This window comes from Streptomyces sp. NPDC054796, from assembly GCF_053611545.1.
Genome location: NZ_JBSHAO010000007.1, coordinates 67948 through 125618 on the forward strand (window position 1 = coordinate 67948; position 57671 = coordinate 125618).

Below are 57671 nucleotides of genomic sequence, written 5' to 3' on the forward strand. Positions count from 1 at the left end.
TCACGGCGCCCCCCCCCCCACCCCCCGTCCCCCCCCCAACACCCCCCCCGCGGCCGACGCCCAGCGGGCCCGCCCCGCCGGGGGGTCGGCCCCTCTCTTGGTGCTGGTGCGGGTGCGCTGCCCGGCGCGAGCGCCGCGGGTGGGCTCAGCGCAGGAAGGGGTCGATGGCCACCGCGACGAACAGCAGCGACACATAGGTGATCGACCAGTGGAAGAGCCGCATCTCCTTGAGCTTGGCCCCCGTGGTCCCGGCCTTGGCGCGGGCCTGGAGCGCGTGCGCCTCCCAGAGCCAGAAGCCACCGGCCAGCACGGCGACGGCGGGGTAGAACCAGCCGACGTAGCCCAGCGGCCACAGCAGCAGGGAGACGCCGACCATGACCCAGCTGTAGACCACGATCTGGCGGGCCACCACGCGGTTGCCCGCGACGACGGGGAGCATCGGGACGCCCACCCGCTCGTAGTCGTCCTTGACCTTCATGGACAGCGGCCAGTAGTGCGGGGGCGTCCAGAAGAACATGACCAGGAAGAGGACGACCGCGGCCAGGCTGACCTCGTTGGTGACCGAGGACCAGCCGATGAGCACCGGCATGCAGCCCGCGATGCCGCCCCAGACGATGTTCTGCGCCGTGCGGCGTTTGAGAATCATCGTGTAGCCGAGGACGTAGATGAGCAGGGCGCCCAGCGACAGGGCCGCGGAGAGCCAGTTGACCAGGAGGCCGAACCAGAGCGTCGAGACGACCGCCAGGGTGAGGCCGAAGACGAGGCCCTCACGGGGGCTCACGATGCCGGTGACCAGCGGGCGCTGCTCGGTGCGGTGCATCAGCGCGTCGATGTCGCGGTCGATGTACATGTTCAGCGCGTTGGCGCCGCCCGCCGACAGATAGCCGCCCACGCAGGTGACGAGCACCAGCCACAGGTCGGGCACGCCCTGGGCGGCGAGGAACATGACCGGAATGGTCGTGATGAGCAGCAGCTCGATGATCCGTGGCTTGGTGAGCGCGATGAACGCCATCACCCTGGCCCTGAACGGCCAACGGCCGGTGCTGCTGCCGAGCACCCCTGCGGGACGGGATTCGACGGCCGTCACGAACACCCCTGATCGACTCAAGAACTAGCGAGCCCGGACAACGTGAAGGCCGGGTGAAGCTCGCGCGTACCACGCCACTTTAGACGCCCGCCATACGCCGCTCGGCGCGGGGGTCACCCCGTGTTGAGGAGGCGGCCCGGCGCCCGCGCGGGGGTCGGCCGCCCGCCGCGCGCTCCCTCCGGAGGGGGAGGCGCCAGAGCTTCACGGAGTGTGGCGCGCCCTTGCGCCGGGTACACCGCGTGCCACCTCACGGTGCGCCTCACTGAGCGTCGCGCGGTCCGACGCGCGGCCCGACGCAGTCCGTCGCGCGGTCCGTCCCGCGCTCTCGACAGGCGAAGGCGGCGGCCTCCCGGCAGCCTGGAGGTGGACACGCGGTGACGCACCGGCCAGGAATACCTCTTGTCCGGTTTTGGTTGCCCGGAGCGTCGGGTGACCACACTGCGAGCACTCGAAAGAGTGCGCACCCCGGCAGGGGTACGCTCGACACCGTCCGGTGAGCACAACACACCGGCCATCGACATGTGGAGAGGAGCCCTGACGCAGGGTGAGCAGCAAGCCGACCACCACAGACCTTGAGTGGACCGAACTTGACCAGCGGGCCGTCGATACCGTCCGAGTCCTGGCCATGGATTCCGTGCAGAAGGTCGGCAACGGCCACCCCGGCACGGCCATGAGCCTCGCACCGGCCGCGTACCTGGTCTTCCAGAAGCTGATGCGGCACGACCCCTCGAACCCCGACTGGGCGGGGCGCGACCGCTTCGTCCTCTCCGTGGGGCACTCCAGCCTGACGCTTTACATCCAGCTCTACATGACGGGCTACGGCCTGGAGCTGGACGACCTGAAGGCGTTCCGTACGTGGGACAGCCGCACCCCCGGTCACCCCGAGTACGGCCACACCGCGGGCGTCGAGACGACGACGGGCCCGCTGGGCCAGGGTGTCGCCAACGCCGTGGGGATGGCGATGGCCGCGCGCTACGAGCGCGGTCTCTTCGACCCGGACGCCGCTCCCGGCGAGTCCCCCTTCGACCACACCATCTATGTGTTCGCGGGCGACGGCTGTCTCCAGGAGGGCATCTCGGCCGAGGCGTCCTCGCTGGCGGGTCATCAGAAGCTCGGCAACATCGTGATGCTGTGGGACGACAACCACATCTCGATCGAGGGCGACACCGAGACCGCGATCTCGGAGGACACCCTCAAGCGGTACGAGGCGTACGGCTGGCACGTCCAGCGCGTCGACCAGCTGCCGAACGGCGACCTCGACCCCAAGGGCCTCTACGAGGCGATCCAGGCCGCCAAGGCCGAGACCGAGCGCCCGTCCTTCATCGCGGCCCGCTCGATCATCGCGTGGCCCGCGCCGAACGCCCAGAACACCGAGGCCGCGCACGGCTCGGCGCTGGGCGAGGAAGAGGTCGCGGAGACCAAGAAGCTCCTCGGCTTCAACCCCGAGAAGCACTTCCAGGTGGAGGACGAGGTCCTCTCCCACGTCCGCAAGGCCGTGGACCGCGGCCGTGAGGCGCACGCCACCTGGGAGAAGCGGTTCGAGGCGTGGCGTTCCGCCAACAAGGAGCGCGCGGCCGAGTTCGACCGCGTCAGCGCGGGCAAGCTGCCCGACGGCTGGGAGGACCACCTGCCCTCCTTCGAGGCGGGCGGCTCCGAGGCCACCCGTAAGGCGTCCGGCGCGGTACTCAAGGCGCTGGGCCCGGTGATCCCCGAGCTGTGGGGCGGTTCCGCCGACCTCGCGGGCTCGAACAACACCTCGTTCGACAAGAGCTCGTTCCTGCCGGAGGGCAACCCGCTGCCGGGCGCCGACCCGTACGGGCGTACCGTCCACTTCGGCATCCGCGAGCACGCCATGGGCGCGACGATGAACGGCATCGCGCTGCACGGCAACACCCGCGTCTACGGCGGCACGTTCCTCACCTTCTCGGACTACATGCGTCCGGCGGTGCGGCTGGCCGCGCTGATGAAGGCGCCGGTCACCTACGTGTGGACGCACGACTCCATCGGCCTGGGCGAGGACGGCCCCACGCACCAGCCCGTCGAGCACATGTCGGCGCTGCGTGCCATCCCGGGTCTCAACATGGTCCGTCCCGCTGACGCCAACGAGACGTCGATCGTGTGGGGCGAGATCCTCAAGCGGCACGCCGCCAAGCCGGCGCCGCACGGCCTCGCGCTGACCCGTCAGGGCGTGCCGACGTACGAGGCGAACGCCGACGCGGCCAAGGGCGGCTACGTGCTCTTCGAGGCCGAGGGCGGCGCCCCGCAGGTCGTACTGATCGGCACGGGCTCCGAGGTCCAGCTCGCGGTCGAGGCGCGCGACGTCCTCCAGGCCGAGGGCGTGCCGACGCGGGTCGTCTCGATGCCGTGCGTCGAGTGGTTCGACGAGCAGGACCAGAGCTACCGGGACAGCGTCATCCCGCCAGCCGTGCGGGCGCGTGTCGCGGTCGAGGCCGCGATCGGTCTGACCTGGCACCGCTTCGTCGGTGACGCGGGCCGCATCGTGTCGCTGGAGCACTACGGCGCCTCCGCCGACTACAAGACGCTCTACCGCGAGTTCGGCATCACCACCGAGGCCGTCGCCCAGGCGGCCCGGGTGTCCCTGGAAGCGGCTGCCCGCTGAGGCGGCGATCCCGCCCCGTAACCGACAAGCCTCAAGCTCCAACACAGCAGGAGATGCAATTCCCATGACAGACGCACTCAAGCGCCTCTCCGACGAAGGCGTCGCGATCTGGCTGGATGACCTGTCGCGCAAGCGCATCACGTCCGGCAATCTCGGCGAGCTGATCGACGAACAGCACGTCGTGGGCGTCACCACCAACCCGACCATCTTCCAGAAGGCCATCTCGTCCGGCGACGGCTACGAGCAGCAGCTTCAGGACCTGGCCAGCCGCGGCGTCACCGTCGAAGAGGCCGTCCGCATGATCACCACCGCGGACGTGCGGGACGCGGCGGACATCCTCCGCCCCGTCTTCGACGCCACCGGCGGCAAGGACGGCCGCGTGTCCATCGAGGTGGACCCGCGTCTGGCGCACAACACGCGGGCGACCGTCGCCGAGGCCCGTCAGCTCGCGTGGCTGGTGGACAGGCCGAACACCTTCATCAAGATCCCGGCCACCAAGGCGGGCCTCCCGGGCATCACCGAGGTCATCGGCAAGGGCATCAGCGTCAACGTCACGCTGATCTTCTCGCTGGAGCGCTACCGCGCCGTCATGGACGCCTACATGGCCGGTCTGGAGAAGGCCGCAGCGCTGGGCATCGACCTCTCGCAGATCCACTCCGTGGCGTCCTTCTTCGTCTCCCGCGTGGACACCGAGGTCGACAAGCGCCTCGACTCCGTGGGCACCGACGAGGCCAAGGAACTGAAGAGCAAGGCGGCCATCGCCAACGCCCGCCTCGCCTACCAGGCGTACGAGGAGGCGTTCTCCTCCGACCGCTGGAAGGAGCTGGAGCGCAAGGGCGCCAACGCGCAGCGTCCGCTGTGGGCGTCCACCGGCGTGAAGGACCCCGCGCTGCCGGACACGCTCTACGTCACCGAGCTGGTCACCGCCAACACCGTGAACACCATGCCCGAGGCCACCCTCCAGGCGACCGGTGACCACGGCGAGATCACCGGCGACACCGTGCGGTCCCACTACAAGGACGCGCAGGCCGTGCTGGACGCCATCGCCAAGCTCGGGATCTCCTACGACGACGTCGTCCAGGTACTGGAGGACGAGGGCGTGGAGAAGTTCGAGGCTTCCTGGAACGACCTGCTCTCCTCCACCGAGGCCGAGCTGAAGCGCCTCGCCCCGAAGGAGGCGTAAGCCAGTTGAGCAACGCAGCCAACCCGCTGCGTGACGCACAGGACCGGCGGCTCCCGCGCATCGCGGGGCCGTCGGGCCTGGTGATCTTTGGCGTCACGGGCGATTTGTCACGTAAAAAGCTGATGCCCGCTGTTTACGATCTCGCGAACCGCGGCCTCCTGCCCCCGGGCTTCTCCCTCATCGGGTTCGCCCGGCGCGATTGGGAGGACGAGGACTTCGCGCAGGTCGTCCACGACTCGGTGAAGGAACACTCCCGCACGCCCTTCCGCGAGGAGGTCTGGCAGCAGCTCGCCGAGGGCATGCGCTTCGTCCCGGGCGTCTTCGACGACGACGAGGCGTTCGAGACCCTCAAGTCCACCATCGAGGAGCTGGACAAGTCCCGGGGCACGGGCGGCAACTTCGCCTTCTACCTCTCCGTACCCCCGAAGTTCTTCCCCACCGTCGTCTCGCAGCTCAAGAAGCACGGGCTGTCCGAGAGCAGCCCGGAGTCCCCCGACTCCTGGCGGCGCGCGGTCATCGAGAAGCCCTTCGGCCACGACCTCAAGAGCGCGCAAGAGCTGAACGCGGTCGTGCACGAGGTCTTCAAGCCGGACCAGGTCTTCCGCATCGACCACTACCTGGGCAAGGAGACCGTCCAGAACATCCTGGCGCTGCGCTTCGCCAACACGATGTTCGAGCCGCTCTGGAACCGCTCGTACGTCGACCACGTGCAGATCACCATGGCCGAGGACATCGGCATCGGCGGTCGCGCGGGCTACTACGACGGCATCGGCTCCGCGCGTGACGTGATCCAGAACCACCTGCTCCAGTTGCTCGCCCTCACCGCCATGGAGGAGCCCACCTCCTTCGGCGCGAAGGCGCTGCTCACCGAGAAGCTGAAGGTCCTCAACTCCGTCCGGCTGCCCAAGGACCTGGGCAAGCACACCGTCCGCGGCCAGTACGCGGCGGGCTGGCAGGGCGGCGAGAAGGTCCGCGGCTACCTCGAAGAGGAGGGCATCGACCCCAGGTCGAAGACGGACACGTACGCCGCCATGCGGCTGGAGATCGACAACCGGCGCTGGGCCGGAGTGCCGTTCTACCTGCGTACGGGCAAGCGCCTGGGCCGTCGCGTCACCGAGATCGCGGTCGTCTTCCAACGCGCGCCGCACTCCCCCTTCGACGCCACGGACACCCAGGAACTGGGCCAGAACGCCCTGGTCATCCGCGTCCAGCCGGACGAGGGCGTCACCATCAGGTTCGGCTCCAAGGTGCCGGGCACCCAGATGGAGATCCGGGATGTGACGATGGACTTCGCCTACGGCGAGTCCTTCACCGAGTCCAGCCCGGAGGCGTACGAACGCCTCATCCTCGACGTCCTGCTGGGCGACGCGAACCTCTTCCCGCGCCACCAGGAGGTCGAGCGTTCCTGGGAGATCCTCGACCCGGTCGAGGAGTTCTGGGACAAGCACGGCAAGCCCGAGCAGTACTCCGCCGGGACCTGGGGTCCCCAGGCCGCCGACGAGATGCTCGCACGCGACGGACGGAGCTGGCGTCGGCCATGAACATCGACCTCACGGACACCACGTCCAGCCAGATCAACAACGCCCTGGTCAAGGCGCGCCGGGCCACCGGCTCGCCCGCCATCGGCATGGTCCTCACCCTCGTCATCGTCACCGACGAGGGCAACCACTACGACGCGCTCAAGGCTGCCAGCGAGGCGTCCAAGGAGCACCCGTCGCGCATCCTCGTCGTGGTGCGGCGCCCGGGGCGCTCGCCGCGCGACCGCGCGCAGCACCGGCTCGACGCCGAGGTGCGCATGGGCGTCGACGCGGGCTCGGGCGAGACCGTGCTGCTGCGGCTGCACGGCGAGCTGGCCTCGCACTCGCACAGCGTCGTCCTGCCGCTGCTGCTCCCGGACGCCCCCGTGGTCGTCTGGTGGCCCGAGGACGCGCCCGAGCACCCCTCGGACGACAAGCTCGGCGGGCTCGCGCAGCGCCGCATCACCGACGCGGCGGCGACGGAGGACCCGGTCGGCGCGCTCAGTCTGCGTGCCGAGACCTACGCGCCGGGTGACACCGACCTGTCCTGGACGCGCATCACGCCCTGGCGCAGCGTGCTGGCGGCGGCACTGGACCAGAAGCACAGCAAGATCGTCGGCGCCTCGGTCGAGGGCGAGGAGTACAACCCCTCCACCGAGCTGCTGGCCCTCTGGCTCGCCGAGCGGCTGAACGTCCCCGTCGAGCGCAAGATCACCGACGGGCCCGGCATCACCGCGGTGCGCATGGAGACCAGCGACGGCGAGATCTGCCTCGACCGCGCCGACGGCTCCCTGGCCGAGCTGGCCGTCCCCGGACAGCCCGACCGCCATGTGGCGCTGCACCGGCGTACCACGGCGGAGCTGATCGCCGAGGAGCTGCGGCGGCTCGACCCGGACGAGGCGTACGCGGAAGCGGTCCAGTTCGGCGTGCACAAGCTGCACCGGGAGAACGGCCGGGACGGCGCCTCCACGACGGTCACGCCCGACGGCGCGCCGTCCGAGGAGTCGGCCACGTCGGCTGCGAAGGCGGACGCGGACACGGGCGCCAAGGGCGGCGGCAAGCCCGTCGCCAAGAAGGCACCCGCCAAGACCGCGGCCAAGGCTCCCGCCAAGAAGGCGCCCGCCAAGTGACCGGCGCGCCCCAGGTGGTGGTCCACCACGACAAGGAGGAGATGGCCAGGGCGACGGCCGCGCGGCTCCTCGCCCGCGTCGTGGACGCGCAGTCCGCGCGCGGCAGCGCCTCCGTGGTGCTGACGGGCGGCAGGAACGGCAACGGCGTGCTCGCCGCGCTGGCCGTCTCCCCCGCGCGGGACTCCGTCGACTGGTCCCGTATCGACCTGTGGTGGGGCGACGAGCGCTTCCTCCCGGAGGGAGACCCGGAGCGCAACCACACACAGGCCCGCGAGGCCCTGCTGGACGCCGTCCCGCTCGACTCCGCGCGGGTGCACGCCATGGCGGCCTCGGACGGTCCTTACGGCGACGACGTGGAGGCGGCGGCCGAGGCGTACGCGGCCGAGCTAGCCGCCGCGGCACGGCCCGAGGACCACGGCCCCGTGCCCTCCTTCGACGTGCTGATGCTGGGCGTCGGCCCGGACACGCACGTGGCCTCGCTCTTCCCCGAGCACCCCGGCACGCGGGAGACCGAGCGCACGGTCGTCGGCGTGCGCGGCGCGCCCAAGCCCCCGCCCGTGCGTGTCTCGCTCACGCTTCCGGCGATCCGGGCCGCGCGCGAGGTGTGGCTGCTGGCGGCCGGCGAGGACAAGGCCAACGCGGCGGCCCTCGCCCTCTCCGGGGCTGGCGAGATCCAGGCCCCGGCGGCGGGCGCTTACGGGCGCAGCCGCACGCTGTGGCTCCTGGACGAGCCCGCTGCGTCCCAGCTCCCGCGCGACCTGTACCCGCCGACACTGTCGTAGCACCGTCAGCACAAGAAGGAGCGCGGCCCCTGATCCAGGGCCCGCGCTCCTTTTCGTTTTCGTGCGGCTCGACGCGGGAGCCGCGCCCCGCAAGGGGCGCGAGGAACTGCGCGCCCAGCCACCACGCACCCGCAGCCGCCAAAGCACCCCAAGAGGCACCCACCCCAGGGGCGCGGGGAACTGCGCGCCCAGCCCCCACACACCCGCACCCCGCGAAGCACGCCAGGGGGCACCCCCCCAGCCGCACCCCCTCAAACGCACCCCGCAAAGCGCAGCGCTCAGCGCCCCCGCAGCTCCCGGTACCGCGCCACCAACCCCGCCGTGGAGGCGTCGAGCCCCTCGACGGCCGCACCCTCGGTCAGCGCGGGCTCGATCCGCTTGGCGAGCACCTTGCCCAGCTCGACGCCCCACTGGTCGAAGCTGTCGATGTTCCAGATCGCGCCCTGGACGAAGACCTTGTGCTCGTACAGCGCGACGAGCTGCCCCAGCACGCTCGGCGTCAGCTCCTCGGCGAGGATGGTGGTCGTCGGCCGGTTGCCGGGGAAGGTGCGGTGCGGCACCTGCTCCTCGGCCACGCCCTCGGCCCGCACCTCCTCCTCGGTCTTGCCGAAGGCCAGCGCCTGGCCCTGCGCGAAGAGGTTCGCCATCAGCAGGTCGTGCTGCCCGGCCAGCGGGCCCAGCTCCTCGACGGGGCGGGCGAAGCCGATCAGGTCGGCCGGGATCGTCTTGGTGCCCTGGTGCAGCAACTGGTAGTAGGCGTGCTGCCCGTTGGTGCCCGGCGTGCCCCAGACCACGGGGCCCGTCTGCCAGCCGACGGGGCGGCCCTGACGGTCCGTCGACTTGCCGTTGGACTCCATGTCGAGCTGCTGGAGGTAGGCCGTGAACTTCGACAGGTAGTGGCTGTAGGGGAGCACCGCGTGCGACTGCGCGTCGAAGAAGCCGCCGTACCAGACGCCCAGCAGCCCCAGCAGCAGCGGCGCGTTCTCCTCGAACGGCGCCGTGCGGAAGTGCTCGTCCACGAGGTGGAACCCGGCGAGCATCTCCCCGAAGTGGACCGGCCCGATGGCGGTCATGAGGGAGAGGCCGATGGCGGAGTCGTACGAATAACGCCCGCCGACCCAGTCCCAGAACTCGAACATGTTGTCCGTGTCGATGCCGAACTCCGCGACCTTCTCGGCGTTCGTCGACACGGCGACGAAGTGCTTGGCCACCGCGCTCTCGTCGCCGCCGAGTCCGTCCAGCAGCCAACGGCGGGCCGCCGTCGCGTTGGTGATGGTCTCGATGGTGGTGAACGTCTTGGACGCGACGATGAACAGCGTCTCGGCCGGGTCCAGATCGCGCACGGCCTCGTGCAGATCGGCGCCGTCGACGTTCGACACGAACCGGAAGTCCATCTCCCGGTGGGTGTACGGGCGCAGCGCCTCGTAGGCCATCGCGGGGCCGAGGTCGGAGCCGCCGATGCCGATGTTCACGACGGTCCTGATGCGCCGGCCGGTGTGGCCCGTCCAGTGCCCGTCGCGCACCTTGTCGGCGAAGAGCGCCATCTTCCGCAGCACCGCGTGCACCTTGGGGACCACGTTCTCGCCGTCGACCTCGACGACGGCGGACTCGGGGGTGCGCAGCGCGGTGTGCAGGACGGCGCGGTCCTCGGTGACGTTGATCTTCTCGCCGCGGAACATCGCGTCCCGCAGCTCGGCGACCCCGGCGGCGCCCGCGAGTTCGCGCAGCAGCCGTAGGGTGTCGTCATCGACCAGGTTCTTGGAGTAGTCCAGATGCAGGTCGCCGACGCGCACGCCGTACCGCTCCGCCCGGCTCGCGTCGCTCGCGAAGAGCTGGCGCAGGTGGGTGTCGCCGAACTCCTCGCGGTGCTTGGCCAGCGCGTTCCACTCGGGCATCCGGTCGAGCCGGGTGCGGCCTTCTGCGTTCATCTGCGAAATCAGCCCATTCTTCTCGTACGTACCCCGCCGCACTCCAACCTAAATGATGGACGGCCCGGCCGCGCACCGCGTGGGGCGGTGGCGGCCGGGCCGTCTTCGAAGAGTGTGTCCACGGGCTGATCCGGGGATCAGATCTCGCCCCGCAGCTTGGCCAGCGCCTCGGCGAGGATCGCCTCGCCGTCCGCGTCGCTGCGCCGCTCCCTGACGTAGGCGAGATGGGTCTTGTACGGCTCCGTACGCGGCGGGTCCGGCGGGTTCTCCCGTTCCTTGCCGGCCGGGAATCCGCAGCGCGGACAGTCCCAGGTATCCGGAATCTGCGCGTCACTGGCGAAGCTCGGCTGGGTTTCGTGCCCGTTCGAGCACCAGAAGGAGATGCGGAGGCGTGGTGCGGACTCGCCTCGCTCAGCCTCCCCCATCGGCCCCGCTCCGACCCGGCTTCCCCGGATCGCGTTGCCACTTGCCACGGTCGTAACTCCCTGCCTCACGGTGCCGCGGAGCATCGACAAGCAGCTCCGCTGCGGGCGCCCTAGTGTACGTAGGGCCCAACGCGCGTCCAGTGACCCGAGTTACTGCGTCGGCTCGGGACGCGAGCCTCATGATAGGCCGCGTCCTCGCCCACGGGGCAGCTCTCTGCGAGGTCTGCGGAGTTCTACGGCGTTTCGCGAGCGGGGGTCAGCTGTTGAACTTCATCAGCAGGCCGAGCGCGATGATGATCACGAACCAGATCACCCCGACCACGACCGTGATCCGGTCGAGGTTGCGCTCGGCGACCGAGGAGCCGCCGACGGAGGACTGCATGCCGCCACCGAACATGTCGGAGAGGCCGCCGCCCTTCCCCTTGTGCATCAGCACCAGCAGCATCAGCAGGGCGCTGAAGACGATGAGGGCGATTGAGAACCCCATAACCACGGCTGGACCAACTCTCTCGGACTGTTGACGGGACGCTTACGGGTGAGGACGAAGCGTGGGAGCTTCGGGTATGTGCGGGGGCCGGACAGCACGTCCGGCCCCCGACAGACTACGACGGGCGGGCGCCCGCCGTCATTCGCTACTGATCACGGAACCGGACGATCTTGACGAACTCGTCCGTGTCCAGCGCGGCGCCGCCGACGAGGGCGCCGTCGATGTCGGGCTGCGCCATGATCTGCGCGACGTTGCCGGACTTGACGGAGCCGCCGTACTGGATGCGGACCTTGTCGGCCAGCTCCTGGCTGTACAGCTCGGCGAGGCGCGCGCGGATCGCGCCGCAGACCTCCTGCGCGTCCTCGGCGCCGCAGGTCTTGCCGGTGCCGATGGCCCACACCGGCTCGTAGGCGATCACGATCGTCTCGGCCTGCTCCGCGGGGATGTCCTTGAGCGCGCCGTCGACCTGGGCCAGCGTGTGCGCGACGTGGTTGCCCGCCTCGCGGACCTCCAGCTCCTCGCCCACGCACAGGATCGGCGTCACGTCGTGCCGGAACGCGGCCTTGACCTTGGCGTTGACCAGCGGCTCGTCCTCGCCGTGGTACTGGCGGCGCTCGGAGTGGCCGATGGCGACGTACGAGCAGTTCAGCTTGGCCAGCATCGGCCCGGAGACCTCACCGGTGTACGCGCCGGAGTCATGCGCCGAGACGTCCTGGGCGCCGTACTTGATCTTCAGCTTGTCGCCGTCGACCAGGGTCTGCACGGAACGCAGGTCGGTGAAGGGCGGCAGGACGGCGACCTCGACGGCCGCGTAGTCCTTGTCCGTCAGCGCGAAGGCGAGCTTCTGGACGTGCGCGATGGCCTCGAGGTGGTTGAGGTTCATCTTCCAGTTGCCCGCCATCAGCGGGGTACGGCCCTGGGGTGAAGCAGTCACGGTGGGTCAGTCCTCCAGTGCGGCGAGGCCGGGAAGCGTCTTGCCTTCGAGGTATTCGAGGCTGGCGCCGCCGCCGGTTGAAATGTGGCCGAATGCGTTCTCGTCGAAGCCCAGAAGGCGGACGGCAGCCGCGCTGTCGCCGCCGCCGACGACCGTGAAGGCCGGGCTGTCGAGCAGCGCCTGCGCGACGGCCCTGGTGCCTTCCGCGTAGTCGGGGTGCTCGAAGACACCCATCGGGCCGTTCCAGAAGACGGTGGCCGCGTCGGCGAGCTTCGCGGCGTAGAGCTTACGGGTCTCCGGACCGATGTCCAGGCCCTGGAGGTCCGCGGGGATCTCGTCGGCGGCGGCCGTCGTCGGGTTGGCCGGGGCCTTGGTCTTCAGGTCGGGGAACTCAGCGGCCGCCAGCACGTCGACGGGGAGCACGAACTCCACGCCGCGCTCCTCGGCACGCTTGAGGTACCCCTGGACCGCCGGAACCTGGTCCTCCTGGAGCAGCGACGTGCCGACCTCGTAGCCCTTGGCCTTGAGGAAGGTGTACGCCATGCCGCCGCCGATGAGGATGCGGTCGGCCTTCTCCAGCAGGTGGTCGATGACCCCGAGCTTGTCGGAGACCTTGGCGCCGCCGAGCACCACCGCGTAGGGGCGCTTGACGTCCTCGGTGAGCTTCTTCAGCACCCCGACCTCGGTGGCGATGAGCCCGCCCGCGGCGTGCGGGAGGCGCGCCGGGAGGTCGTAGACGGAGGCGTGCTTGCGGTGGACGGCACCGAAGCCGTCGCCGACGTAGAGGTCGGCGAGGGAGGCCAGCTCGTCGGCGAACGCGCCGCGCTCGGCATCGTCCTTGCTGGTCTCGCCCGCGTTGAAGCGGAGGTTCTCCAGCAGCGTGACCCCGCCGTCGGCCATGGCGCCGACGGTGGCCTTCGCGCTGTCCCCCACGGTGTCGGCCGCGAACGCGACCTCCTTGCCGAGGAGTTCACCGAGCCTCTTGGCCACGGGTGCGAGCGAGAACTGCGGGTCCGGGGCACCCTTGGGGCGGCCCAGGTGCGAGGCGACGACGACACGGGCGCCGCGCTCGGCGAGCTTGCGGATGGTGGGGACGGCGGCGCGGATACGGCCGTCGTCGGTGATGGTGCCGCCGTCGAGCGGAACGTTCAGATCGGCGCGGACGAAGACCCGCTTCCCCTCGACCTGAAGATCATCGATCGTCTTCATGCTTACTGACTCCTTGCGGTCAGGCCCTCATGGAACAGGGCTCGCCGGGCGCGCCGTAGCGCCCTGCGAGCCCTGGTCATGCCATTTGTCGGCGCTGTGGTCGCTGAGCAGCGATCAGAGCTTAGAGCTGACCGCCCACGAAGGTGGTCAGGTCGACGAGGCGGTTGGAGTAACCCCACTCGTTGTCGTACCAGCCGACGATCTTGACCTGCTTGCCCTGCGACATCGTCAGCGACGAGTCGAAGGTGCAGGAGGCGGGCCAGTTGACGATGTCCGAGGAGACGATCGGGTCCTCGGTGTACTCCAGGATGCCCTTGAGCTGGCCCTCGGCAGCCTTCTGGAAGGCGGCGTTGATCTCGTCCTTGCTGACCTCGCGGTCCAGCTCCAGGACCAGGTCGGTGACGGAGCCCGTGGGGACCGGGACGCGCATGGCGATGCCGTCCAGCTTGCCCTTGAGCTGCGGGAGCACCAGCGCGGTGGCCTTCGCGGCGCCCGTCGACGTCGGGATGATGTTCTCGGCGGCGGCGCGGGAGCGGCGCAGGTCCTTGTGCGGGAAGTCCAGGATGCGCTGGTCGTTGGTGTAGGCGTGAACCGTGGTCATCAGGCCCTTGGCGATGCCGAAGTTCTCGTCCATGACCTTGGCCATCGGCGCCACACAGTTGGTGGTGCAGGAGGCGTTGGAGATCACGTGGTGGTTGGCGGCGTCGTACTTGTCCTGGTTGACGCCCATGACCACGGTGATGTCCTCGTCCTTGGCCGGGGCCGAGATGAGGACCTTCTTCGCACCGGCGGCCAGGTGCTTGGCCGCGTCGTCACGCTTGGTGAAGATGCCGGTGGACTCGATCACGACGTCGGCGCCGAGCTCGCCCCAGGGAAGCTGGGCCGGGTCGCGCTCCGCCATGGTCTTGAAGGTCTGGTTGCCCACCGTGATGGTGTCGTCGGTGTGGCTGACCTCGTGCTTGAGGCGGCCCAGGATGGTGTCGTACTTGAGCAAGTGCACCAGGGTCGCGTTGTCGGTCAGGTCGTTGACACCGACGATCTCGATGTCCGCACCCTGCTCCAGCAGCGCGCGGAAGTAGTTACGTCCGATGCGGCCGAAGCCGTTGATGCCTACGCGGATCGTCACGAACCGATCTCCTCGTTGGTACGCCGGTGAGGACACCGGCGAAAGCTGTTTGGGATGTCCCCGACCATGTCCGACCCTACCGCGCATGGGCGGCGGAGGTGACATCGGCCGGGCGGCCCCCGCACGGGGACCGAGGGCGGTTTCATACGGCCTGGTCACGGCCTGTCCACCGCCCTCACGGCACCGTCCGACCACGCTGTCGGGCGGTCTACGGGCCCGGAATCCCGGGCCCGGACCAGGAGTCCCGGAGCGCCCTAGCCGACCATCTCCTCGGTGAGGGTGGACTCCGTGCCGGGGATGCCCAGGTCCTGTGCCCGCTTGTCCGCCATGGCCAGCAGGCGGCGGATGCGGCCCGCGACCGCGTCCTTCGTCAGCGGCGGGTCGGCGAGCGCGCCCAGCTCCTCCAGGGACGCCTGCTTGTGGTCCATGCGGAGCCTGCCCGCGGCGGCCAGGTGCTCGGGCACGTCGTCCGCCAGGATCTCCAGCGCGCGCTGCACACGCGCCCCGGCGGCGACGGCCGCGCGGGCCGAGCGGCGCAGGTTCGCGTCGTCGAAGTTCGCGAGCCGGTTCGCCGTGGCGCGGACCTCGCGGCGCATCCGCCGCTCCTCCCACGCGAGGACGGACTCGTGGGCGCCAAGACGCGTCAACAGCGCGCCGATCGCGTCACCGTCACGGACCACCACGCGGTCCACGCCGCGCACCTCGCGCGCCTTGGCCGCGATCTGGAGCCGCCGCGCGGCCCCGACCAGGGCGAGGGCCGCCTCCGGCCCCGGGCAGGTGACCTCCAGCGAGGAGCTGCGCCCCGGCTCCGTCAGCGAGCCGTGCGCGAGGAAGGCCCCGCGCCACGCCGCCTCGGCGTCACAGGTGGCCCCCGAGACCACTTGCGGGGGCAGTCCGCGGATCGGGCGGCCACGGCCGTCGACCAGCCCCGTCTGCCGGGCGAGCTGATCGCCGCCCGCCACCACCCGTACGACGTAACGGCTGCCGCGCCGCAGTCCTCCTGGCGCCATCACCACCAGGTCGGAGGCGTGTCCGAAGATCTCAAGAATGTCCTTGCGCAGCCGGCGGGCCGCGATGCCCGTATCCAGCTCCGCCTCGATCACGATGCGCCCGCTCACCAGGTGCAGGCCGCCCGCGAAGCGCAGGATCGACGAGACCTCGGACTTCCGGCAGCAGGTCCGGGTGACGGGGAGCCGGGAGATCTCGTCCTTCACCGCAGCCGTCATCGCCATGGGCCGATCCTTCCATGCATCCGAAAAATACGGTCGTACGCGGCGGCCAGCAGCTCTGGGTCGTGTCTGGGAAGACCGTCCGGCGCCGCTACGGGAGCCAGCTCGACCGTCCCGCCGAGCCGCTGTGCGGCCTCGCGCAGAGAATCCTGGTCGGGCACGGCGTCCTGATCGGCCAGCACCACGTCGAAGGCGAGTTTAGGTGCGTGTCGGGCCAAAACCTCCAAATGACGCTGCGGGGAAAAACCATCTGTTTCTCCCGGCTGCGGTGCGAGGTTGAGTGCGAGGACCTTGCGGGCCTTCGTCACCGTCAGCGCCTGGAGCAGCTCGGGCACCAGCAGGTGCGGGATCACGGACGAGAACCAGGACCCTGGCCCGAGGACCACCCAGTCGGCGTCCATGACCGCCTCGACCGCCTCGGGCACGGCGGGCGGGTCGTGCGGCACGACGTGCACCTGCTGGACCTCGCCGGGGGTCAGGGCCACCGTCGCCTGCCCGCGCACCGTGGACAGCGCCTCGGGCTCGGCCGGGTCATGGCCGCGCACCAGCGCCTGGAGCTCCAGCGGCACGGCCGACATGGGCAGCACCCGGCCGTGCGCGCCCAGCAGCTTCCCGACCAGATCGAGGGCCTGGACATGATCGCCCAGCTGTTCCCACAGTGCCACGATCAGCAGATTGCCGACCGCGTGCTCGTGCAGATCGCCCTTGCTCTCGAAGCGGTGCTGGATGACCTCGGCCCAGGTGCGGCCCCAGTCGTCGTCGCCGCAGAGCGCCGCCAGTGCCTTGCGCAGATCACCCGGGGGCAGCACGCCCAGCTCGTCCCGCAGACGCCCGCTGGAGCCCCCGTCGTCGGCGACCGTGACCACGGCGGTCAGATCCCCCGTGATGCGGCGCAGGGCCGTCAGGGAGGCGGACAGGCCCATCCCTCCGCCGAGCGCGATCACCTTGGGCTGGGCACCGCGCGGGCCGACCAGACGCCGGAGCCGGACCGTCCTACGCGGCATACGCCTCACTCACGTCCCATGTCCCGGTGCACGACCACGGTCTCCACACCCTCGTCGGACAATCTCCGCGCCAGCTTCTCCGACATGGCGACGCTGCGGTGCTTCCCGCCCGTACAGCCGACGGCGACGGTGACATATCTCTTGCCCTCGCGGCGGTAGCCCGCCGCGATGAGCTGGAGCAGCTCCGAGTAGCGGTCGAGGAACTCCTTGGCGCCCGGCTGGTTGAAGACGTAGTTCGAGACCTCCTCGCTGGTGCCCGTGTACGGGCGCAGCTCGGGGACCCAGTGCGGGTTGGGCAGGAAGCGGCAGTCCACCACCAGATCTGCGTCCACGGGGAGCCCGTACTTGTACCCGAACGACATCACCGTGGCGCGCAGCTCCGGCTCCTCGTCGCCCGCGAACTGGGCGTCCAGCTTGGCGCGCAGCTCGTGGACGTTGAGGCTGGAGGTGTCGATGACCAGATCGGCGTCGCCGCGCAGCTCGCGCAGGAGGTCACGCTCGGCGTCGATGCCGTCCACGATCCGGCCGTCCCCCTGGAGGGGGTGCGGTCTGCGCACGGACTCGAAGCGGCGCACCAGGGCGTCGTCGCTGGCCTCCAGATAGACGATCCGGCGCTTGACCTGCTTGGCGGCCAGATCCGACAGGGACTGCTTGAGGTTGTCGAAGAAGCTGCGCCCCCGGACGTCCACGACGACGGCGATGCGGGCCACGTTGCCCTGCGAACGCGCGCCGAGATCGACCATGGTCGGGATCAGCTCGGGCGGGAGGTTGTCGACGACGAACCAGCCGAGGTCCTCCAGACACTTGGCCGCCGTGCTGCGTCCCGCGCCCGACATCCCGGAGATGATCACCAGCTCGGGGATCGTCGCCTCTTCGGCCTCCGCCGGCGTGCCCGTACTCACCTGGACTCCGTCTCCGCTCTCGCCCTGCTCGTCGGTGCGCCGCTCGGGCTCACGCTCGTGCTGTGTGCTCATGCTCTGGTCCCCCCGTCGTCTTACGGTCATTCCTCTTCAACCGTTTTACGGTCATTCTTCGTCAACGATCTCACCGGTCGCCGTATTCACGGCGGGCGCGGCAGGTGCCGCCCCCGACAGCGTCGCGGCGACCGCCTCCGCCGTCTTGCGGCCCACGCCTGGCACCTCGCAGATCTGCTCCACCGTGGCCGCGCGCAGCCGCTTCACCGAGCCGAAGTGCTTGATCAGAGCCTGCTTGCGGGATTCACCCAGACCGGGGACGGCATCGAGGGGCCCGGTCCGCAGCGCCTTCGTCCGCTTGCTGCGCTGGTAGGTGATCGCGAAGCGATGCGCCTCGTCCCGTACGCGCTGGAGGAGGTAGAGCCCCTCGCTGGTGCGGGGCAGCACGACGGGATCGTCCTCGCCGGGCAGCCAGACCTCTTCGAGGCGCTTCGCGAGGCCGCAGACGGCGACGTCGTCTATGCCCAGCTCGTCCAGGGCCGCACGGGCGGCGGCGACCTGCGGCTGGCCGCCGTCGACCACGAGGAGCTGCGGGGGGTAGGCGAACTTCTTCGGCCTGCCGTCCTCGTCCCTGCTGCCGGTGGCGGGGCCTTCCAGCTCCTCGACGGCGACGGGTCCGGAGCCGTTGCTCTCAGGGCCCGTCCCGGGGCCGGGCGCGGGGGCCGTCAGCGCTTCGGTGCCGGGACCCGCGGCGTCGCCCTCGGGCCACTCGCCGGTCTTCTGCTTCTCCTGGAGATAGCGGCGGAAGCGGCGGCTGATGACCTCGTGCATCGCCCGCACGTCATCCTGGCCCGCGAAGGTCTTGATCTGGAAGCGGCGGTACTCGCTCTTGCGCGCGAGCCCGTCCTCGAAGACGACCATGGAGGCCACCACGTCGTCGCCCTGGAAGTGCGAGATGTCGAAGCACTCGATGCGCAGGGGCGCCGAGTCCAGCTCCAGCGCCTCGGCGATCTCCTCCAGCGCGCGCGACCTCGTCGTCAGGTCCGAGGCGCGCTTGGTCTTGTGCAGCACGAGGGACTGCTCCGCGTTGCGCCGCACCGTCTCCATGAGCGCCCGCTTGTCGCCGCGCTGCGGGATGCGCAGGCTGACGCCGGAGCCCCGGCGCCCGGCGAGCCACTGCGTGATCGGCTCCGCCGGTTCGGGCACCGCGGGGACCAGCACCTCCTTGGGGACCGCGTCCCCGCTCTCCTCGCCGTAGAGCTGCTGGAGCGCGTGCTCGACGAGCTGGGCCGTCGTCACGTCCTCCACCTTGTCGGTGACCCAGCCGCGCTGCCCGCGCACCCGGCCGCCGCGCACGTGGAAGATCTGGACGGCCGCCTCCAGCTCGTCCTCGGCGACCGCGATCAGATCGGCGTCCGTGGCGTCCGTCAGCACCACCGCGTTCTTCTCCATGGCGCGCTTGAGCGCGTCGATGTCGTCGCGCAGGCGGGCCGCCTTCTCGTACTCCATCTCCTCGGCCGCCTCCTGCATGTCCCGCTCCAGGCGGCGCAGATAGGAGCCGGTGTGCCCGGCCATGAAGTCGCAGAACTGCTCGGCCAGTTCGCGGTGCTCCTCGGGGCTGACACGGCCGACGCAGGGGGCCGAGCACTTCCCGATGTACCCGAGCAGGCAGGGGCGGCCGATCTGCGCCGAGCGCTTGAAGACACCGGCCGAGCATGTGCGCACGGGGAAGACCCGCAGCATCAGGTCCACGGTCTCGCGGATGGCCCACGCCTGCCCGTAGGGCCCGAAATAGCGCACCCCCTTGCGCTTGGGGCCGCGCATGACCTGGACACGGGGATACTCCTCGTTCATCGTCACCGCGAGGGAGGGATAGCTCTTGTCGTCGCGGTACTTGACGTTGAACCGGGGGTCGTACTCCTTGATCCAGGAGTATTCGAGCTGGAGCGCCTCGACCTCGGTGGAGACCACCGTCCACTCGACGGAGGCCGCGGTGGTGACCATGGTGCGCGTGCGCGGGTGGAGATTGGCCAGATCCTGGAAGTAATTGGCCAGCCGGGAGCGGAGGCTCTTCGCCTTGCCGACGTAGATCACCCGACGGTGCTCGTCACGGAAACGGTAGACCCCCGGCGAGTCGGGGATCTCTCCCGGTTTGGGACGGTAGCTGGAGGGGTCTGCCATGCCTCACACCCTACTGGCGGGGTGTGACGACGGGCCCCGCCAGGAGACCCGTCGGCCGCGTGCCGCGACTCACCAACCGCGTTCGCGCCACTCCGCCAGGTGCGGGCGCTCGGCGCCCAGCGTGGTGTCGTCGCCGTGGCCCGGGTACACCCAGGTCTCGTCGGGGAGTTGGGCGAAGATCTTGGTCTCGACGTCGTGCAGCAGGCTCACGAAGGCGTCCGCGTCCCCGAAGGTGTTGCCCACGCCGCCGGGGAACAGGCAGTCGCCGGTGAACAGATGCGGATGGCCGTGCGGGTCGTCGTAGACGAGCGCGATGGAGCCCGGCGTGTGCCCCACGAGGTGGCGTGCCGTCAGCTCGACCTCGCCGACCCGCAGCGTGTCGCCGTCGTCCACGAGGACGCCCGTCGGCACCGGGACGGCCTCGGCGTCGTGCCGCCCCGCGTACGTACGGGCGCCGGTCGCGGCCACGACCTCTTCGAGCGCCTGCCAGTGGTCACCGTGCCTGTGGGTGGTGACGACGGACGCGAGGCCGTCCTCGCCGACGAGGCGCAGCAGCGTCTCCGGCTCGTTGGCCGCGTCGATCAGCAGCTGCTCGCCGGTCGTCCGGCAGCGCAGCAGATACGCGTTGTTGTTCATGGGGCCGACCGCGACCTTGGAGATCATCAGGCTGGTCAGCTCGTGCACGTCCGCCGGTCCGCCGACCTTCACCGCTCCGCTGTAAGCCATGCGCCCAGCCTAATGCCCGCCCCCTGGGCTGTCGGGTCCCCGTCGCCGGTACGTGCCGCCGCTTCCGGCCGTCCCCGGAGGGAGCCGCGCCCGGCGCCCGGCGCCCGGCGCCCGACGGGAACAGCCGGGAATAGTTCAGAGTGGCGGAAGTGTTGGCAGAGGGCCGCTCGCGGAGAGGCCGGTTCCGGGCGTACGCCCTGTGAGCCAGCCGACGAGTGCCACGGCGGATCCCGTGATCACGAAGGGTTCTCCGCCGGTCGCGCCCGTCTCCCAGTGGCCGCCGCCCTCGGCGCGCAGCTCCAGGGGCAGCGGAATCTCGGGGTGGCCGCGGAAGCGCGCGGCCATGTTGGCGAGCTCCCGGCCGACGAAGGCGTCGGGAAGGTCCTGTAAGCCATAGCCGATACCGAGGTCCACGTGGTGCAGCTCGATCTCGATCCAGCGCCTGAAGGGCAGGGAAGCGGCGGTGTCCCGCACGCCGTTGCGCAGTTCCACGGCGCGGTCCCAGTCCGCGGCCGCCGGTGTGGCGGCGCCCGTCACGGCGTCGCGCTGCGCGGCGAACGCGCCGTCGAGGCGCGCGGAGGTGTGGCGCAGGTCGTCGAGGTGGGCGGCGAGGGGCCGCGCGGCGCCCCGCTCGATGTCGGCGTCGCGGGTCTCGCCGTCGGCGTACATGGGCCGGCCGCCCAGCACCTCGACCAGCGCGTCGGCGTTGCGCGCGAGGTGGGCGAGGACGTGGCCGCGGGTCCAGCCGGGCAGCAGGGAGGGCTCGGCGACGTCCGTGTCGCCCAGCGCGGCGGTGGCGGCGAGGAGGCGGCCGGTGGCTTCCCGTACGAGAGCGGAGTCGTGCGCGGGAGAAGTCATGATCCCCAAGTTAGTGGGGGCACTCCTTCGGGTGGAAGGTGGCGAAGGGGACCGTAAATCGAAAGCACGTGCTATAGGCTCGAAGGGCAGTGTCGACCGGAAGCCAAGGACATTCGGACGACGCCACCCATACTCTTGGTCGGGGGCTCCCGCGCAGTCGAGGGCGCCCCGTTCTCACACGAAAGGTGCCAACCGGCGTGGCCGACCGTCTTCTCGTCCGTGGCGCTCGCGAGCACAACCTCAAGAACGTCTCGATCGACCTCCCTCGCGATTCCCTCATCGTCTTCACCGGGCTCTCGGGATCGGGGAAGTCCTCGCTCGCCTTCGACACGATCTTCGCCGAGGGCCAGCGGCGCTACGTGGAGTCGCTCTCCGCGTACGCACGGCAGTTCCTCGGCCAGATGGACAAGCCCGATGTGGACTTCATCGAGGGACTGTCACCGGCAGTCTCCATCGACCAGAAGTCCACATCGCGCAATCCCCGCTCCACGGTCGGCACGATCACCGAGGTCTACGACTATCTGCGGCTCCTGTTCGCCCGCATCGGCAAGCCGCACTGCCCCGAGTGCGGGCGCCCGATCGCGCGGCAGTCGCCGCAGGCCATCGTGGACAAGGTGCTGGCCCTGGAGCCCGGCAGCCGCTTCCAGGTGCTCTCGCCACTGGTGCGCGAGCGCAAGGGCGAGTTCGTCGATCTGTTCAGCGAGCTCCAGACGAAGGGTTACAGCCGAGCGCGGGTCGACGGCGAGACCATCCAGCTCTCCGAGCCCCCGAAGCTGAAGAAGCAGGAGAAGCACACCATCGAGGTGGTCATCGACCGCCTCACGGTGAAGGACGGCGCCAAGCGCCGCCTCACGGACTCCGTGGAGACCGCGCTCGGCCTCTCGGGCGGCATGGTGATCCTCGATTTCGTGGATCTCGACGAGGACGACCCGCAGCGCGAGCGGATGTACTCCGAGCACCTCTACTGCCCGTACGACGATCTGTCCTTCGAGGAGCTGGAGCCGCGCACCTTCTCCTTCAACTCCCCGTTCGGCGCCTGCACCGAGTGCACCGGCATCGGCACCCGGATGGAGGTCGATCCGGAGCTGGTCGTCCCGGACGAGGACAAGTCCCTGGACGAGGGCGCGCTCCACCCGTGGTCCCACGGCCACACCCGCGACTATTTCGGCCGTCTCATCGGCGCCCTGGCCGACGCTCTCGGATTCCGCACGGACATCCCCTGGGCGGGCCTGCCGCAGCGTGCGAAGAAGGCCCTGCTGTACGGGCACAAGACCCAGATCGAGGTGCGCTACCGCAACAGGTACGGGCGCCAGCGGGCCTACACCACCGCCTTCGAGGGCGTCGTGCCGTTCGTCAAGCGACGCCACCAGGAGGCGGAGACCGACAGCAGCCGGGAGCGCTTCGAGGGCTATATGCGCGAGGTGCCCTGCCCGGCCTGTGAGGGCACGCGGCTCAAGCCGATCGTGCTCGCGGTGACGGTGCAGGAGAAGTCGATCGCGGATGTCTCCGCGATGTCGATCAGCGAGTGCTCGGAATTCCTGGGCCGCATGACGCTCAACTCCCGCGAGAAGAAGATCGCCGAGCGGGTGCTCAAGGAGGTCAACGAGCGGCTGCGCTTCCTGGTGGACGTCGGCCTGGACTATCTGACGCTCAACCGCGCGGCGGGCACCCTCTCCGGCGGCGAGGCCCAGCGCATCCGGCTGGCCACCCAGATCGGCTCGGGCCTCGTGGGCGTGCTGTACGTCCTGGACGAGCCCTCCATCGGGCTGCACCAGCGCGACAACCACCGGCTGATCGAGACCCTGGTGCGGCTGCGCGATCTGGGCAACACCCTGATCGTCGTCGAGCACGACGAGGACACCATCAAGGCGTCGGACTGGGTCGTGGACATCGGTCCAGGGGCGGGCGAGCACGGCGGCAAGGTCGTGCACAGCGGCACCTTGAAGGAGCTGCTGGCCAACGGGGACTCGGTGACCGGCGACTATCTCTCCGGCAAGCGGCAGATCCCGATCCCGGACGTGCGCCGCCCCGTGGACCCGCAGCGCAGGCTGACCGTCCACGGCGCCCGCGAGAACAACCTCCAGGACATCGACGTCAACTTCCCGCTGGGTGTGCTCACGGCCGTCACCGGTGTCTCCGGCTCGGGCAAGTCCACCCTGGTCAACGACATCCTGTACACCCACCTGGCCCGCGAGCTGAACGGCGCCAAGAGCGTTCCCGGACGCCACAAGCGCGTCGAGGGCGACGATCTGGTGGACAAGGTCGTGCACGTGGACCAGTCGCCCATCGGCCGTACGCCGCGCTCCAACCCCGCGACGTACACCGGTGTCTTCGACCACGTCCGCAAGCTCTTCGCCGAGACCATGGAGGCGAAGGTCCGGGGCTATCTGCCGGGGCGCTTCTCCTTCAACGTCAAGGGCGGGCGCTGCGAGAACTGCTCGGGCGACGGCACCATCAAGATCGAGATGAACTTCCTCCCGGACGTCTACGTCCCGTGCGAGGTCTGCCACGGCGCGCGGTACAACCGGGAGACCCTGGAGGTCCACTACAAGGGCAAGAACATCGCCGAGGTCCTGGACATGCCGATCGAGCAGGCCCTGGACTTCTTCGAGGCGGTGCCAGGCATCGCCCGCCATCTGCGCACGCTGAACGACGTGGGTCTGGGCTATGTCCGGCTCGGCCAGTCGGCGCCCACCCTCTCGGGTGGCGAGGCACAGCGGGTGAAGCTGGCCAGCGAACTCCAGAAGCGGTCCACGGGCCGCACCGTCTATGTGCTCGACGAGCCCACCACCGGGCTGCACTTCGAGGACATCAGGAAGCTGATCACGGTGCTGGAGGGCCTGGTCGACAAGGGCAATTCGGTGATCGTCATCGAGCACAACCTCGATGTCATCAAGACGGCGGACTGGGTCGTGGACATGGGCCCCGAGGGCGGCAACGGCGGCGGTCTCGTCGTCGCCGAGGGCACCCCGGAGCAGGTCGCGGGCGTCCCGGCCAGCCACACGGGCAAGTTCCTGCGGGACCTCCTGGGCGACCGCGTGAGCGACGCGACACCGGTGCGGAGCGCGGGCCGCAAGCCCGCGAAGAAGGCGAGCGCCAAGAAGGCCACCTCGGCGGCGGCCAAGAAGACGGCCACCGCAGCCACTGCCAAGACCACGGGCAAGACCACGGGTAAGAAGGCCACCACGAAGAAGACGACGGCGGCGCGCAAGCGGTCGTGAGTCTGTAGAGGCATAGGGGTCCCGTCGTGTCGCGGCACGACGGGACCCTTCGCGTTCCGGGGCGGGTGGGGCGTGGCGGGACGCGGTGCCGGATGCGTCGGCGCGGGAGCACTCCACCACAGACGGTGACGTATCGTACGGAGCGTGACGATCAACGATCAGCAGACCCCGCGCCGTACCGTCCTGCGCGTGCCGGCGGTGGCCGGACTCGGCCTCGCCGTCACCGCCTGCTCCGGCTCCTCCGGCGGCGGGGAGGAGCAGCCCGCCAAGGGCACCGCGACCCCCACGGCCCCCGTCGACCTCGGCCCCGCGAGCGGGGTCCCCGTCGGCGGGGCGAAACTCTTCCGCGAGCAGAAGCTCGTGCTCTCCCAGCCGTCGAAGGGCGAGTTCAAGGCGTTCAGCGCGGTGTGCACGCACCGTGGCTGCGTACTGTCCACGGTCAAGAAGGAGGAGGGCGACTGCACCTGCCACGGCAGCCGCTTCAACGTCACCACGGGAGAGGTCATCAGAGGTCCCGCCACGAACCCCCTCCCCGAGGTTCCCGTACGGGAGAAGGACGGCAAGCTCGTGGCGGGCCCCGAATCCGGTTCCGGTTCGGGTTCCGGTTCCAGTTCCGGCGGGGGCTACTGACGCGGCGGACGGGGCGCGGTCCTCAGCCCGCGCCCATCGGCCCTCCCCCGCCCCGCTCCCCTCCCTGTTCCCGTGCTTCCCGTGCTTCCCGTCCCCGCAGCGCCGTCAGCCCTGCGTCGACCACCGCGCCGGCCCGGAAGAAGTCCCGGAACGAGAGGGACATCAGGTCCAGCGCCTCCAGCAGCGAGACCACCGGCACGTTCCGGGCCTCCAGAATGTCCGCCGTCCAGAGCAGGAAGCGCGTGAACAGGGCTTGGTCGTCGACGTACAGCGCAGCCGCCAGGAACTCGGCGATGTAGGAGAGGTCGTCCTCCGTGCACCGCATCTGATGGCTCGTGTACGACTTCATGGCCGGAAAGCGCGCGGGCAGCGCGGCCAGCGTGTCCGCCACCAGACGGTGCCGGTCCCGCATCAGCAGCGCGTACTCCTGATCCTCCAGGTGGGCCAGATCCGGCACCCGCGTGCCTCCGAGCACCGGCCACTCGTCGTGCACCCGGGAGGCGGCCGTCACGGCGTCGGGCGCCCACATGTCCACGCCCAGCGTCCGCGCGTACTCCCCGTCGGGGCCGAATCCAGCGCCGCCCGCCAGCACGGGGACGCCCGCCTCCTGGCTGGCCGAGACGGCGACGTAAGCGGCGGGTAACCGGACGGGCAGCGAGCACGACAGCGCGACGAGATGCGCGCCCGTGCGGTGCAGATGGTCGATCAGATGGGTGCCGGGCACATGCGCGCCGAGGAAGTCCACGCGCCAGCCCCGCAGCCGCAGCACCTCCGCGAGGATGCGCGCCGGAAGGGCGTGCCACTCCCCCTCGACGCACGCCACGGCGATACGGCCGCGGTACCAGGCGCGGGGCGCGGAGCGGGTCGCCGCGACCGCCGCGACGGCGCGGTCGCTGATGCCGGTGGCCACGTGCTCCGTCGCGACGCTGATCCGGTCGGCCGCCCAGTCCTCGCCGACGCGGTACTGCGCGGGCGCGATGATCCGCAGGAGCACGTCCTCCGGCTCCGTGCCCGCTTCGAGGGCGCCGTTCACCACGCCGAGTGCGGTGTGCTCGTCGCCCTCGGAGACCGCGGCGACGAACTCCGCGACGCGCGCTTCCAGCGTCGCTCCGTCAGGGCCCGCCGCGGACGCCGAGGATGCTGCGGACGCCGAGGACTCCGCAGCTCCCGCGGACCCTCCAGACGGACCGGTTACGTCCGAACTCTCTTCATCGTTCATCGGGTCTCAACATCTTCCCTCCTTACGGCCCCGACCGCGTCGTCACGCTCGTGCACGAGGCACGCCGTCGCACACGCGGAAGGGAGCGGTGATGGCCACGAGGGTCATGTCGTCGTGCTGCTGGCCCTCCAGCCACTGCATGGCCTGGCTCTGCACCCGTTCGACGAGCGCCGCGGAGGTCATCCGCGCGCAGGTCTCCAGGACCGGGCCGAGCCGTTCTTCGCCGAAGAGCCGTCGGCCGGTCGGGCCGCCGCGAGCGTCGGTGATGCCGTCGGAGTAGAGCAGGCAGCTCTCTCCGGGTCGTAGCGTCGTCTCGAAGCTGGTCGCCTCGATCTCGTCGAACACGCCGAGGACGGTCCCCTCCGTCGCCGCCTCCTCCACCCGGCCCTCCCGCCGGACGATCAGCGGCGGCGGATGCCCGGCCGTGGTCAGCCGCAGCGCGAGGCCGCCCTCCCCTTGCCGCACCGGCGTCACGGAGGCCAGTACGAGGGTGACGAAGCGCGGGCAGCCGGCGCTCAGCAGGGCGCCGTTGAGGGCGCGCAGGGTACGCGGATGGTCGTGCTGTTCCCACTGGCGCAGGGCCGCCAGCGTGTGACGTACCCGGCCGGTCACGGCGGCGGCTTCGAGATCGTTGCCGCACACGTCGCCGAGCACGACGGTGCTCTCGTGCGTGCCGGGGGCGGGCGGGTAGTGGTCGTAGAAGTCGCCGCCGACCCCGCCGAGGGCGAGCGCCGGCCGGTAGGAGCCCGCAAGGTCGAGACCGTCGCGATCGTCCGGGAGCGCGGGCGGCAGCAGTCCCTCGCGCAGGACGTCGGCCGCCGCGGCCTGCTCGGCGTAGAGGCAGGCCGCGGAGAGCGCGGAGCCCGCGCGTGTGGCGAAGAGCCGCGCGAAGAGCACCTCGTCCTCGCTGAAGCCGCCGTCCTCGTCGAAGCCGGCGCCCTTCTCGGCGCTCCGCAGCAGCACGAGCGCCGAGGCGGGGACGAGGCCGCTCACCAGGGGGACGACGACGAAGTCGCCGACCTCGCCGAACCCCTCGGGCGGCACCCAGGACGGCAGGTGCGCGGGGTCGGTCCAGCCGGAGCGCGCCGGGGGCGCTCCGGTCAGCGCCTCCGCCAGGCCGGGGACGTCGCGCGAGTGGGCGCTCACAGTCCGTTCGGCCGCGCGTCCCGAGGCCCGCGCCCGGCCGGGTTCCTGGGCGTGCTCCTGGGCGGAGCCCGCACCCGACGCAGAGCCCGCACCCGAAGCGGATCCCGCACCCGAAGCCGGGGCCGACGCCGAGCCCGACACCGCAGCCGCAGACGAAGCCGAAGCGGACGCCGCCACCGACGCCGAAGCGGACGCCGCCACCGACGCCGAAGCCGACGTCACCGTCAAAAGGCGCCCCTCGCGGTGGCTGGTGACGACGAGGGCCGCATCAGCGAGCCGCCCCGCCGCCAGCTCGGCGATCGACGCCCTGCACCGGTCAGGGCGCAAGCAGCCGACCAGGCTCTGTAACGCGTCCGCCAGGAACGCCATCCGCTCGTACTCGGCCCGCTCGTGCTCGGCCACCGCCCCTGTGCGCCCCGGGCGTGCCGCTCCCTCGTCGGTCTCCGTCAGCCACCACGCGTCGCCGCCGCGGCCGAGGGGACGCCGCCGCGCTCTGACGCAGCGGTCGGCGAGGCGTCCGCGCACCTCGTCGGGGCTCCGCCCCGTCCCGCCTTCCCGCTGTGCGAGGAACGCCCTGGTCAGCCAGTGCGGAATCGACGCCTCCGTGAGCGGCCTGCCGGGCGCGAGCCCGGGGAACGCGGCCTGCGCGTGTCCGTTCGCGAGGATGACCAGTCCGGACCCGTCCACGGCCAGCACCGGCCCCGGCGCGCTGTCGGTGACGGCGCGCCAGAGGTCCGAGAGGTCGAGGTCGGAGTACGGCAGCAGAGATGCGGCTGACCGCGAGGGACGGGGTGCGGGCATTGGGACGACCTCACGACAGGACGTCACAGCGGGCGCCACCCGCGGTGCGGGTGATCACCTGATGCGGCTCTCTATGGGCTCGTTCTCTGGGGCTCGATGAACGGAAACCGTCTCGCCCGGGAGTGGACCTACGCAAGCGACATGGGCATTGCGTTCAAAAGACGTGCACAGATAGTCGTGACTCGCTCGGCAGAATCCGTTTCATGTCGTGTCCCGCAATGTTTGCGACCATGCCACCGGCGCTTCCCCGCAGCCCTCCGCGCCGCCGCTCAGCAGTTCCCCCGCAGGCGGGGGCGTACGCGCCCCGGCGCGGGAATGACTCAACCGTCAGATACACGCGGCGTGTTGTTCGCACCGTTTTCTCGCGCGGCCTCTGGTGTAGACCGGTCCCCCTTGGGACGCTGTGCCGCGCTGTGCGCAGGAAGCGCATGGAACACACGTGTTTGTGGGGGATGCTGTGACTCAGACCCAGATCCACGCACACAGAAGAAGAAGACTCCTCACCCGCTCCCTGCTCTCCGCCACGGCCGTCTCCGCGCTCGCGGCGGGGCTGGCGGCACCCGCGGGAGCCGTCGCGCCACCCGATCGGCCCGCGCCCGAAGCGGCATCTCTCGCGACGTCCTCGACGGGCGCCGCGACCACTCCGGGCACGGCGACCGCACCGGCCACCCCAGGCACCACGACCGCACCGGGCACGGCCGGCGACAGCATGGAGCTGTCCCGTGAGAGCCGCCCCGTCGCACCCGGCGCCACGCTCACCTCCTTCGAACGGCTGGAGCCCGACAAGTGGCTGCGGGCCGACGCCCTCAGCCTGGAACTCGGCAGCGGCACGCGCGGCACCCGGACCGACTACCTCTCCTCGGGCAAGGTCTCCCAGCGCAAGACCGTGAGCGAGCTGACCAAGCAGCACGACCCCGGCGAGGGCCGCCGTACCGTCGCCTCCCTCAACGCCGACTTCTTCGACATCAACGAGACGGGCGCCCCGCTCGGCCCCGGCCTGCGCGAGGGCGAGCCCACCCACTCCCCCGCTGCCGGGAACTCCGCCGCCGTGGGCATCGGCCCCGAGGCGGCTGGCCGCGTCCTGGACCTCTACTTCGAGGGCACGCTCACCCTCCCCGACGGCAAGGAACCGCTGGGCGGCTACAACGCGGCCAACGTGCCGGGCAACGGCATCGGCGCGTACAACTCCCAGTGGGGCGACGCCGACCGCGCGATGACGGCCGACGGCGCCGCGGACACCGCCGAGGTGACCGTCAAGGACGGCAAGGTGACCTCCATCGCGGAAACGCCCGGCAAGGGGCCGATCGAGGAGGGCGCCACGGTGCTCGTCGGCCGCGACGTCGGCGCGAAGACCCTGGACTCCCTGGACCCCGGCGATCCGGTCTCGGTCGAGTACCACGTGCGGACGGACGACGGGAGCCCCGTGCCGCGTACGGCCGTCGGCGGGCGCGGGCTGCTGGTCGTGGACGGCGAGCCGCAGGACTGGGAGGGCGGGCCGAACAACACGGCGGCGCCCCGTACCGCCGTCGGCTTCTCCAAGGACGGCTCGACGATGCACGTCCTGACCGTGGACGGGCGGCAGGCGGCCTCGGGCGGGGTCACCCTCACCGAGCTGGGCCGGATGATGGACGAGCTGGGCGCGTACAACGCCCTGAACCTCGACGGCGGCGGCTCCTCCACCCTGCTCGCCCGCGAGCCCGGCGCCGGGGAGCCCCAGCTGGAGAACTCCCCCTCGGACGGGGAGGAGCGCGCGGTGCCCAACGGGCTGGCGCTGACCGCGCCGGAGGGCAGCGGACGGCTGGCCGGGTTCTGGGTCGAGACGGCAGCCGACCCCGAGCGGGCGCCGACGACGGACAACGTCCCCGGCGGCCACCCCGAGCGGGTCTTCCCCGGGCTGACGAGGAAGCTGACCGCCGCCGGTTACGACGAGACGTACGGCCCCGCCGACGGCACCCCGGACTGGCGCGCCGAGCGCCCCGCCGTGGGCCGCGCCGACGCCTCCGGGGTCTTCCACGCCCGCCGCACGGGCAGCACCGAGGTGACGGCCCATCAGGGGCGCGCGAAGGGCCAGGCCGAGCTGGAGGTCCTCGGCGAGCTGGACCGCGTACGCGCCACCCGTGACCGCGTGGGCCTCGCGGACGCGCAGGCCGAGGGCTCCTTCGGGATCCTCGGCTACGACGCGGGCGGCACGAGCGCCCCGGTGGAACCGGCCGATGTGCGGCTGGACTACGACCGCTCGCGGTTCACCATCACCCCCGACACGGCCGCCGGGGGCTTCACCGTCAAGGCCCGTCCCGGTCAGGAGGCCGCTTCGGGGGTCGTCGACGTCACGGTCAAGGGGCGTACGACGCGGCTCGCCGTCACCGTCGGGCTGCACGATCAGCGGGTCGCGGGATTCGACGACGCGGGGAGCTGGAAGTTCAGCGCCGCGCGCGCCGAGGGCTCCCTCGCCGCTGAGCCCGAGGGGCACACGGGCACCGGGCTGCGGATGCGCTACGACTTCGGCAGGTCAACGGCGACCCGCGCCGCCTACGCCACGCCTCCGGCGCAGATCCCCGTCGAGGGGCAGCCGCAGAGCTTCACCATGTGGGTCAAGGGCGACGGCAAGGGCGCCTGGCCCTCCCTCCACCTCAAGGACGCGATGGGCACGGACCATGTGCTGCGCGGCGCGAACGTCGACTGGACGGGCTGGCAGGAGGTCACGTTCCCCGTTCCGGAGGCGGTCGCGTATCCGGTGAGCGTGTACCGCTTCTATCTGGCCGAGACCCGGCCGGCCGAGCAGTACACGGGCGACGTGGTGCTCGACGAGCTGGTGGCCCGCACCCCGCCGGACGTCGATCTGCCCGCGACGCCGCGCCACAAGGACCCGCTGATCTCGACCGCCGCCGACACCCAGGGCCGCGACTGGCGCTTCGCCGTCATGTCGGACGCCCAGTTCGTCGCCCGCGCGCCGGACAGCCCGCTGGTGCGGCAGGCCCGTCGCACCCTGCGTGAGATCCGCGCGGCGAAGCCCGACTTCGTCGTCATCAACGGCGATCTCGTCGACGAGGGCTCGCCCGAGGACCTCAAGTTCGCGCGCTCGATACTGGAGGAGGAGCTGGGGGACGCCGTGGACTGGTACTACGTACCGGGGAACCACGAGGTCATGGGCGGCAGCATAGACAACTTCGTCCGTGAGTTCGGTCCCACGCAGCGCACCTTCGACCACAAGGGCACCCGCTTCGTCACCCTCGACACCTCGTCCCTGACGGTGCGCGGCGGCGGGTACGCGCAGTTCCAGGAGCTGCGGCGAGCGCTGGACTCGGCGGCGAAGGACCATTCCGTCAGCTCGGTCGCGGTGCTCCAGCACGTCCCGCCGCGCGATCCGACCGGCCAGTCGGCGAGCCAGCTCTCCGACCGGATGGAGGCGGACCTGCTGGAGGACTGGCTGAGCGACTTCCAGGACCGTACGGGCAAGGGCGCCGTCCTCATCGGCGCGCACGCGGGAGCTTTCGACGCCTCGCGGGTGGACGGCGTCCCGTATCTCGTCAACGGCAACTCCGGCAAGGCGCCGGCAGCGGGGGCCGCTTCGGGCGGGTTCACGGGGTGGTCGATGCTGGGCGTGGACCGGGGCACGCCCCGGACGGACGGCGATGGCCCAGATTCCGGTTCGGGCTCGGGCTCGGGCTCCGGGGGCTGGATCTCCGCGCAGACGCGGGCCCATGTGGACGGCCTCACCCTTGAGGCGCCGTCGGAGCTGTCCGTGGGGGACTCGGCGAAGACACCGGCGACCGTCCTCCAGGGCGAGGGCGCGGCGGCCCGCGCCGTACCGGTCGCCTGGCCCCTCAGCGCCGACTGGTCGGGTTCGCGCGGCCTGTGCGTGAAGGGGAGCGGGAAGAAGGGGCGCTGTGTCGCCTCCTACTCCCCCGACACAGGCGTCCTGACCGCCCTGCGCCCCGGCACGGTGACCCTCGCCGTAACGGTGAACGGCGAACGCGCGGAGCGCCGGGTGGTCGTCGCGCGCTGATCCGGTGATCCGGAGCCGGAAGGGCCGGAAGGGCACCGGAAACGCCGACGGGCGGCGGGAGGGATCCTCCCGCCGCCCCATGCGGCGCGTGCGCCGCGCGGCCGTACGGCGGGGCGGCCGTACGGACGGACGGGACGTTACGACGCGTCCACGTTCTCCTTGCCGGCCTTCTCCTGCTCCGCCTGCTCGGCCTTCGCCTGCTTCTTGGAGGCCATGAGCGAGGTGATGGTGGTGACGACGAGCACCGCGCAGATCACGCCCAGCGAGACCGGGATGCTGATCTCCGGGACGTGCACCCCCAGCTCGTGCAGGGCGTGCAGCACCAACTTGACGCCGATGAAGCCGAGGATGACGGACAGCCCGTAGGACAGGTGGACCAGCTTCTTGAGCAGGCCGCCGATCAGGAAGTAGAGCTGCCGCAGACCCATGAGGGCGAAGGCGTTGGCGGTGAAGACGATGTACGGGTCCTGCGTCAGACCGAAGATCGCGGGGATGGAGTCCAGCGCGAACAGGATGTCGGTGGTACCGATGGCCAGCATCACGAGCAGCATCGGCGTCATCAGCCGCTTGCCGTTCTCGACGATGAACAGCTTGGTGCCGTGGTACTTGTTCGTCGACGGGAAGCGGCGCTCGACGGCCTTCATCAGGCGGCCCTCTTCCCACTCCTCGTCCTCCTCGCCAGCCCGTGCTTCCTGGATGAGCTTCCAGGCGGTCCAGATGAGGAAGGCGCCGAAGATGAAGAAGACCCAGGAGAAGGTCGAGATGATCGCGGCGCCCGCCGCGATGAAGACGGCGCGGAGCACCAGCGCGATCAGCACACCCACCATCAGCACCCGCTGCTGATAGATGGAGGGGACCGCGAACTTCGCCATGATCAGGACGAAGACGAACAGGTTGTCGACGCTGAGCGACTTCTCCGTGATGTAACCGGCGAAGAACTCTCCCGAGGACTGCGCGCCTCCGAAGAGGAAGAGGCCGACGCCGAACAGCGCGGCGAGGACGATCCAGACGATCGTCCAGGTTCCGGCCTCCTTGAGGGAGACCTCGTGGGGCTTACGGCCCCCGATGAAGAAATCGACGGCGATCAGGGCGCACAGACCAACGATGGTCAGCACCCAGACCGATAGGGACACGTCCATGAACGCAACCTCCGGCTTGCATGTTCGCATGGGCCGGAGGTCTCTTCCGCCCAGTGACAAACGCCGCTGGACCGACGTCCCGGGATCGGACGAGCCGATCCGTATTGACGAGAACGCCGCGAGGCTGGGAATACTCCCCTCCGCACAAGGAACAGTAAAGCAATACCAAGCAATAGTAAAGAGCGCAGGTAGAGGGCACGACCATGCATCCGTACGGGGGAACGGGACGGGGCATGGAACCCCTGGTCAGAGCGGCCTCAGCACGCTCAGCGCCCGTAGGCGCGCCGGGCCGCGGCGACCCTCCCGAGCACCTGCGGGATCACCTGGCTGTGGTCCGGAGCCACTGAGGGCTCATACGTCCACGCGTGTCCCACCCAGGGATCCGCGAGGTGGCTGCTGGCCACAGGCGTGACGCGCAGCAGGGCCCGCCACAGCGGATCGAGCACCGGGCCGTAGGCACGCGCGTCCTCGCGGTCGGCGATCAGCATCAGGTTGACCCCGACGGAGGGGCCCTCGTCCGCGAGGTAGCGCAACTGGGTGACGGCGCGATCGTCGAACCCGTGCGGGAAGTCGTGGACGATCAGCAACTGCTCCGCGGTGTCGAGGTCGGGCGGCAGCGCGTCGGCCGCGCCGCTGCGCACGGCCATCTGCACCAGGTCCACGCGCTGCGTCAGCCGCTCCAGCGTCCTGGCCACCCCGGCGGCGCCCGCTGCCGGGGGCTCGGCCAGCACGCCGCTGTCCACGAGCGGGGCGAGGGCGGGGGCCGCGGTTCCGGCCGGGTCGATCACATGGAGCGTGAATTCCCCCACGGGGTAGACGGCGGCGAGCCGCGCGGCGATGGCCGCTCCGGCCAGCGCTGCCCGGCGGCGCAGCTCGTCCGCGTCGGCGAGCGAGGCGTCGGCGGTCCCCTGCTCACGGCCGCTGTCGATCCACAGCCCGCGCTCCATCGGCAGCCGCACCAGCATCGGGATGCGCAGCCCGGCCGCCTCGCTCTCGGTGAGGCTGAGGTCCCCCAGGCGCATCGCCATCGGCACCTCCATGGGCACCTGGTACGTCTGCCACACGGGGTTGTCCCAGCCCGCGAAGGCGGGCGGCAGCGCGGGCTCGACCACCTCGGACTCGGCGGCCAGCTGGGCAACGTCGCGGTCGAGCACTGCGCGGGCCTGCTCGACGAGGCGGGCGTGCTTGTCCCCCGCCTCTTTGCGGGCCGCGTCCGCCACGGGGCCGACCCGGGTGCGGGGGTCGGAGAGGACCTGGTCCAGTTCCTGCTCCTGCCGCGACTCCGCGAAGTCCACGGCCGAGCGGTACGCGGCGACCGTACGGGCCAGGTCCTCGAACATGCCCCAGACCTGGTTGTAGAGCCGCTCCTCCATCGACCACCCGGCGGCGTCTCCGGCCACGGGGGCGTGCGGGTCGCCGCTCGTGGGCGGCGCGGCGGGCGGCGCGGGCGGTGGCGGTGGCGGCGCGGCCGGGCGGCGGCCGGGGTGCTGGTAGTCGATCGGGCCGCCGGGCCCCGTGGCGGCGGGGGCGGCACCCGCGCCGGGAGTCGAGCCGGAGGCCGCGCCGGGGACCGGTCCTGGTCCCGGTGCGCCGAGGGAGGCGTCGGCGGACGACGTCCCCGCGCCGCTTCCTGGCGCGCCGCTACCGGCCGTGGCGCCTCCGGTGGCCGGGTCGCCTCCGCCTCCCTGGCCCGCACCCGCCTGGGTGCTGGTGTGGCCGGAGGACGCGTGGGCGCCGCTGCGGGCGCGGGCCGCGCCGGGCGGGCCCGCCGGGGGCGCGACGGAGCGGGCCAGGCCCGCGGCGACGGCCTCGTTGATCGTGGCGGCCAGCTCATCCGCCTGGGGCAACCCCTGGTCGGCGAGCATGGCGGCGAGACCGCCCGCGTACCCCTGGCCGACGGCGCGCACCTTCCAGGCGTTCTGCCTGCGGTACAGCTCGACGGCCACGACAGCCGACTCCGCGTCAAGACCTGTGACGGTGTAGCTGGCGACCTCGTCGCCCTCCAGCCCCGTGACGGCGACGAAGGGCGCGGCGAGGGTGCCGAAGGAGGCGGGCCCGCCGACTCCGGCGGGCAGTGCGAGCAGCACGTTCACCCGGTGGACGTCGGCGGGCAGCGCGCCGAGATCGACGGCGAGCCGGTGGTCGGCGGCGGCCTGGCGGGAGACCTCCAGGCCGGGGAGGCGCGGCTGTGCCGGGTGGGCGATCCACTCCGCTTCGCGGACCCGCCCCTGTTCGTCGTTCAGGCTCGCCCCCGCCACGACCGGCTTCCCCGCCGAGATCCGGATCTCCAGGCGGGTCTCCGGCAGTGGGTGGTTCTGCCCCCGGACAAGCTCGGCCGTCATCCTCACGTCCCCCCTCGTGGCGCCCGCGCGGGCCGGTTCTACAGGTGCGGCAGGATCGCCGGCATCAGGTCCTGGAACGTACGCCCGTTGGCGGGGTTGCCCACCGCCGTCATCTGCCAGCCGCTGCCCTGGCGGTGCACCTTGGCCATGATCTGGGCGGTGTACTGGCCGCCGCCGGTCAGTGTGTAGCGCGCCAGTTCCTGGCCGTTGGTCTCGTCGACGAGACGGCAGAAGGCGTTCTCGACCTCGGCGAAGGTCTGCCCGGTGAAGGAGTTCACCGTGAAGACGATCTGGTCGATGTGGACCGGCACCCGCTGGAGGTCGACCATGATCGCCTCGTCGTCGCCGCCCTGGCCGGCGCCGCCGACCAGGTTGTCACCGGTGTGCTTGACCGAGCCGTCGTCGCTCACCAGGTGGCGGAAGAAGACGACGTCCACCGGCTGCTTGTCGGCGAACAGCACGGCCGAGGCGTCCAGGTCGATCTCCTTGGAACGCTTGCCGAACAGGCCGCGGCGCGGCGCCGACTTCCAGCCCAGGCCCATGCGCACCGCGTTCAGCGTGCCTCCGTCGCTCTTCTGGAGACTGATCGCCTGCCCCTTGGACAAGTTGACCGTCACGTGCGTTCCCCTCTCGACATGGCTGGCCGCCGTCGCAGCCGACGGCTGTCACGCACCGCACCCTACGCATGCGCGCGCGGGGCCCGGACCGCCCGTCCCGCTTTGTGTCGTTCTTGCAACACTCCGCAGGTACGGGCGGGGGCCGGGCGTGCTCACGCGCGTTACTTGAGCCCCGCCTCCTTCATCTGCCGCAGCTCCTTCTTGAGCTCCCCCACCTCGTCGCGCAGGCGCGCGGCGACCTCGAACTGGAGATCCGCGGCTGCCGCGCGCATCCGCTCCGTCATCTCCTCGATCATCTCGGCGAGTTCGGCCGCGGGCCTGTCGGTGAGCTGCTCCTCCTCGCCCTTGGCCTTCTTGCCCTTGCCCTTGCCCGCCGACTTGGCCGGGGTCGGCGCCTTGCCCTTGGTGCCGCCGCCGTCCTTGCCGCCGCCCTTGCGCTCCTGGCGGTAGCCCGAGCCGAGCAGTTCCTCGGTGTCGATGTCCTCACGGGCGATGTCGGCGACGATGTCGCCGATCTTCTTGCGCAGCGGCTCGGGATCGATGCCGCGCTCCGTGTTGTACGCGATCTGCTTCTCGCGGCGGCGGTTGGTCTCGTCGATGGCCTTCTCCATGGCCGGGGTGACCTTGTCCGCGTACATGTGCACCTGCCCTGAGACATTGCGCGCCGCGCGGCCGATCGTCTGGATCAGGGAGGTTCCCGAGCGGAGGAAGCCTTCCTTGTCCGCGTCCAGGATGGCCACCAGCGACACCTCGGGGAGGTCCAGGCCCTCACGCAGCAGGTTGATGCCCACCAGCACGTCGAACTCGCCGCTGCGCAGCTCGCGCAGCAGCTCCACCCTGCGCAGCGTGTCGATGTCGCTGTGCAGATAGCGGACCTGGATGCCCAGTTCCAGGAAGTAGTCGGTGAGGTCCTCGGCCATCTTCTTGGTGAGGGTGGTGACGAGGACCCGCTCGTCCTTCTCGGTGCGGGTGCGGATCTCGTGGACCAGATCGTCGATCTGCCCCTCGGTGGGCTTGACGACGACCTCGGGATCGATCAGGCCCGTCGGGCGGATGACCTGCTCCACATAGCCGTCGGAGCGCGACATCTCGTACGGCCCGGGGGTCGCCGAGAGATAGACCGTCTGACCGATCCGCTCGACGAACTCCTCCCACTTCAGCGGCCGGTTGTCGATCGCCGAGGGGAGCCGGAAGCCGTGATCGACCAGGGTGCGCTTACGGGCCGCGTCGCCCTCGTACATCGCGCCGATCTGGGGGACGGTCTGGTGCGACTCGTCGATGACGAGCAGGAAATCGTCCGGGAAGAAGTCGAGCAGCGTGTGCGGGGCTGTGCCCGGCTCGCGGCCGTCGATGTGCCGGGAGTAGTTCTCGATGCCGGAGCAGGTGCCGATCTGGCGCATCATCTCGATGTCGTACGTCGTGCGCATGCGCAGCCGCTGGGCCTCCAGCAGCTTGCCCTGCTTCTCCATGGAGGCGAGCTGCTGCTCCAGTTCCGCCTCGATGTCCGCGACGGCGCGCTCCATCCGCTCGGGGCCCGCGACATAGTGGGAGGCCGGGAACACGTACAGTTCCTGATCGTCCGAGATGACCTCGCCGGTGAGCGGGTGGAGCGTCGAGAGCGCCTCGATCTCGTCCCCGAACATCTCGATGCGGACGGCCAGCTCTTCGTAGACGGGGAAGATCTCGATGGTGTCGCCGCGCACCCGGAAGGTGCCGCGAGTGAACGAGACGTCATTGCGCGTGTACTGGACCTCCACGAAACGGCGTAGCAACTGGTCCCTGTCGACCTCGTCCCCGACCTTGAGCGGCACCATCCGGTCTACGTATTCCTGCGGCGTGCCCAGACCGTAGATGCAGGAGACGGAGGCGACGACGACTACGTCCCGGCGCGTCAGCAGCGAATTCGTCGCGCTGTGCCGGAGCCGCTCCACCTCCTCATTGATGGAGGAATCCTTTTCGATGTAGGTGTCCGTCTGGGGGACGTACGCCTCCGGCTGGTAGTAGTCGTAATAGGAAACGAAATACTCCACCGCGTTGTTCGGCATGAGCTCGCGGAACTCGTTCGCCAACTGGGCGGCCAGGGTCTTGTTCGGCGCCATCACCAGGGTGGGGCGCTGGAGCTTCTCGATCATCCAGGCGGTGGTCGCCGACTTTCCCGTGCCGGTCGCGCCCAGCAGCACGACATCCTTCTCACCTGCGCCGACGCGCTGCGCTAGCTCGGCGATGGCCGTCGGCTGATCACCGCTGGGCTGGTAGGGGCTGACGACCTCGAAGGGCGCAACCTTGCGTTCGATCTGGGTTTGGGGCCGCATGCGATCCACCGTACGACTCGCCACTGACATCGACCTCGCGCGAGGTGAGTCCCGGACGCTATACGTTCACATCACGGCCACTCCGCTTCTGCTTTCGTGTATCGCGCAACGGGAATCCTCTTCGCTGTCCGTGCACGGTCGATCGCGAGGAGTCCCGAATGTCGATGCGCCCTGCCGTAGCCGCCACCACTGGCGCTCTCCTGGGTATGTCCGCACTCATCCTCTCCGCCAGTCCCTCCCACGCCGCCCCTCAGCGGGCCGACAAGACAGAGCCACCCACGACCGTCGCCCACAGAGGTGCCTCGGGCCACGCTCCCGAGAACACGCTCGCCGCGGTCGACAAGGCCCACAAGCTGGGCATCAGCTGGGTCGAGAACGACGTGCAGCGCACGAAGGACGGCAAGCTGGTCGTGATGCACGACACGACGCTCGACCGTACGACCAACGCCGAGAAGGTCTTCCCCGACCGCTCCCCCTGGAACGTCTCCGACTTCACGTCGAAGGAGATCGCCAAGCTCGACGCGGGAAGCTGGTTCAGCGCGAGCTACCAGAACCAGAAGGTCCCCACGCTGGACCAGTACCTCGACCGGGTCACCCGTAACGGCCAGAAGCTGCTGATGGAGCTGAAGGCGCCCGAGCTGTACCCGGGGATCGAGGCCCAGGTGCTCAAGGAGCTGACCAAGAAGGGCTGGCTCGACGGACGGCACCTCAAGAGCAAGCTGGTCGTCCAGAGCTTCAACGCCGACTCGGTCAAGAAGATCCACGGCCTGAAGCCCGCGCTGAAGACGGGCTTCCTCGGCAACCCGCCCAAGAACGAGCTGAAGACCTACGCGGGCTTCGCCGACCAGATCAACCCGAAGTACACGACCGTGTCCAAGGAGTACGTGGACGCCATCCACAGCGTGAAGGGCCCCCACGGCAAGCCGCTGGAGACGTACGCCTGGACGGTGAACGACGCGGCCACGGCCCGCAAGGTCGCGGACGCGGGTGTCGACGGGATCATCTCCAACTATCCGGACGTCATCCGGCAGGAGACCGGCGGCTGATCCGGACCGCCAATACGGGCAACAGCCGGGAAGGGGCCGTTCCGGATCCGCTCCGGGGCCGTCCCCCGGCCGCCCGGGAGCCGCTTGTCAGTGGGCGGCTCTAGGGTTCCCGTATGACTGAGACGACGGCGAGCACGGCCCGTTCCTGTGCGTGGGCGGTACGGGACACCCCCCTCGGGCCGCTGCTGCTCGCCGCGACCGGCGAGGGCCTGGTCAATGTGGTCTTCCACGCCGACGCGCCCACGGCGGACAAGGCGCTCACCCGACTGGCGGGACGCCTGGCCTGCGAGCCCAGGCCCTGGAGCGGGGCGGTGCAGGGGGGGTCAGTCCCGGGCGGGGCGGTGCCCGCGGGCGCCGAGGGCCCCGGCCCGGAGGAGATACGGGACCCGGCGGACGCCGTCCTCGGCGAGGCCGCCTCCCAGCTCGACGCGTATTTCCGCGGCGAGCTGCGCGCCTTCACCGTGGACCTGGACTGGTCCCTGTCCGGAGGCTTCAACGCACGGGTTCTGCACGCGCTGCACGAGTCCGTCCCCTTCGGCGCCACGGTCGGCTATCAGGACCTCGCCGACCGGGTCGGGGAACCGGGCGCGGCGCGTGCGGTGGGCGCGGCCATGGGCTCCAATCCGCTGCCGGTCGTCGTCGCCTGCCACCGCGTGGTCGAGAGCGGCGGCGGCATAGGCGGCTTCGGCGGCGGCCTGGAGACCAAGCGCACGCTCCTGGCCCTGGAGGGGCTGCTGCCGGAACCGCTGTTCTGAGCCGGATCGGCGAGGCTCCGGTCTCTGGGGGTGCGGTCCGGGTTCGCGTGGTCCGGGTCGCGTGGTGGGCGCCGCTCGTGTGCCATGGCTGGTACGGCCGCCACGGCCCGGAGGAGGACGGATCATGACGGTGCCCCGTTCAGCGTTCACGCAGCACGCCCCCGTGCGGCGCGCTCCTTCGCCGTACGAGCCCGCGCGGCTGCGGCCCAGCGCTGAGCCGCCCGCGCGGGAACGGTCGTCGCAGGGTCGGCCCTCACAGGGGCGGTCGTCGCAGGGGGCGTCCGCGGTGGAGCGGCAGCGGGCGGTCACCTTCTGCTCGCTGGACACGCTCAAGGCACGGGGCTGGACGCCCGGACTGATACGCGCTCTGCTCGGCGGGCCCGACCGGACGGAGCCCATGGAGCTGTACCTCACGACGCGGGTCGACGAGGCCGAACGCGATCCCGTCTTCGCGCGCACGAGCACGGCGCGCCGACGCCGCGGCGAGGCACTGCGGCGGGCCGCTGACCGGCGCAGGGAGCGGGCGCTCGAAGCGGTCAGGACGGCGCCGATGGAGTTGCCGCGGCTCTCCCCCGGCGAGCTGGCGCGCCGCGCGGTCGAGCACCGCAACGTGCGGGACGCGCAGCGCGCCGCCGACAGCTGGGGCCACGTCCCCAGCCCCGCCACGGTGGACACGGCGGATCCGGCAGCGCTGGCCCGCTGGCAGGTGCGCTATCTGTACGAGCTGCTGGGTGACCGGCACTCCCTGCTGGAGGCCCTGCCGACGACCGACAGCAGGGACGAGGGCACGCGGGTGCTGCGCGGGCGGATGTACGGGGCGATAGCCGCCGCGTATCCGGCACTGGCCGGGGAGTGCCGCCGCCGGGCCGCGGCGGAGGCCGGAGGCCGCCCCGCCCCCGCCACCTCCACCGCACGGAGAGCGGCCCCGCGGCGGCCCTGACCGCGCGGCGCGCCCGGGGCCGGAGCGGGCGCCGAGGAGGCAGAACGTGTGGACGGGCGGCAAAAGCATGGCCTGCGCACGCTCCTCGGTGACAGACTCCCGCCGTGACCGACACCCATCACGAGGCCGACACTCCTGACATAGGCAAGGGCGCACGCCCCTCCCCCGGCACCGGCCGCAGCGCCTCGGACCCGGCGACCCCCACGGCGGACGCGGTCGATCCGGCCACCGGAGCGGCCATACCTGGCCCACCCGGCCCGCCCGGCGCACCCGGTCCACGCGAGCTGCCGGGCGTGCCAGGACTCCCCTCATGGGCCGACCTCCCCGCGCTGCGGCGCCGTACGAACGCCGTGCTCATCGTCAGCCAGATCCTGGGCGGCCTCGGCGTGGCGACGGCCATCGCGCTGGCCGCCGTGCTGGCCAAGGACATCGGCGGCTCGGAGGCGGTCTCCGGGCTGGCCTCCACCTCGTCGGTGATCGGTACCGCGCTGCTGTCGCTGCCGCTCGCCTCGCTGATGGCGGCGCGGGGCCGTCGTCCCGGACTCACCCTCGCCTATCTGATCGGGGCTGTCGGCGGCGCGGTCGTCGTGGTCGGGGCCGCCCTCGGGAACTTCCCGCTCCTGCTGTGCGGCATGACGGCCTTCGGCGCCGGCAGCTCCGCCAACCTCCAGGCCCGCTTCGCCGCGGCCGATCTCGCCGAGCCCGACCAGCGGGGAAGGGCGATCTCCACCGTTGTCTGGGCCACGACCATCGGCGCAGTACTCGGCCCGAACATCGCCGCTCCGGCCGGGCGCAGCGTCGCCGGCCTCGGCATACCGGCCGCCGCTGGCCCCTTCCTGTGGGCGACCGGCGTCTTCGTCGTGGCCGCCGCACTGGTCCACGTACTCCTGCGTCCCGACCCCCTGCTCACGGCCCGCGCGCTCGCCGCGGCAGACGCGGCCCACGCGGCGGCGGAGACGGCTCACCCGGCGGAGACGGGCAGTGCGGAGGCAGGAACCGGTACCGGCACCGTCGGCACCGGCGCGGAGGAGCGTTCGCTGCGGGCCGGGCTGGCCGCAGTCGCCGCCTCCCCGCGCGCCCGCCTCGCCCTCGCCACGATCGCGGGCTCGCACACCGCCATGGTCTCGATCATGGTCATGACACCGGTCGACCTCGGTCACCACGGCGCCGGAATCGAGCTGATCGGCCTCGTCATCAGCGGCCACATCACCGGGATGTACGCGTTCTCGCCGTTGATGGGCTGGCTCGCCGACCGCATCGGACGGCTCAGCGTCATCTTCCTGGCCCTCGCGCTGCTCGTCTGCGCCGCGGCCCTCGCGGGGACGTCGGACGGCAGCCACGTCCAGTCGGCGGCCGGGCTCTTCCTCCTCGGCCTCGGCTGGTCGGCGGGCCTCGTCTCGGGCTCGGCCCTGCTCACCGACTCCGTACCCCAGGCGACACGCGCCGCGGCCCAGGGCCTCTCCGACCTCACCATGAACGCGTGTGCCGGAGTCGGCGGGGCCCTCTCCGGGCTCGTCGTCGCGCAGGCCGGATACGGGTGGCTCAACGTGATGGGAGCGGCGCTGCTCCTCCCCGTCGCCGCCCTCGCGCTCCTCGCCCTGAGACGGCACGGGTAACCCGGGCGGCCCAGCGCTAGGCCGTTCGCCGTCCCCCGGTCGTGTCAATCTCGCGGGGCCCGAATCCGGCCGTGAACCGGCCCGTAGCGCTCCGTCCGACCCCCTTCCGGCCCTGTCCGACCCCCCGTCCGGCCCCAACGGCTCACCGCGGATACAACTGGAAGGAGACGCACCGCCGTCCGCCGTAGCGCTCCGCGCCCATGCCCAGCCCTCGGTCGACGACGGAGCGCGCGTAGGCCACGGGATCCTCGTCGCTGAGCGCGGTGAGGTACGCGCGGTGCTCGGCCAGCGAGGCGACGGCGCGTTCGACGGCCTTGTCGCCGACCGGTGCCGCGTGCGTCGCGTACGGAGACGCGGCGACGGCGACCCAGCGCACCCCGCCCCACGTGCCGATGCCGGTGCCGGTGCCGGTACCGTCGCGCTCCAACTGCCCGGGGAAGATCCACCGGTTCCCCGCGTCGCCCACGGCGTCGAGCACGGCGCGGCCGACCGCACGGTGGTCGGGGGTGTTCCAGTACGTACCGCCCCATGTGTCGTGGTGGTTGATGGTGACGACCAGTTCGGGCCGGTGCCTGCGTACGGCTGCCGCGATGTCCTCGCGCAGCGCCGGGCCCTCCTCGATGACGCCGTCCCGGTACCCGAGGAACTCGACCGCCGAGACGCCGACGGCCCGTGCGCTCGCCCGCTGTTCGGCCTCGCGCACGGTGGCGCACTCGTCGGGCGCGAGCCCGTCGATCCCGGCCTCGCCCCGCGTGACCAGCAGGTACGTGACCTCTTTCCCGGCCTCGACCCACTCGGCGACGGCCGCCGCTGCCCCGTACTCCAGATCGTCGGGATGCGCGACGACCGCGAGCGCGCGCTGCCAGTCCTCCGGCATGTCCTCCAGTGGTGACGGCTGCTGCGGTGGCGGCTGCTGCGGCGTGGTCATCGCTGCTCTCATCCCCTGTTCACGGTGACGGGTGGGGCGGGTGACGGGTGGCGGGTGACGCGCGTGCTGGTCGGGGCTGGTCGGGCTGGTCAACGCCGTTCGAACGGTGTCCACTCCAGCTTCTCACCGGTGGTCTCTCCCGGCCTGCTCCCCCACTGGCGGCGTCGGTCCCTTTCCATCATCGGGTCGAGGCTCACGAAGAGCGCGACGAACAGGAGCAGCAGTACGGGGCCGATGAGGATCGGAGTCAGCGTGCCAATGACGGAGGTGCCGCCTCCGCCCAGCCCTGACCCGTGGATGTGAACCGACACCGCCTCCATGGCGGTGTAGTGCATGCCGCTGACGGCGACGCCCATGATGAGGGCGGCGCCGAGCGCGGAGCCGAAGAGTTTCACGGACGTCGCGAACCAGAGCGCGGCCGTGGCCGCGAAGACCGCGATACCGATGGAGAGCACGACGGTGCCGGTCTCGTAGACGACCTCGCCCGACATTCGCATCCCCGCCATGCCCAAGTAGTGCATGGCCGCGACACCGAGACCGGTGATCGCCCCACCGCCGAGCAGGGCACCGGAGTTCCGCCCCTTGTATCCGACGAGGAAGACACCGACGCCGGTCACGACCACGGCGACGAGAAGACTGGCGTACGTCGTGAGCAAGTCGTAACCGATGTCGACGCCCTGGGCCGTGAAGCCCATCATCGCGATGAAGTGCATCGCGAAGATGCCCGTACCGATCGCCAGGGCGCCGAGCGTCAGCCAGCCCTTCCGCTCCGAGCGGTCCACGCTCAGCGCCCGCGCCGTGCATCTGAGTCCTAACGCGCTGCCCAGGCAGGCCACGGCGTACGCCGCCAGCGGCGTCACCAGCCCGTACGAGAACGCGTCGACCGGAACCGCCACCGCCGATATCACCATCGCCCCATCGCCATCCTTACGCGGGAGACCGCTTCACAAACAAGGAACCGTCACACAATGAACACACATGTGGCCGCCCCATGCTAGAGACGCGCACCCCTGCGCGCGCCCCTTTGACCAAGTCGGTACTCGCGAGTACGGCGAGGGATCAGGGGGTCACCGCCAGCCGTAGACCTGTTGCAGGCGGTGGACGACGCGGTTGAACCGGGCACGGTCCAGGGCGCATGCCTCGCGGCGCATGCCCGAGGGGTGGATCCGGAGCACGCGGTCGATGCCGACCCACGAGTCCCGGCCGCTCCGGTCTCACGGTCCGGCGCCGAGGGGGAGCCAGTCCGGGTCACCGTCGCGCTGACGGGACGTCAACTGCACGGCCAGCACGGTCCCGCGCTCCTCGCGGGCCACGATCAGCACGGGCCGGTCCTTCCCGCGGCCGTCCCCTTCCTCGTACGGCACCCACGTCCACACGATCTCCCCCGGGTCCGGGTCCCCGTCCGGATCCGGCGCGTAGGTGGTCCGCACCTGCCCGACGGCACGCGGCGCGATCTCCGCCGTCGCGGCATACCCACTCTGCCCGGGCAGCGCGCCAACGCCTTGCATCTGGTCGCTCACATGATCCATACCTGCAAGCTATCCCCAAGCCCCGCACGCCGAGGTTGCGCCCACCCTCGGTTCGCACCGGGCGCCGGGGCGGTGCGGAGGGTCACCCGTTCGGGCTAGTTATGAGACCAGGGGAACCTCTATCCAGTGACAAGCCCATCACTTCTGGAGCAGGACCGGAATTCACCACAGCGCACGCAACGCAAGGAGCGGGACCACCCACGTAGCCGCCAAGACATTGGCCCCCAAGGTGTACCTCCACTTCTTCTTGCGCCATCCAACGATCCCCAGATATAGCGCCAGCAGCGTCAACAAGGTGCCGATTGCAGGCAGCAGGACGGGGCGGTCACCAACGATGGCACCGAACAAAGGTACCCAGGCCCCCATTGCTGAAAGCAACACCACGAGTGCCGTCGCGTTCCACCGCATACGCCGCTGAGCATCCTCGTAGACGCCCTGAACCAGCGGGTTCGACAGCGGGGAGCGAGCGAACTCCTTACCGAGATCATCTTTGTCATCCAGCATGGCGTGTAACCTACATCGCCCGCAGCACACATCTCCCCGCGTGCCGCGTTACCCGTCCCTCAATTCCAAGGGCTGGCATGAGGCTTGAAGTTGAACCGTCCGACCTCACCTCCTTCTCACACCTAGTGAGCCGCGCAAAAGACGACATCACCGACGGGCTCAGATACATCGAAAAGCACACGTCCATCGAGGCTTGGCACGAAGGGATCTTCAAGACTCTCCTCAGCCCGCACAACGCCGTCGTTGACGATGTCACATCAGCACTGACGCGCTTGGCCACGGTTCTGAACGCTTGCAGCAACGAACTCTCGCGTACGGGCACGTACTACCGAACCACCGACATCGATGTGGCCCGCCGAGTTGACGCCACGTACCCAACGGAAAAACGATGACTGGATTCCGCGACACCACTGAACCGACATCGCGACTGACGCCACCCAAGCCACCTGATGAGTTCTCACGGGGTGCCCTCGACACCTTCAACGACGTAAGCGACGCACTCAGCCCATCGGCATGGGTGCTGGAAGTTTACGAAATCGCCTTCGGCTTCAATCCGGTCGACGAGATCGTCAATTGTTTCTCCGGCGACTGGGAATCCTTCGGGAGATGCGCTGACGCATGGAAGAACCTCGGCAAGATGTGCGGTGACATCTCCACCAACCTGGGCTCAGGGAATCGCGAAATAGATGCGAGCTGGCACGGAAATGCCGCAGACTCGGCGTATCTCTACTTCGAATCCCTCCGGGGGAAAGTGGACGACTACGACCATCCCCTTTCGGAATTATCCGCGCAGTATCTGAGCATCACCCATGCCGTCTACTCCGGCGCCGAGGCCGCCAAAGGGGTTCTGTTGGCGCTGGTGGACGACGCCATCATCACTGCGATCCTCCTAGCGGAAGGATCCCTCCTCTCTTGGACCGGTGTTGGTGCCGCAGTCGGGTACGGCGTGGCGTCCGTGCATATTGCCCGTCTCATCGAACACTGGGGCCAGCTCACCAAGATCATCGCCAAGGCTCAGAACGCGGTCAACGGAAGCGTTTTCCTCATTCAAGGATCAAGTTCCGCGCTGGCGAGCCAGTTGACCGATTTCCCCGTCCCCGGCACCGCATACGACCACCCCGCCGTCCCCACGAGGAGCTGACACATGGCGCAGGGCAACGACGCTTCCGGGCGGGAAGCGTTGCAGGTTCAGGATGTTGAGTTCTTGCCGCTCACCGGAGGGGATCAGGTGCGGGCGCGGGCGTTGAGGCGGGCGTTGGAGCGGTTGGCGGAAGGTGGGGGCGGGGGGAGTCGGGGCGCGTTGGGGGAGATGGCGCGGGAGGTGCTCGCCGGGCGGATGGGGTTGCGGGAAGCCGTACGGGTCGGTGTCTACGCGGACGCGCTCGCGGACCGGGTGGGCGCGGCCCGGCACGAGTACGAGCGGCAGTCGCCGGAGTCGCGGGCCGGAGAAGAGGCGGAGGCGCGGCGCTATCTCGCGGGGCTGCGGAGCGAGATCGACGCCGAGCGCGCCCCCTCACGGCGCTGACCCGCGCACCTCACTCGCCCTGTGCGTTCCACGCGGGGTGACGGGGATCGTTCGCGCGGATCACCACGTCGGCGGTGGTCTCCGGGGAGACCTCTTCCTCGTAGCGGGCGAACGCGGGCAGCGTCCAGCGCGCGCTCTCCTCGGAGCGCCGTTCCAGCGCAGCGGGGGTCAGTTTCAGGTGGACGGACAGGTCGAACGGAAACCAGCGGCCGAGCAGCAGCGGCCCGTGCAGCAGCAGTACCCCGCCCTCGGCGAGGCGTACGCGGTCGCTGCGGGTGGCCCGGTCCGTCGACGGGTCGCGCAGGTCGGGGAGCACGAGGCCGCTCCCGCCCGGGTCCAGGGGGTTGAAGACCTCGCGCCACAGCGCACTCGTGTCGTACCAGAGGTCGTAGTACGCGTCGGGGTCCCGCCTGCCGTATTCGAGCCGCAGCGAAGCCTGGCGCAGGAAACCGTCGGCCGCGACCGTCAGCGCGGGACGGCCCCGTACGCGCAGTGCCTCGGCGAGGCGTTCCGCGAGGCGGGCTGGGCGCGCGGGCGGTGCGCCGTCGAGCGCGACCCGTAGCCAGGGCCCGCCGTCCCCCGTCTTCGTCGCCGCGACGCGGTCGGCGAGGGATTCGGTCAGGCGCTCCCAGGTGATCGGTTCGAACGGCATCCGCCCATGATGCACGCGCCCCGCTCCCCCGGCGGGCCGCCGGACACCAGAACGGCAGAACGGCCAGACCTCACTTCATCCACTCGTCCTCGTACTTCTTGTACGTGCCGTCGTGCGTGGCGAGGTGCACGAACTGGTCCACGTACTCCTTGAACTGCTCGTCCCCGCGCGGCAGCGCGTACGCCTTCTCCGAGAACGTGAAGGGCTCGTCGGGGTGGACGGAGCACAGCTCGGGGTGGATCTTGGCCTGGTAGCGGGTCTCGCTCGCGTCGGTCATCATCACGTCGGCGCGGCCCTCGACGATCTCCTGGAAGATCGTGGTGTTCTCGGGGTGCAGCTTGATGGTCGCCTGCTTGATGTTGTCGCGCGCAAACTGCTCGTTCGTCCCGCCCGGGTTCACGATCACCGTGGTGCCGGGCTGGTCGATCTGCTGGAGCGTCTGGTACTTGTCCTTGTCCTCGCAGCGCACGATCGGCGTCTTGCCGTCCTCGCGGGTGGGCTCGCTGAAGTAGACGTCGCGGGCGCGCGGGAGCGTGATGGAGACGCCGCCCACGGCGATGTCGCACTTGCCCGACGAGAGGTCGTCGACGAGCTTCGCCCACATCGTCGCGACGTACTTCGGCTTGGCTTCGAGGCTCGTCGCGAGATCGCGGGCCATGTCGATGTCCACGCCGCTGTACGTGCCCTTCTCGGGGTCGAGATGGGTGAAGGGGCGGTAGTCGCCCGTCGTGCACACGCGCAGGAGCCCGCGCTCGGGAACCGTATCGAGGAGGGAGGCGTGTCCCTTCCGCGCGCTCGCCGCGTTGACCGACGCGTCCCGCGAAGCGGAGGGCCCCGGGGACGGCGCGGGGGCCGAGGGCGCCGCGCCGGTCACGGCGAGCAGACAGGCGAGGGCGGACAACGTGGCGGCGCGCTTCATGACGGCGGCTCCTGTACGCGGCGACGAGGGGCGAGGGCGAGGGGCGAGGGCGAGGCGTGGACGAGAGGCACGGCCGGGCCCGTGGAACGGTGAGGTCCGGTCGAAGCGCTCAGCGTGCCAGAAGAGAAGTCGGGGGTGAAGGCCCTGCTCACCAGGCGATATGTGGGGTACGTGGGATACGTGCGATACGTGGACGTGCGGGCTCGACCCGCCCCGCCCTCGCCTCGCGTTCGCCGCTCACTCGTCCAGCAAGCCCGTGAGCGCGCCCACCGGATCGTCGTCGGCGGGACCTTCTGGCCACCAGTCGTCGCGGGCCGGTTCGCTGCGGTACGGGTACCAGCGGCCGTCTCTCCCGTAGCGGAGCTGGAACGTGCCCGTGGGGTCGGTGAGGTGGTTGCGGCGGATGGTCATACGGGGCAGGTCAGCGGCCGACAGCGCCCCGCGCGCACGGTCGAAGCCACCGGCGGGCGGGTCCCACGCGTCCTCCAGCACCGCCAGGCCCGCCGCGCCGCCCTGCCGCCAGGCCGCAGCCGCACGCGCGAGGTCCTGCGCGGTGTGCCCCGTGGCGCGGGCGAGTTCCGCGAAGAGAGGGGAGAAGGTGCGGCGGCCGGTGAGGTGGGGGTGGGTCGCCGCCAGCCGGACCGCGTCGTGCCAGGGGGACAGCCGTGCGAAGGGGTCCGGGGGCGGCGGCGCGTCCACTGACCCGTCGTCACCGGGCCCGACGTCCGCCCCGGCCGACCCGGGCGTCCCCGCCGCCCTGACCGTCCCCGCGAGGAAGGCGTGGGCGCGGGCCGCCGCGTCCGTGGCCAGGAATTCGAGCGCGGCCGGTTCCGGCACATCAACGGCACCGGCGACACCGACGGCACCGGCGGCACCGGAGCCCTCGGGCACATCGGCGGCACCCGCGGCATCGGAAGCGTCGGGGAACAGGGGCGGCTGGCCCGGCGCCTCGGGAACCGGAAGCGGGTCGGGCAGCGGCGGGCGGACCGCCGTCGCGAACGCCTCGCGGGCGCCGACGCCCTCCGCATGCGAGGACGACGGCGGCGCGCCGGCGGCGCGCGCCGTGTTGCGGCGGGCCAGTTCGTCGAGGAGTTCGCTCTCCTCGCGGCCACGCATCAGCAGCAGGACGAAGGGGTCGGCGTCCAGGAAGTGCGCGGCGCGGTAGCAGAGCGCGGCGGCGTGCTTGCAGGGGTGGCCCCGGTCGGGGCACGAGCAGCGCCAGTCCAGTTCCCTGGCGTCGGGAAGCAGCCGCACGCCCGCCTCCTCGGCCGCGGTCACCAGATCGCGGGGCATGTCCTTCGCGAGGAGCGCCGCGATACGGGCGGGCCGGGCGGCGACCGCGTCGAGCAGGGCGTCCCATTCGGCGTCGCCGAACGTGCGGAGCCGGACCTCGGCGCGGTAGGGGCGCGAACGGCTGCCGTGCACCTGGGCCACGATCCGGCCGGGCGTGACCGTGATCGCGTCGACGTTTCCGCCGCGCGCGTACGTACGTCCCCGCGAGAGGCGGCCGGGGTCGATGGAGGAGCCCTCCTCCATCGCCCGCACCCAGGCGTTCCCCCACCACGACCGGGCGAACGGGCCGCGGCTGCCGGGATCCGGCGCGAGAGTCCGCGACGGGGACGAGCGCGAGGGCCGGGGCGGGGGCGGGGAAGCCGACGAGCGCGGGGCGGAGGCCGGGGGCAGGGAGCCGTCTCTCATCATGTCCTCCGCAGCGAGACGAGATCGGCGAGTTCCGCGTCGGTCAGCTCGGTCAGCGCGGCCTCGCCGCCACCGCCCAGCACGGCGTCCGCCAACTCCCGCTTCGCCTCCAGCAGTTGGCTCACCTTGTCCTCGACGGACCCCTCGCTGACCAGCCGGTGCACCTGTACGGGCTGGGTCTGCCCGATGCGGTACGCGCGGTCCGTGGCCTGTTCCTCGACGGCCGGGTTCCACCAGCGGTCGTAGTGGATCACGTGCCCGGCACGGGTGAGGTTGAGGCCCGTGCCCGCCGCCTTGAGGGAGAGGAGGAAGACGGGCACCTCGCCCGCCTGGAACGCGTCGACCATCTGCTCGCGCCGCGCGACGGGCGTGCCGCCGTGCAGCAGTTGGGCCGGAATGCCGCGGTCCGCGAGGTGCGTGGCCAGCAGGCGCGCCATCTCCACGTACTGCGTGAAGACGAGGACGGCGCCATCCTCGGCGAGGATCGTGTCGAGCAGTTCGTCGAGGAGTTCCAGCTTCCCCGAGCGCGCGGTGGCGCCGGGGGCCGCTTCCCGCAGGTACTGCGCCGGGTGGTTGCAGATCTGCTTGAGCGAGGTGAGCAGCTTCATGACCAGGCCGCGCCGGGCCATGCCCTCCGCTTCCTCGATGCGGGCGAGCGTCTCGCGCACGGCGGCCTCGTAGAGCGCGGCCTGTTCGCGGCCGAGCGCGACGGGGTGGTCGGTGACGGTCTTGGGCGGCAGCTCGGGCGCGACGCCGGGGTCCGACTTCTTGCGCCGCAGCAGGAACGGCCGCACCAGCCGGGCCAGCCGCGCCGTCGCGTCGGGGTCCTCGCCGCCCTCGACGGCGCGCGCGTGCCGCGCGCGGAACGTCGTCAGCGGGCCGAGCAGCCCCGGCGTCGTCCAGTCGAGCAGGGCCCACAGCTCGGAGAGGTTGTTCTCGACGGGCGTCCCGGTGAGGGCGACCCGCGCCGGCGCCTTGACCGTCCGCAGTGCCCTGGCCGTCGCCGACCGGGGGTTCTTGACGTGCTGGGCCTCGTCGGCGACGACCATGCCCCAGTCGTGCGCGGCGAGTTGCGCTGCGCTGGTGCGGAGGGTGCCGTACGTGGTGAGGACGAAGCCGGGTTCCTCCGTACCGGAACCCTCGCCCGTTCTGGCTCCGGTTCCGGTTCCGGTTCCGGCCAGCCCTTCCAGGGAGCGCTCGGGCCCATGGAAGCGCCGCACGGGCACGCCGGGCGCGAAGCGTTCGATCTCGCGCTGCCAGTTGCCGAGCAGCGAGGCGGGGCAGACGACGAGGGTCGCGGCACCCGCCCCCTCACGGGCCTGCCCCCGATCCCGTTGATCCCGTCGCGCCTGGGCCCGTCGCAGATGCAGCGCGATGAGAGTGACGGTCTTGCCCAGGCCCATGTCGTCCGCGAGGCAGGCGCCCAGCCCGGCCGAGGTCATCAGGTCCAGCCACGCCAGACCGCGCAGTTGGTAGTCGCGCAGCGTGGCACGCAGCCCCTCGGGCGCCGCGACGGGTCCCGGCTCGGCCGTCAGCCGCTCGCGGAGCCGCGCGACCGCGCCGACCGGCACCGCCTCGACGCGCTCCCCGTCCACCTCGGCCTCGCCTGTCAGCACGACCGCCAGCGCGTCGGCCGGGTCCAGCAGGCCGAGGTCGCGCTTGCGCGCCTTGCGCACGAGCGCGGGATCGACGAGCACCCACTCGTCCCGCAGCCGCACGACAGGCCGGTGCGCCTCGGCGAGCGCGTCCATCTCCTCCTCCGTCAGCGGCTCGCCGCCGAGCGCGAGCTGCCAGCGGAACTGGAGGAGTTCGTCGGTGTCGAAGAAGCCAAAGCCGTCGGCCGCCGAGCCGGGCGCCGGGCTCCGTACGACGGCCGTGGCCGTCAGCTCCCGCGCCAGCTCACGCGGCCAGTGCACCTGGACCCCGGCCGCGCCCAGCCTCGCCGCTGCCCGGCCCAGCAGGTCGTACACCTCGTCGCCTGTCAGCGGCAGTACGTCGGGGACCGGCCGGTCCAGCAGTCGCGCCAGCGGGGACCATACGCGGGCCGCGCGGCGCAGCGTCAGCAGCGTCTCGACCCGCGCGCGGGAGCCGAAGCGCTCGGCCGTCTCCTCGTCGGCCCACAGTTGGGCCGTGTCGGCGACGAGCGTCGGATCGGCGAGGCTGTGCACCTGCACGACGGCAGCGGCGCCCGAGTGCGACTCGTCCGCGCCGCCCGCCCCCGCGGGGGCCGAGGGGTCGGAGGAGCCGGAGGGATCGGAGGGGGCGCGGGGTTCCGGTGCCGCGCCGCCGTCGAAGAGATCGCGTGCGGAGAGGTCCAGGCGCAGCGAGATCCGTACGCCCGCGTCGGCACCCGCCGCGATCTCCGCGGCCCACTCGCGTGCGCGGGGCAGCCGCTGCGGCGCGTGCGCGGCGAAGGGCGCGCCGACGGCGGCGGGCCCTGCGGGCGTACGGGGCAGGGTGTCGGCGACGGCGTCGAGCAGCGCCCGTACGAGCGCCTCCGGCGCGGGCAGTCGCGGCGGACCCGTGGCCGCCGCTTCCCGCGAGGAGCGTGGGCCGCCGGGGAAGGCGGCGTGCGGCAGCGGCACGGCGTGGGCCTCGGCGGGCATGGCCGCGGCGACGGCCCGCAGATACGCGATGTCGTCGCTCTCCAGCGGACCGGCCCGCCAGGCGTCGGCGTCCCCGCCCGTCAGACCGGGCAGCAGCCGACCCCGCGCCACCAGATGCAGCGCGTGCAGGGCCGCCGCTCCCCAGGCAGCGGCGGCCGGATGCGCGACGGGGCGCGCGGGCGTGGGCGCGAGCCGGGCCCGTACGAGGAGGGGTACGGCGTCGGCGACGGGCAGCAGGAGCGCGGGCACGGTCACGGCACGTACCCCGTCCGCCCCCGCCCCGTCGCCCTCCCGGCCCCTGTCGTCCTCCCCGGTCTCCGGTGTCCGTGCGACGACGGTGAGGTCGGACCGCTCGCCCCCGGCGTGGTCGGGAGGCGGCGTGCCGTCCGGGCTCCAGAAGGCGAACCGGCCCTCGCGCGGCGGGTCGCCCGGCAGGAAGGCCACCGCACAGCGCGTGAGCACGTCACTCGCGGGCCGCTCATCCCCCGGCCCCGACGTACGCACCGTCACCGTTCCCTCACGCCTCACGCCTTACGTCTTGCGTCTTACGTTCCGCCCGTGCTCGCCCGGCCCCGTTCCGGGTTCCGGTTCCCGAGTCTACGGACCCGGCGCACCGTTCTGACGTGCGCGGATGAGCAGGGCGGGGCAAGAGCAGAGGCGGGGCGTGGGGGGCTCAGCCCAAGTTGATGCCGCCCTGGATGTCGCGGGCCATGATGACGTTGCCGCTGATCTTGGCGTTGCCCGAGATGGTGTTGTGCACCTCGGCCCTGTCCACCTGGATCGAGGCGCGATGTGCCTCCGCCCAGCGGATGAGGTCCGCCGCGAACGCCCCGTCGTCCCGTGCGCGGTCGGCGATGTGCCCGACGAGGACGCGGACGGCGTCCTCGTTCGAGGGGTCGACGGAGGCGGGGTCCGGCCCGTCCGGTGCGGGCGTGCGCCCGTCGCGGCGCACGAGGGAGACGAGGGACTGCCAGGCGCTCTGTCCCGCGGCGGTGGCGGCGCCACCAGCGGCGGCGGAGGCGAGGGTGACGGCGGCGTCGATGTCCATCCCCTCACCGTATGCGCCCCGGCCCGCGCCCGGCAGTCGATCGCTCCTTCTCGGCCGCCCCGCTGGCTTTCCTCCCGTGACGGGGTACGCGTCATGCATGGGCACGGGCATGGGCGAACGACCGTTGCTGCTGCTGGACGTCGACGGGCCGCTGAACCCCTTCGCCGCACGGTGGCGATTACGGCCCCGCGGCTACACCACCCACCGCTTCCGCCCCACCGGATGGCTGGAACGGCACCCTTCCGTGCCGGGCAGGAAGGCGGCCACGCTGCGGGTGTGGCTGAAGGCCGAGCACGGGGGGCTGCTGGCGGGACTGCCGTGCGAACTGGTGTGGGCCACCGCCTGGACGCACGACGCGAACGAGTGCATAAGCCCCGTGCTGGGGTTGCCCGAGCTGCCCGTGATCGAGTGGCCCAGGATGTTCCGCGCCGAGGAGCCCGGCCTGCTGCTCTGGAAGGCGCGGCCCATCGTGGAGTGGGCGGCCGGGCGGCCCTTCGCCTGGGTGGACGACCGGATCACGGAGCGGGAGAGGCAGTTCGTGGCCGCCACCCACAAGGGCCCCGCGCTGCTGCACCACGTCGACGCGCGGCACGGGCTGCGCGACGCGGACTTCGCGGCACTCGCACGGTGGGCACGGGAGACATCCGGCCGGTGATCCCGCCACCGCTCACCCGCTGACCCGCTCTCCCGCCCACCCACTCGCCCGCACACCCGCTCTCGCCCGGGTACTCAGAAGAGCCAGGTGAGATAGAGACTCACGGCGACCCCCGCGACACCGCCGAGACAGAGGTACTTCGCGGCCACCGCCGACCGCGTCCCGCGTATCCGCTCGGTGACGGCCGACTCCTGGCCGCGCCGCGGGAAGATCCCGCTCGCGACGAAGACGACACCGATCCCCGCGGCGATCCAGCCGGCGAAGAAGAGGGTGTTCCAGCGCCAGGTCTCACCGAAGCCCGTGGCCAGATAACCCCTGGCGGTCTGCTGCGCCTCCACCGTGTCGCCTCGCGCGAGGTCGCGCGTCAGCGTCGCCTCGCGGTCCGGCGCCGATCCGTCCGCCGGCCGGAAGACGCCGGAGCAGATGGTCTTGTCACTGCTGTGCCGCCGCCCCTGCTCGACCCAGCAGTTCTCGACGGTGAGCGTGCCGTGGCGGCCCGCGAGGCCCGCGGCGTGGGCGGCGTTGTAGACGGAGACGCCCGCGCAGACGAGGGCCACCAGCAGCAGGAACCCGCCCAGCGCGCGCCCCTTCCAGCTCGGGGACGGCGCATGCGCGGAGAGGCCGTGCCGCCCCGGACCGAGGTCACCGGCCCCGGCCCCGAACCCGGGTGCTCCGGCCCGCGCCGTGCCCTGTCCCCGTACCCACGCGGCCATGAACGGCCCTCCCCCGTTGCTCTGACGTGTCACCTCACCGCACGTCACCGCGCGCGGATGCCCGTAGGTGCCCGTACGTTCCGGGCCGCCCGCACATACGTGTGGGTACGGCCCAGCCGGACACCCTAGCGGCATCACGACGTGGCCGTACCCACGGCCGTACACGGAAGGATCAGAGGGAGCAGAGGGATCGGAGGAACAGGAGCCCGGACAGGGGGGCCGGCGTTCAGCCCGCCGCGCGGGGCGGGTCGAAGTTCGCCGCCTCGATGAAGTCGGGCCGCGGATCGAGCGCGGCGGCCAGCCGGAAGTGACGGCGTGCCTCGTCCCCACGGGACGCGCGCTGCAACGTACGGCCGAGTGCGAAGTGCGCGAACGCGTTGTCGGGCTCGCGCTCCAGCACGGTCTGGAACTCCATCTCCGCCGAGCGCAGTTGCGCGCCCAGGAAGAACGCGCGGGCGCGCAGCAGCCGCGCGGCCGTGTTCTCAGGATGGGCCGAGATGACCGAGTCGAGCAGCTTCACCGCACCGCGTGGGTCACGCGCCTCGATGAGATGCTCCGCCGCTCGGAACTCGATGACATGGGTCTCGGGCGTGGCCTCGGGCACGGGCTGCCTCCTCACCGCGGTGCCGCACGACGCGCTTGCCGCGCGTGCGTGTCCAGGGGAACCGTCTCTTCCGACGGTTCGACGAGCCTGTTGACGGACACCACAACACACCGCTGTCGGCGACTATTCCCCGTCACCATGCCGTCTCACACGTGCCACCGGCGATCTCGCACGCGGCCCGTGCCCGGCCCGCACGCCGCGCGGTCAGACCCGCAGCCCCTCCCACACCTTCCGGACCTGCGGTTCCAGGTTCTCCAGCGCGCCGTCGTTGTCGATCACGATGTCGGCCACCGCGAGCCGCTCCTCGCGGGTCGCCTGGGCCGCCATGCGGGCCCGTGCCTCCGACTCCTCCATGCCGCGCAGCCGCACCAGCCGGTCCAACTGGGTCTCGGGCGAGGCGTCGACGACCACGACCCGGTCGTAGAGCGGCGCGAGGCCGTTCTCCGCGAGCAGCGGAACGTCGTGGACGACGACCGCTTCCTCGCCCGCAGCGCGCTCCAGTTCGGCGGAGCGCGCGCCGACGAGGGGGTGGACGATGGCGTTCAGCGCGGCCAGCCGCTCGGTGTCACCGAAGACGATGGAGCCGAGTTTGGGGCGGTCCAGGCTGCCGTCCGGAGCGAGGACGTCCGTCCCGAACTCCGCGACCACCTCCGCCAGTCCCGGCGTGCCCGGCTCCACGACCTCGCGCGCGATCCTGTCCGCGTCGACGATCACCGCTCCGTACGACGCGAACAGCCGCGAGACCTCGCTCTTGCCCGCGCCGATCCCGCCCGTCAGTCCGACCTTGACCATGCCCATGCGCGCCACGCTATACGGTGCGGGCCCGCTGACCGGCCACGAGGCCGCCATTACGCGCCCGCGCCCGCCATGGCGCGTGCGCCGTGCGCCTCGCGCCGTCACGCCCGCCCGGCCTCCCCCGCGCCCCGCATGCACCGCGCGTCAGGCACCCCGGCTACCGCCCGCCGTCGGACCCGTCCCCGCCGCGCCCCTCACCGGGACCGCCACCCGTGCCGCCCGCGCCGCCGCCCTCCTCCTCGCGCTCCGCGAGGAAGCGCTCGAAGACGGCGCCGAGTTCCTCGGCCGAGGGCAGCTCGGCGGGCTCGGCCACCAGGCTGCCGCGCGTCTCGGCACCGGCCAGCGCGTCGTACTGCTGCTCCAGG

General features: G+C 71.2%; 47 protein-coding genes and 1 pseudogene (1 of these 48 running past the window's edge). 16 read left to right on the forward strand and 32 right to left on the reverse strand.

The genetic code is table 11. The annotated features are described in order from the left end of the window. Positions 1–145 precede the first annotated feature (145 nt). Positions 146–1087 (reverse strand): heme o synthase, encoded by a 942-nt coding sequence (locus ACWGJ2_RS08240; protein WP_453345183.1) that lies wholly within the window; start codon positions 1085–1087, stop codon positions 146–148. 544 nt (positions 1088–1631) lie between these two features. On the opposite strand from ACWGJ2_RS08240, the gene tkt reads away from it, so the two are divergent. The 5 genes from tkt to pgl all read left to right on the forward strand — a co-directional run bounded on the left by tkt (position 1632) and on the right by pgl (position 8319). Next, on the forward strand, positions 1632–3707 hold the full coding sequence (gene tkt / locus ACWGJ2_RS08245; protein ID WP_453345184.1) for a transketolase: 2076 nt from the start codon (positions 1632–1634) through the stop codon (positions 3705–3707). 64 nt (positions 3708–3771) lie between these two features. Continuing rightward, a complete protein-coding gene (tal, locus tag ACWGJ2_RS08250; RefSeq protein ID WP_453345185.1) occupies positions 3772–4890 on the forward strand; it encodes a transaldolase in 1119 nt (372 codons plus the stop codon). A 5-nt stretch (positions 4891–4895) separates the two neighbouring features. Then, positions 4896–6431, forward strand: coding sequence for a glucose-6-phosphate dehydrogenase (gene zwf / locus ACWGJ2_RS08255; RefSeq protein ID WP_453345186.1), 1536 nt, complete (start codon positions 4896–4898; stop codon positions 6429–6431). After that, positions 6428–7537, forward strand: a complete 1110-nt coding sequence (opcA, locus tag ACWGJ2_RS08260; protein ID WP_453345187.1) for a glucose-6-phosphate dehydrogenase assembly protein OpcA — start codon at positions 6428–6430, stop codon at positions 7535–7537. Before zwf ends, opcA begins: the two co-directional genes overlap by 4 nt. Then, positions 7534–8319, forward strand: a complete 786-nt coding sequence (pgl, locus tag ACWGJ2_RS08265) for a 6-phosphogluconolactonase (protein WP_453345188.1) — start codon at positions 7534–7536, stop codon at positions 8317–8319. Before opcA ends, pgl begins: the two co-directional genes overlap by 4 nt. Positions 8320–8597: 278 nt before the next feature. Here the strand turns inward: pgl and pgi are convergent, their stop codons facing one another. The 12 genes from pgi to ACWGJ2_RS08325 all read right to left on the reverse strand — a co-directional run bounded on the left by pgi (position 8598) and on the right by ACWGJ2_RS08325 (position 21340). After that, complete coding sequence (pgi, locus tag ACWGJ2_RS08270; RefSeq protein WP_453345189.1) at positions 8598–10247, reverse strand: glucose-6-phosphate isomerase; 1650 nt, start codon at positions 10245–10247, stop codon at positions 8598–8600. A gap of 137 nt (positions 10248–10384) precedes the next feature. After that, positions 10385–10720 carry an RNA polymerase-binding protein RbpA gene (locus tag ACWGJ2_RS08275; protein ID WP_453345190.1) on the reverse strand — a complete coding sequence of 112 codons (336 nt, stop codon included), beginning with the start codon at positions 10718–10720 and terminating at the stop codon, positions 10385–10387. Between the two features lie 208 nt (positions 10721–10928). Beyond that, complete coding sequence (gene secG, locus ACWGJ2_RS08280; protein WP_453345191.1) at positions 10929–11159, reverse strand: preprotein translocase subunit SecG; 231 nt, start codon at positions 11157–11159, stop codon at positions 10929–10931. Positions 11160–11304: 145 nt separating this feature from the next. Beyond that, on the reverse strand, positions 11305–12060 hold the full coding sequence (gene tpiA / locus ACWGJ2_RS08285; protein WP_453345314.1) for a triose-phosphate isomerase: 756 nt from the start codon (positions 12058–12060) through the stop codon (positions 11305–11307). Between the two features lie 39 nt (positions 12061–12099). Further along, complete coding sequence (locus tag ACWGJ2_RS08290) at positions 12100–13302, reverse strand: phosphoglycerate kinase (RefSeq protein ID WP_453345192.1); 1203 nt, start codon at positions 13300–13302, stop codon at positions 12100–12102. 121 nt (positions 13303–13423) lie between these two features. After that, a complete protein-coding gene (gap, locus tag ACWGJ2_RS08295) occupies positions 13424–14428 on the reverse strand; it encodes a type I glyceraldehyde-3-phosphate dehydrogenase (RefSeq protein WP_453345193.1) in 1005 nt (334 codons plus the stop codon). A gap of 254 nt (positions 14429–14682) precedes the next feature. Beyond that, positions 14683–15660: a DNA-binding protein WhiA gene (gene whiA, locus ACWGJ2_RS08300; protein ID WP_453345194.1), complete on the reverse strand. Its 978-nt coding sequence runs from the start codon at positions 15658–15660 to the stop codon at positions 14683–14685. Beyond that, entirely contained in the window at positions 15651–16661 is a 1011-nt protein-coding gene (locus tag ACWGJ2_RS08305; protein ID WP_453345195.1) for a gluconeogenesis factor YvcK family protein, read from the reverse strand. Before ACWGJ2_RS08305 ends, whiA begins: the two co-directional genes overlap by 10 nt. 5 nt (positions 16662–16666) lie before the next feature. Then, positions 16667–17635, reverse strand: coding sequence for an RNase adapter RapZ (gene rapZ / locus ACWGJ2_RS08310; protein ID WP_453345196.1), 969 nt, complete (start codon positions 17633–17635; stop codon positions 16667–16669). 51 nt (positions 17636–17686) lie between these two features. Continuing rightward, on the reverse strand, positions 17687–19756 hold the full coding sequence (gene uvrC, locus ACWGJ2_RS08315; protein ID WP_453345197.1) for an excinuclease ABC subunit UvrC: 2070 nt from the start codon (positions 19754–19756) through the stop codon (positions 17687–17689). Between the two features lie 69 nt (positions 19757–19825). Further along, on the reverse strand, positions 19826–20482 hold the full coding sequence (locus ACWGJ2_RS08320; protein WP_453345198.1) for an MBL fold metallo-hydrolase: 657 nt from the start codon (positions 20480–20482) through the stop codon (positions 19826–19828). Positions 20483–20617: 135 nt separating this feature from the next. Continuing rightward, positions 20618–21340, reverse strand: coding sequence for a maleylpyruvate isomerase family mycothiol-dependent enzyme (locus tag ACWGJ2_RS08325; RefSeq protein ID WP_453345199.1), 723 nt, complete (start codon positions 21338–21340; stop codon positions 20618–20620). Positions 21341–21537: 197 nt separating this feature from the next. Here ACWGJ2_RS08325 and uvrA point away from each other — a divergent pair, with 197 nt between their 5' ends. Continuing rightward, positions 21538–24561, forward strand: a complete 3024-nt coding sequence (uvrA, locus tag ACWGJ2_RS08330; protein ID WP_453345200.1) for an excinuclease ABC subunit UvrA — start codon at positions 21538–21540, stop codon at positions 24559–24561. 150 nt (positions 24562–24711) lie between these two features. After that, positions 24712–25191, forward strand: a complete 480-nt coding sequence (locus ACWGJ2_RS08335; protein WP_453345315.1) for a Rieske (2Fe-2S) protein — start codon at positions 24712–24714, stop codon at positions 25189–25191. A 22-nt stretch (positions 25192–25213) separates the two neighbouring features. Here ACWGJ2_RS08335 and ACWGJ2_RS08340 read toward each other — a convergent pair whose 3' ends face one another. After that, the gene (locus tag ACWGJ2_RS08340) at positions 25214–26410 is read right to left on the reverse strand and encodes a cobalamin B12-binding domain-containing protein (RefSeq protein ID WP_453345201.1); all 1197 of its coding nucleotides are present in this window, start codon (positions 26408–26410) and stop codon (positions 25214–25216) included. A 42-nt stretch (positions 26411–26452) separates the two neighbouring features. Continuing rightward, the gene (locus ACWGJ2_RS08345) at positions 26453–28357 is read right to left on the reverse strand and encodes a PP2C family protein-serine/threonine phosphatase (protein ID WP_453345202.1); all 1905 of its coding nucleotides are present in this window, start codon (positions 28355–28357) and stop codon (positions 26453–26455) included. Positions 28358–29066: 709 nt separating this feature from the next. On the opposite strand from ACWGJ2_RS08345, the gene ACWGJ2_RS08350 reads away from it, so the two are divergent. Next, positions 29067–32363, forward strand: a complete 3297-nt coding sequence (locus ACWGJ2_RS08350) for a phosphodiester glycosidase family protein (RefSeq protein WP_453345316.1) — start codon at positions 29067–29069, stop codon at positions 32361–32363. 137 nt (positions 32364–32500) lie between these two features. On the opposite strand, the gene ACWGJ2_RS08355 is transcribed toward ACWGJ2_RS08350, so the two are convergent. The 4 genes from ACWGJ2_RS08355 to uvrB all read right to left on the reverse strand — a co-directional run bounded on the left by ACWGJ2_RS08355 (position 32501) and on the right by uvrB (position 38773). Continuing rightward, the gene (locus ACWGJ2_RS08355) at positions 32501–33502 is read right to left on the reverse strand and encodes a TerC family protein (protein ID WP_453345203.1); all 1002 of its coding nucleotides are present in this window, start codon (positions 33500–33502) and stop codon (positions 32501–32503) included. Positions 33503–33768: 266 nt separating this feature from the next. Further along, the gene (locus tag ACWGJ2_RS08360; RefSeq protein WP_453345204.1) at positions 33769–35844 is read right to left on the reverse strand and encodes a TerD family protein; all 2076 of its coding nucleotides are present in this window, start codon (positions 35842–35844) and stop codon (positions 33769–33771) included. A gap of 38 nt (positions 35845–35882) precedes the next feature. Further along, entirely contained in the window at positions 35883–36461 is a 579-nt protein-coding gene (locus tag ACWGJ2_RS08365; protein ID WP_453345205.1) for a TerD family protein, read from the reverse strand. 161 nt (positions 36462–36622) lie between these two features. Then, positions 36623–38773, reverse strand: coding sequence for an excinuclease ABC subunit UvrB (uvrB, locus tag ACWGJ2_RS08370; protein ID WP_453345206.1), 2151 nt, complete (start codon positions 38771–38773; stop codon positions 36623–36625). A 158-nt stretch (positions 38774–38931) separates the two neighbouring features. Here uvrB and ACWGJ2_RS08375 point away from each other — a divergent pair, with 158 nt between their 5' ends. The 4 genes from ACWGJ2_RS08375 (at position 38932) to ACWGJ2_RS08390 (ending at position 43130) form a co-directional block, all read left to right on the forward strand. Beyond that, positions 38932–39819, forward strand: a complete 888-nt coding sequence (locus ACWGJ2_RS08375; protein ID WP_453345207.1) for a glycerophosphodiester phosphodiesterase — start codon at positions 38932–38934, stop codon at positions 39817–39819. A gap of 113 nt (positions 39820–39932) precedes the next feature. Next, positions 39933–40574, forward strand: a complete 642-nt coding sequence (locus tag ACWGJ2_RS08380) for a methylated-DNA--[protein]-cysteine S-methyltransferase (RefSeq protein ID WP_453345208.1) — start codon at positions 39933–39935, stop codon at positions 40572–40574. Positions 40575–40698: 124 nt separating this feature from the next. Beyond that, positions 40699–41514 (forward strand): hypothetical protein, encoded by an 816-nt coding sequence (locus ACWGJ2_RS08385; protein WP_453345209.1) that lies wholly within the window; start codon positions 40699–40701, stop codon positions 41512–41514. A 284-nt stretch (positions 41515–41798) separates the two neighbouring features. Then, complete coding sequence (locus ACWGJ2_RS08390; RefSeq protein ID WP_453345317.1) at positions 41799–43130, forward strand: MFS transporter; 1332 nt, start codon at positions 41799–41801, stop codon at positions 43128–43130. Between the two features lie 142 nt (positions 43131–43272). Here the strand turns inward: ACWGJ2_RS08390 and ACWGJ2_RS08395 are convergent, their stop codons facing one another. The 4 genes and pseudogenes from ACWGJ2_RS08395 to ACWGJ2_RS08410 form a co-directional block, all read right to left on the reverse strand. Beyond that, positions 43273–44058, reverse strand: a complete 786-nt coding sequence (locus ACWGJ2_RS08395; protein ID WP_453345210.1) for a PIG-L deacetylase family protein — start codon at positions 44056–44058, stop codon at positions 43273–43275. 89 nt (positions 44059–44147) lie between these two features. Continuing rightward, a complete protein-coding gene (locus ACWGJ2_RS08400) occupies positions 44148–44969 on the reverse strand; it encodes an MHYT domain-containing protein (RefSeq protein ID WP_453345211.1) in 822 nt (273 codons plus the stop codon). Between the two features lie 156 nt (positions 44970–45125). After that, positions 45126–45587, reverse strand: a pseudogene (locus ACWGJ2_RS08405) (type II toxin-antitoxin system PemK/MazF family toxin). 162 nt (positions 45588–45749) lie between these two features. Beyond that, positions 45750–46091: a hypothetical protein gene (locus ACWGJ2_RS08410; RefSeq protein ID WP_453345212.1), complete on the reverse strand. Its 342-nt coding sequence runs from the start codon at positions 46089–46091 to the stop codon at positions 45750–45752. A 77-nt stretch (positions 46092–46168) separates the two neighbouring features. Between ACWGJ2_RS08410 and ACWGJ2_RS08415 the strand changes: the two genes are divergently transcribed. The 3 genes from ACWGJ2_RS08415 to ACWGJ2_RS08425 all read left to right on the forward strand — a co-directional run bounded on the left by ACWGJ2_RS08415 (position 46169) and on the right by ACWGJ2_RS08425 (position 47616). After that, entirely contained in the window at positions 46169–46483 is a 315-nt protein-coding gene (locus ACWGJ2_RS08415) for a hypothetical protein (protein WP_453345213.1), read from the forward strand. Next, positions 46480–47232 carry a hypothetical protein gene (locus ACWGJ2_RS08420; RefSeq protein WP_453345214.1) on the forward strand — a complete coding sequence of 251 codons (753 nt, stop codon included), beginning with the start codon at positions 46480–46482 and terminating at the stop codon, positions 47230–47232. Before ACWGJ2_RS08415 ends, ACWGJ2_RS08420 begins: the two co-directional genes overlap by 4 nt. Positions 47233–47391: 159 nt before the next feature. After that, positions 47392–47616: a hypothetical protein gene (locus ACWGJ2_RS08425; RefSeq protein WP_453345215.1), complete on the forward strand. Its 225-nt coding sequence runs from the start codon at positions 47392–47394 to the stop codon at positions 47614–47616. Positions 47617–47626: 10 nt separating this feature from the next. Here ACWGJ2_RS08425 and ACWGJ2_RS08430 read toward each other — a convergent pair whose 3' ends face one another. The 5 genes from ACWGJ2_RS08430 to ACWGJ2_RS08450 form a co-directional block, all read right to left on the reverse strand. After that, entirely contained in the window at positions 47627–48268 is a 642-nt protein-coding gene (locus ACWGJ2_RS08430) for a uridine kinase (protein WP_453345216.1), read from the reverse strand. Between the two features lie 70 nt (positions 48269–48338). Continuing rightward, positions 48339–49187: a transporter substrate-binding domain-containing protein gene (locus tag ACWGJ2_RS08435; protein ID WP_453345217.1), complete on the reverse strand. Its 849-nt coding sequence runs from the start codon at positions 49185–49187 to the stop codon at positions 48339–48341. Between the two features lie 237 nt (positions 49188–49424). After that, positions 49425–50723, reverse strand: a complete 1299-nt coding sequence (locus tag ACWGJ2_RS08440) for an SWIM zinc finger family protein (RefSeq protein WP_453345318.1) — start codon at positions 50721–50723, stop codon at positions 49425–49427. A 161-nt stretch (positions 50724–50884) separates the two neighbouring features. Next, a complete protein-coding gene (locus ACWGJ2_RS08445) occupies positions 50885–53953 on the reverse strand; it encodes a DEAD/DEAH box helicase (RefSeq protein WP_453345319.1) in 3069 nt (1022 codons plus the stop codon). A 211-nt stretch (positions 53954–54164) separates the two neighbouring features. Beyond that, a complete protein-coding gene (locus tag ACWGJ2_RS08450) occupies positions 54165–54539 on the reverse strand; it encodes a hypothetical protein (RefSeq protein ID WP_453345218.1) in 375 nt (124 codons plus the stop codon). 109 nt (positions 54540–54648) lie between these two features. On the opposite strand from ACWGJ2_RS08450, the gene ACWGJ2_RS08455 reads away from it, so the two are divergent. Next, positions 54649–55194, forward strand: a complete 546-nt coding sequence (locus ACWGJ2_RS08455) for a hypothetical protein (protein ID WP_453345219.1) — start codon at positions 54649–54651, stop codon at positions 55192–55194. 74 nt (positions 55195–55268) lie between these two features. On the opposite strand, the gene ACWGJ2_RS08460 is transcribed toward ACWGJ2_RS08455, so the two are convergent. The 4 genes from ACWGJ2_RS08460 to ACWGJ2_RS08475 all read right to left on the reverse strand — a co-directional run. Further along, positions 55269–55907, reverse strand: a complete 639-nt coding sequence (locus tag ACWGJ2_RS08460) for a hypothetical protein (protein WP_453345220.1) — start codon at positions 55905–55907, stop codon at positions 55269–55271. 226 nt (positions 55908–56133) lie between these two features. Further along, the gene (locus tag ACWGJ2_RS08465) at positions 56134–56511 is read right to left on the reverse strand and encodes a tetratricopeptide repeat protein (RefSeq protein ID WP_453345221.1); all 378 of its coding nucleotides are present in this window, start codon (positions 56509–56511) and stop codon (positions 56134–56136) included. Between the two features lie 204 nt (positions 56512–56715). Further along, entirely contained in the window at positions 56716–57303 is a 588-nt protein-coding gene (gene coaE, locus ACWGJ2_RS08470; protein WP_453345320.1) for a dephospho-CoA kinase, read from the reverse strand. Between the two features lie 160 nt (positions 57304–57463). After that, positions 57464–57671, reverse strand: partial view of a PAC2 family protein gene (locus ACWGJ2_RS08475; protein WP_453345321.1) — the 3' end only. It continues 785 nt past the right edge of the window; the window shows 208 of its 993 coding nt (coding positions 786–993); its start codon lies off the right edge, out of view — the gene reads right to left on this strand; its stop codon occupies positions 57464–57466.

Bases quoted from the DNA above. Each gene is read 5' to 3' on its own strand.
- tal (WP_453345185.1), top strand. From the start codon at position 3,772: ATGACAGACGCACTCAAGCGCCTCTCCGACGAAGGCGTCGCGATCTGG.
- opcA (WP_453345187.1), top strand. From the start codon at position 6,428: ATGAACATCGACCTCACGGACACCACGTCCAGCCAGATCAACAACGCC.
- pgi (WP_453345189.1), bottom strand. From the start codon at position 10,247: ATGAACGCAGAAGGCCGCACCCGGCTCGACCGGATGCCCGAGTGGAAC.
- secG (WP_453345191.1), bottom strand. From the start codon at position 11,159: ATGGGGTTCTCAATCGCCCTCATCGTCTTCAGCGCCCTGCTGATGCTG.
- tpiA (WP_453345314.1), bottom strand. From the start codon at position 12,060: ATGGCGGGCAACTGGAAGATGAACCTCAACCACCTCGAGGCCATCGCG.
- ACWGJ2_RS08290 (WP_453345192.1), bottom strand. From the start codon at position 13,302: ATGAAGACGATCGATGATCTTCAGGTCGAGGGGAAGCGGGTCTTCGTC.
- whiA (WP_453345194.1), bottom strand. From the start codon at position 15,660: ATGGCGATGACGGCTGCGGTGAAGGACGAGATCTCCCGGCTCCCCGTC.
- ACWGJ2_RS08305 (WP_453345195.1), bottom strand. From the start codon at position 16,661: ATGCCGCGTAGGACGGTCCGGCTCCGGCGTCTGGTCGGCCCGCGCGGT.
- rapZ (WP_453345196.1), bottom strand. From the start codon at position 17,635: ATGAGCACACAGCACGAGCGTGAGCCCGAGCGGCGCACCGACGAGCAG.
- uvrC (WP_453345197.1), bottom strand. From the start codon at position 19,756: ATGGCAGACCCCTCCAGCTACCGTCCCAAACCGGGAGAGATCCCCGAC.
- ACWGJ2_RS08320 (WP_453345198.1), bottom strand. From the start codon at position 20,482: ATGGCTTACAGCGGAGCGGTGAAGGTCGGCGGACCGGCGGACGTGCAC.
- ACWGJ2_RS08325 (WP_453345199.1), bottom strand. From the start codon at position 21,340: ATGACTTCTCCCGCGCACGACTCCGCTCTCGTACGGGAAGCCACCGGC.
- ACWGJ2_RS08340 (WP_453345201.1), bottom strand. From the start codon at position 26,410: ATGAACGATGAAGAGAGTTCGGACGTAACCGGTCCGTCTGGAGGGTCC.
- ACWGJ2_RS08345 (WP_453345202.1), bottom strand. From the start codon at position 28,357: ATGCCCGCACCCCGTCCCTCGCGGTCAGCCGCATCTCTGCTGCCGTAC.
- ACWGJ2_RS08350 (WP_453345316.1), top strand. From the start codon at position 29,067: ATGGAGCTGTCCCGTGAGAGCCGCCCCGTCGCACCCGGCGCCACGCTC.
- ACWGJ2_RS08355 (WP_453345203.1), bottom strand. From the start codon at position 33,502: ATGGACGTGTCCCTATCGGTCTGGGTGCTGACCATCGTTGGTCTGTGC.
- ACWGJ2_RS08360 (WP_453345204.1), bottom strand. From the start codon at position 35,844: ATGACGGCCGAGCTTGTCCGGGGGCAGAACCACCCACTGCCGGAGACC.
- uvrB (WP_453345206.1), bottom strand. From the start codon at position 38,773: ATGCGGCCCCAAACCCAGATCGAACGCAAGGTTGCGCCCTTCGAGGTC.
- ACWGJ2_RS08375 (WP_453345207.1), top strand. From the start codon at position 38,932: ATGTCGATGCGCCCTGCCGTAGCCGCCACCACTGGCGCTCTCCTGGGT.
- ACWGJ2_RS08380 (WP_453345208.1), top strand. From the start codon at position 39,933: ATGACTGAGACGACGGCGAGCACGGCCCGTTCCTGTGCGTGGGCGGTA.
- ACWGJ2_RS08385 (WP_453345209.1), top strand. From the start codon at position 40,699: ATGACGGTGCCCCGTTCAGCGTTCACGCAGCACGCCCCCGTGCGGCGC.
- ACWGJ2_RS08395 (WP_453345210.1), bottom strand. From the start codon at position 44,058: ATGACCACGCCGCAGCAGCCGCCACCGCAGCAGCCGTCACCACTGGAG.
- ACWGJ2_RS08400 (WP_453345211.1), bottom strand. From the start codon at position 44,969: ATGGTGATATCGGCGGTGGCGGTTCCGGTCGACGCGTTCTCGTACGGG.
- ACWGJ2_RS08410 (WP_453345212.1), bottom strand. From the start codon at position 46,091: ATGCTGGATGACAAAGATGATCTCGGTAAGGAGTTCGCTCGCTCCCCG.
- ACWGJ2_RS08415 (WP_453345213.1), top strand. From the start codon at position 46,169: ATGAGGCTTGAAGTTGAACCGTCCGACCTCACCTCCTTCTCACACCTA.
- ACWGJ2_RS08420 (WP_453345214.1), top strand. From the start codon at position 46,480: ATGACTGGATTCCGCGACACCACTGAACCGACATCGCGACTGACGCCA.
- ACWGJ2_RS08430 (WP_453345216.1), bottom strand. From the start codon at position 48,268: ATGCCGTTCGAACCGATCACCTGGGAGCGCCTGACCGAATCCCTCGCC.
- ACWGJ2_RS08435 (WP_453345217.1), bottom strand. From the start codon at position 49,187: ATGAAGCGCGCCGCCACGTTGTCCGCCCTCGCCTGTCTGCTCGCCGTG.
- ACWGJ2_RS08440 (WP_453345318.1), bottom strand. From the start codon at position 50,723: ATGGAGGAGGGCTCCTCCATCGACCCCGGCCGCCTCTCGCGGGGACGT.
- ACWGJ2_RS08450 (WP_453345218.1), bottom strand. From the start codon at position 54,539: ATGGACATCGACGCCGCCGTCACCCTCGCCTCCGCCGCCGCTGGTGGC.
- ACWGJ2_RS08455 (WP_453345219.1), top strand. From the start codon at position 54,649: ATGGGCGAACGACCGTTGCTGCTGCTGGACGTCGACGGGCCGCTGAAC.
- ACWGJ2_RS08460 (WP_453345220.1), bottom strand. From the start codon at position 55,907: ATGGCCGCGTGGGTACGGGGACAGGGCACGGCGCGGGCCGGAGCACCC.
- coaE (WP_453345320.1), bottom strand. From the start codon at position 57,303: ATGGTCAAGGTCGGACTGACGGGCGGGATCGGCGCGGGCAAGAGCGAG.